General features: G+C 53.8%; 45 protein-coding genes, 2 tRNA genes, 3 rRNA genes and 1 pseudogene (2 of these 51 cut by a window edge). 8 read left to right on the top strand and 43 right to left on the bottom strand.

Annotation, left to right across the window (positions count from 1 at the left end; genetic code table 11):
* From JNK54_06785 to JNK54_06845, 13 genes and pseudogenes are all read right to left on the bottom strand, one after another.
* A pseudogene (locus tag JNK54_06785) lies at nucleotides 1-253 on the bottom strand (elongation factor Tu) (it extends 293 nt beyond the left edge of the window).
* Nucleotides 254-296: 43 nt separating this feature from the next.
* Nucleotides 297-2,393: an elongation factor G gene (fusA, locus tag JNK54_06790; GenBank protein MBL8023972.1), complete on the bottom strand. Its 2,097-nt coding sequence runs from the start codon at nucleotides 2,391-2,393 to the stop codon at nucleotides 297-299.
* 20 nt (nucleotides 2,394-2,413) lie between these two features.
* Complete coding sequence (gene rpsG, locus JNK54_06795) at nucleotides 2,414-2,893, bottom strand: 30S ribosomal protein S7 (GenBank protein MBL8023973.1); 480 nt, start codon at nucleotides 2,891-2,893, stop codon at nucleotides 2,414-2,416.
* Between the two features lie 15 nt (nucleotides 2,894-2,908).
* Nucleotides 2,909-3,295 carry a 30S ribosomal protein S12 gene (locus JNK54_06800; GenBank protein MBL8023974.1) on the bottom strand — a complete coding sequence of 129 codons (387 nt, stop codon included), beginning with the start codon at nucleotides 3,293-3,295 and terminating at the stop codon, nucleotides 2,909-2,911.
* A 10-nt stretch (nucleotides 3,296-3,305) separates the two neighbouring features.
* A complete protein-coding gene (rpoC, locus tag JNK54_06805) occupies nucleotides 3,306-7,457 on the bottom strand; it encodes a DNA-directed RNA polymerase subunit beta' (protein ID MBL8023975.1) in 4,152 nt (1,383 codons plus the stop codon).
* Nucleotides 7,458-7,469: 12 nt separating this feature from the next.
* Entirely contained in the window at nucleotides 7,470-11,276 is a 3,807-nt protein-coding gene (rpoB, locus tag JNK54_06810; protein ID MBL8023976.1) for a DNA-directed RNA polymerase subunit beta, read from the bottom strand.
* 112 nt (nucleotides 11,277-11,388) lie between these two features.
* Nucleotides 11,389-11,772: a 50S ribosomal protein L7/L12 gene (gene rplL, locus JNK54_06815; GenBank protein ID MBL8023977.1), complete on the bottom strand. Its 384-nt coding sequence runs from the start codon at nucleotides 11,770-11,772 to the stop codon at nucleotides 11,389-11,391.
* 49 nt (nucleotides 11,773-11,821) lie between these two features.
* A complete protein-coding gene (locus JNK54_06820) occupies nucleotides 11,822-12,361 on the bottom strand; it encodes a 50S ribosomal protein L10 (protein ID MBL8023978.1) in 540 nt (179 codons plus the stop codon).
* Between the two features lie 232 nt (nucleotides 12,362-12,593).
* A 5S ribosomal RNA gene (gene rrf / locus JNK54_06825) occupies nucleotides 12,594-12,710 on the bottom strand.
* Between the two features lie 68 nt (nucleotides 12,711-12,778).
* Nucleotides 12,779-16,147, bottom strand: a 23S ribosomal RNA gene (locus tag JNK54_06830).
* Nucleotides 16,148-16,346: 199 nt separating this feature from the next.
* Nucleotides 16,347-16,419 (bottom strand) — tRNA-Ala (locus JNK54_06835).
* A gap of 106 nt (nucleotides 16,420-16,525) precedes the next feature.
* Nucleotides 16,526-16,599: transfer RNA gene (locus tag JNK54_06840), tRNA-Ile, on the bottom strand.
* 173 nt (nucleotides 16,600-16,772) lie between these two features.
* A 16S ribosomal RNA gene (locus tag JNK54_06845) occupies nucleotides 16,773-18,308 on the bottom strand.
* Together the 16S, 23S and 5S rRNA genes with 2 tRNA genes alongside form the textbook arrangement of a ribosomal RNA operon.
* A 494-nt stretch (nucleotides 18,309-18,802) precedes the next feature.
* Here JNK54_06845 and rfbC point away from each other — a divergent pair.
* Complete coding sequence (gene rfbC, locus JNK54_06850) at nucleotides 18,803-19,372, top strand: dTDP-4-dehydrorhamnose 3,5-epimerase (GenBank protein MBL8023979.1); 570 nt, start codon at nucleotides 18,803-18,805, stop codon at nucleotides 19,370-19,372.
* On the opposite strand, the gene JNK54_06855 is transcribed toward rfbC, so the two are convergent.
* The 16 genes from JNK54_06855 to JNK54_06930 all read right to left on the bottom strand — a co-directional run bounded on the left by JNK54_06855 (nucleotide 19,365) and on the right by JNK54_06930 (nucleotide 37,474).
* Nucleotides 19,365-20,276 carry a sugar kinase gene (locus tag JNK54_06855; GenBank protein ID MBL8023980.1) on the bottom strand — a complete coding sequence of 304 codons (912 nt, stop codon included), beginning with the start codon at nucleotides 20,274-20,276 and terminating at the stop codon, nucleotides 19,365-19,367. The two genes, rfbC and JNK54_06855, sit on opposite strands and share 8 nt — an antisense overlap.
* 127 nt (nucleotides 20,277-20,403) lie before the next feature.
* Nucleotides 20,404-21,444: an endolytic transglycosylase MltG gene (gene mltG / locus JNK54_06860; GenBank protein ID MBL8023981.1), complete on the bottom strand. Its 1,041-nt coding sequence runs from the start codon at nucleotides 21,442-21,444 to the stop codon at nucleotides 20,404-20,406.
* Nucleotides 21,441-21,863 (bottom strand): Holliday junction resolvase RuvX, encoded by a 423-nt coding sequence (gene ruvX, locus JNK54_06865; GenBank protein ID MBL8023982.1) that lies wholly within the window; start codon nucleotides 21,861-21,863, stop codon nucleotides 21,441-21,443. The genes mltG and ruvX overlap by 4 nt, the downstream gene beginning before the upstream one ends.
* Nucleotides 21,864-22,164: 301 nt before the next feature.
* Complete coding sequence (locus JNK54_06870) at nucleotides 22,165-23,559, bottom strand: response regulator (GenBank protein ID MBL8023983.1); 1,395 nt, start codon at nucleotides 23,557-23,559, stop codon at nucleotides 22,165-22,167.
* The gene (locus JNK54_06875) at nucleotides 23,556-24,941 is read right to left on the bottom strand and encodes a HAMP domain-containing histidine kinase (protein ID MBL8023984.1); all 1,386 of its coding nucleotides are present in this window, start codon (nucleotides 24,939-24,941) and stop codon (nucleotides 23,556-23,558) included. The genes JNK54_06870 and JNK54_06875 overlap by 4 nt, the downstream gene beginning before the upstream one ends.
* Complete coding sequence (locus tag JNK54_06880) at nucleotides 24,938-26,152, bottom strand: hypothetical protein (protein ID MBL8023985.1); 1,215 nt, start codon at nucleotides 26,150-26,152, stop codon at nucleotides 24,938-24,940. The genes JNK54_06875 and JNK54_06880 overlap by 4 nt, the downstream gene beginning before the upstream one ends.
* Entirely contained in the window at nucleotides 26,131-27,189 is a 1,059-nt protein-coding gene (locus tag JNK54_06885) for a hypothetical protein (protein MBL8023986.1), read from the bottom strand. The genes JNK54_06880 and JNK54_06885 overlap by 22 nt, the downstream gene beginning before the upstream one ends.
* Nucleotides 27,186-28,574 (bottom strand): hypothetical protein, encoded by a 1,389-nt coding sequence (locus JNK54_06890; GenBank protein ID MBL8023987.1) that lies wholly within the window; start codon nucleotides 28,572-28,574, stop codon nucleotides 27,186-27,188. Before JNK54_06890 ends, JNK54_06885 begins: the two co-directional genes overlap by 4 nt.
* Nucleotides 28,575-28,664: 90 nt before the next feature.
* Nucleotides 28,665-30,092, bottom strand: a complete 1,428-nt coding sequence (locus JNK54_06895; GenBank protein MBL8023988.1) for a Ni/Fe hydrogenase subunit alpha — start codon at nucleotides 30,090-30,092, stop codon at nucleotides 28,665-28,667.
* On the bottom strand, nucleotides 30,085-30,621 hold the full coding sequence (locus tag JNK54_06900) for an NADP oxidoreductase (protein ID MBL8023989.1): 537 nt from the start codon (nucleotides 30,619-30,621) through the stop codon (nucleotides 30,085-30,087). The genes JNK54_06895 and JNK54_06900 overlap by 8 nt, the downstream gene beginning before the upstream one ends.
* Nucleotides 30,618-31,322, bottom strand: a complete 705-nt coding sequence (hoxU, locus tag JNK54_06905; GenBank protein ID MBL8023990.1) for a bidirectional hydrogenase complex protein HoxU — start codon at nucleotides 31,320-31,322, stop codon at nucleotides 30,618-30,620. The genes JNK54_06900 and hoxU overlap by 4 nt, the downstream gene beginning before the upstream one ends.
* A gap of 85 nt (nucleotides 31,323-31,407) precedes the next feature.
* Nucleotides 31,408-33,030 (bottom strand): SLBB domain-containing protein, encoded by a 1,623-nt coding sequence (locus JNK54_06910; GenBank protein ID MBL8023991.1) that lies wholly within the window; start codon nucleotides 33,028-33,030, stop codon nucleotides 31,408-31,410.
* Nucleotides 33,031-33,058: 28 nt separating this feature from the next.
* Nucleotides 33,059-33,547 (bottom strand): NAD(P)H-dependent oxidoreductase subunit E, encoded by a 489-nt coding sequence (locus JNK54_06915; protein ID MBL8023992.1) that lies wholly within the window; start codon nucleotides 33,545-33,547, stop codon nucleotides 33,059-33,061.
* A 59-nt stretch (nucleotides 33,548-33,606) separates the two neighbouring features.
* Complete coding sequence (locus JNK54_06920; GenBank protein MBL8023993.1) at nucleotides 33,607-34,200, bottom strand: hypothetical protein; 594 nt, start codon at nucleotides 34,198-34,200, stop codon at nucleotides 33,607-33,609.
* On the bottom strand, nucleotides 34,190-36,595 hold the full coding sequence (ppsA, locus tag JNK54_06925) for a phosphoenolpyruvate synthase (GenBank protein ID MBL8023994.1): 2,406 nt from the start codon (nucleotides 36,593-36,595) through the stop codon (nucleotides 34,190-34,192). The genes JNK54_06920 and ppsA overlap by 11 nt, the downstream gene beginning before the upstream one ends.
* An 87-nt stretch (nucleotides 36,596-36,682) precedes the next feature.
* The gene (locus JNK54_06930; GenBank protein MBL8023995.1) at nucleotides 36,683-37,474 is read right to left on the bottom strand and encodes a Crp/Fnr family transcriptional regulator; all 792 of its coding nucleotides are present in this window, start codon (nucleotides 37,472-37,474) and stop codon (nucleotides 36,683-36,685) included.
* On the opposite strand from JNK54_06930, the gene purE reads away from it, so the two are divergent.
* Both purE and JNK54_06940 read left to right on the top strand, forming a co-directional pair.
* Complete coding sequence (gene purE / locus JNK54_06935; protein ID MBL8023996.1) at nucleotides 37,473-37,964, top strand: 5-(carboxyamino)imidazole ribonucleotide mutase; 492 nt, start codon at nucleotides 37,473-37,475, stop codon at nucleotides 37,962-37,964. The two genes, JNK54_06930 and purE, sit on opposite strands and share 2 nt — an antisense overlap.
* Complete coding sequence (locus tag JNK54_06940; protein ID MBL8023997.1) at nucleotides 37,961-39,103, top strand: 5-(carboxyamino)imidazole ribonucleotide synthase; 1,143 nt, start codon at nucleotides 37,961-37,963, stop codon at nucleotides 39,101-39,103. Before purE ends, JNK54_06940 begins: the two co-directional genes overlap by 4 nt.
* On the opposite strand, the gene JNK54_06945 is transcribed toward JNK54_06940, so the two are convergent.
* The 13 genes from JNK54_06945 to JNK54_07005 are packed head-to-tail and all read right to left on the bottom strand — an operon-like array spanning nucleotide 39,100 to nucleotide 52,278.
* A complete protein-coding gene (locus JNK54_06945; GenBank protein MBL8023998.1) occupies nucleotides 39,100-40,332 on the bottom strand; it encodes a DUF1015 domain-containing protein in 1,233 nt (410 codons plus the stop codon). The two genes, JNK54_06940 and JNK54_06945, sit on opposite strands and share 4 nt — an antisense overlap.
* A 35-nt stretch (nucleotides 40,333-40,367) precedes the next feature.
* Nucleotides 40,368-41,360: an alanine dehydrogenase gene (ala, locus tag JNK54_06950; GenBank protein MBL8023999.1), complete on the bottom strand. Its 993-nt coding sequence runs from the start codon at nucleotides 41,358-41,360 to the stop codon at nucleotides 40,368-40,370.
* A complete protein-coding gene (gene hemL / locus JNK54_06955) occupies nucleotides 41,360-42,637 on the bottom strand; it encodes a glutamate-1-semialdehyde 2,1-aminomutase (protein MBL8024000.1) in 1,278 nt (425 codons plus the stop codon). Before hemL ends, ala begins: the two co-directional genes overlap by 1 nt.
* Nucleotides 42,634-43,485, bottom strand: a complete 852-nt coding sequence (locus JNK54_06960) for an MBL fold metallo-hydrolase (GenBank protein MBL8024001.1) — start codon at nucleotides 43,483-43,485, stop codon at nucleotides 42,634-42,636. Before JNK54_06960 ends, hemL begins: the two co-directional genes overlap by 4 nt.
* A complete protein-coding gene (gene hemB, locus JNK54_06965) occupies nucleotides 43,482-44,459 on the bottom strand; it encodes a porphobilinogen synthase (GenBank protein ID MBL8024002.1) in 978 nt (325 codons plus the stop codon). The genes JNK54_06960 and hemB overlap by 4 nt, the downstream gene beginning before the upstream one ends.
* 4 nt (nucleotides 44,460-44,463) lie before the next feature.
* Entirely contained in the window at nucleotides 44,464-45,276 is an 813-nt protein-coding gene (locus tag JNK54_06970; protein MBL8024003.1) for an inositol monophosphatase, read from the bottom strand.
* Between the two features lie 52 nt (nucleotides 45,277-45,328).
* The gene (locus JNK54_06975) at nucleotides 45,329-46,630 is read right to left on the bottom strand and encodes an ATP-binding protein (protein MBL8024004.1); all 1,302 of its coding nucleotides are present in this window, start codon (nucleotides 46,628-46,630) and stop codon (nucleotides 45,329-45,331) included.
* A gap of 47 nt (nucleotides 46,631-46,677) precedes the next feature.
* Nucleotides 46,678-48,210, bottom strand: a complete 1,533-nt coding sequence (gene cobA / locus JNK54_06980; protein ID MBL8024005.1) for a uroporphyrinogen-III C-methyltransferase — start codon at nucleotides 48,208-48,210, stop codon at nucleotides 46,678-46,680.
* A complete protein-coding gene (locus JNK54_06985; protein ID MBL8024006.1) occupies nucleotides 48,207-48,731 on the bottom strand; it encodes an ORF6N domain-containing protein in 525 nt (174 codons plus the stop codon). The genes cobA and JNK54_06985 overlap by 4 nt, the downstream gene beginning before the upstream one ends.
* Entirely contained in the window at nucleotides 48,728-49,648 is a 921-nt protein-coding gene (hemC, locus tag JNK54_06990; protein MBL8024007.1) for a hydroxymethylbilane synthase, read from the bottom strand. The genes JNK54_06985 and hemC overlap by 4 nt, the downstream gene beginning before the upstream one ends.
* Nucleotides 49,645-50,730, bottom strand: a complete 1,086-nt coding sequence (locus JNK54_06995) for a glutamyl-tRNA reductase (GenBank protein MBL8024008.1) — start codon at nucleotides 50,728-50,730, stop codon at nucleotides 49,645-49,647. Before JNK54_06995 ends, hemC begins: the two co-directional genes overlap by 4 nt.
* The gene (ccsA, locus tag JNK54_07000) at nucleotides 50,727-51,641 is read right to left on the bottom strand and encodes a cytochrome c biogenesis protein CcsA (GenBank protein ID MBL8024009.1); all 915 of its coding nucleotides are present in this window, start codon (nucleotides 51,639-51,641) and stop codon (nucleotides 50,727-50,729) included. Before ccsA ends, JNK54_06995 begins: the two co-directional genes overlap by 4 nt.
* Entirely contained in the window at nucleotides 51,628-52,278 is a 651-nt protein-coding gene (locus JNK54_07005; protein MBL8024010.1) for a bifunctional precorrin-2 dehydrogenase/sirohydrochlorin ferrochelatase, read from the bottom strand. The genes ccsA and JNK54_07005 overlap by 14 nt, the downstream gene beginning before the upstream one ends.
* A gap of 141 nt (nucleotides 52,279-52,419) precedes the next feature.
* Between JNK54_07005 and JNK54_07010 the strand changes: the two genes are divergently transcribed.
* Genes JNK54_07010 through JNK54_07020 form a run of 3 tightly spaced genes read left to right on the top strand, consistent with a single transcriptional unit; the run spans nucleotide 52,420 to nucleotide 54,767 of the window.
* Nucleotides 52,420-53,589 (top strand): Fic family protein, encoded by a 1,170-nt coding sequence (locus JNK54_07010; protein MBL8024011.1) that lies wholly within the window; start codon nucleotides 52,420-52,422, stop codon nucleotides 53,587-53,589.
* A gap of 18 nt (nucleotides 53,590-53,607) precedes the next feature.
* On the top strand, nucleotides 53,608-54,018 hold the full coding sequence (locus JNK54_07015) for a MazG family protein (protein MBL8024012.1): 411 nt from the start codon (nucleotides 53,608-53,610) through the stop codon (nucleotides 54,016-54,018).
* Nucleotides 54,015-54,767 (top strand): HAD-IA family hydrolase, encoded by a 753-nt coding sequence (locus JNK54_07020; protein MBL8024013.1) that lies wholly within the window; start codon nucleotides 54,015-54,017, stop codon nucleotides 54,765-54,767. The genes JNK54_07015 and JNK54_07020 overlap by 4 nt, the downstream gene beginning before the upstream one ends.
* On the opposite strand, the gene JNK54_07025 is transcribed toward JNK54_07020, so the two are convergent.
* On the bottom strand, nucleotides 54,721-55,395 hold the full coding sequence (locus JNK54_07025; protein ID MBL8024014.1) for a hypothetical protein: 675 nt from the start codon (nucleotides 55,393-55,395) through the stop codon (nucleotides 54,721-54,723). The genes JNK54_07020 and JNK54_07025 overlap by 47 nt on opposite strands.
* 199 nt (nucleotides 55,396-55,594) lie before the next feature.
* On the opposite strand from JNK54_07025, the gene JNK54_07030 reads away from it, so the two are divergent.
* Nucleotides 55,595-57,307, top strand: a complete 1,713-nt coding sequence (locus JNK54_07030; GenBank protein ID MBL8024015.1) for a hypothetical protein — start codon at nucleotides 55,595-55,597, stop codon at nucleotides 57,305-57,307.
* A 9-nt stretch (nucleotides 57,308-57,316) separates the two neighbouring features.
* Nucleotides 57,317-57,671: the 5' portion of a sulfite exporter TauE/SafE family protein gene (locus JNK54_07035; GenBank protein MBL8024016.1), read on the top strand. The gene runs 29 nt beyond the window's last position; 355 of the gene's 384 nt are visible here — the first part of the coding sequence; the start codon lies at nucleotides 57,317-57,319; the stop codon falls past the right edge of the window.

The raw sequence follows: 57,671 nt of genomic DNA on the forward strand, positions 1-57,671 counted from the left end.
GGCAGTCGATATGGGCGTAGTGACGCTTTTCCGACTCATACTCCACGTGCGACACCGCGATCGTCACGATCTTCGAATCGTCTCGCACCGTCCCGCCTTTCGCGATATCCTGATAAGACTTCACCTGCGCCTTCCCCTGCTTCGCCAAAACTTGCAGGATCGACGCCGTCAAGGTCGTCTTCCCGTGGTCCACGTGTCCGATCGTCCCCACGTTCACGTGGGGTTTTGTGCGCTCAAACTTGGGTTTTGCCATTTTTATTCTCCTTCGTTATCGGTTCGAACCGGTTTTTGACTCGTCAGCGTCCAGCAGCGACAGCGCCCTGGTATTTCTGTACGATCTCTTCTTGAATATTGCGCGGGGCCTCTTCGTAATGACTTGGCTCCATGCTGTAGCTCGCCCGACCTTGAGAAAGAGATCTCAAGGTCGTCGCGTAGCCGAACATTTCTTTCAAAGGCACATTTCCATGAATAATGGTCACGTTTCCTTTGTTGTCTTGACTTTCAATTTTTCCACGCCGCCGCATCAAATCACCCATAACATCTCCCAAATAATCTTTGGGCGTTGTCACATCGATTCGCATGATGGGCTCCATCAAAACCGCTCCAGCCCGACGAACACCGTCTTTCAACGCCAGTGACGCCGCAATTTTGAATGCCATTTCGTTGGAATCCACTTCATGAAAGCTTCCATCCGTCAAAGTGGCCCGGAAATCCACCATGGGATACCCTGCCAAAGGCCCTGACTCCATGGACTCCCTTAACCCCTTCTCCACAGCAGGAATGTATTCTCGGGGAACTCGCCCCCCCTTAATTTTATCAACAAATTCAAATCCAGAAGCGGGAGGCAACGGCTCAAGCTCCAACCAGACGTGGCCGTATTGACCGCGTCCACCTGTTTGTTTAATGTATTTACCCTCCGACTCCACTTTTTTCCGGAAGGTTTCGCGATAAGCGACCTGGGGTTGTCCCACATTCGCCTGAACACCGAACTCGCGCTTCATCCGGTCCACCAGTATATCCAGATGAAGTTCTCCCATCCCTGCAATAATTGTTTGGTTTGTTTCAATATCCGTTCGTACACGGAACGTGGGATCTTCTTCCGCTAACCGATTGAGAGCAATACCCATCTTTTCTTCGTCCGCTTTGGATTTTGGCTCAATCGCCACGGAAATAACCGGTTCGGGGAATTTCATCGATTCGAGAATGATCGGAGCCTCTTCATCGCAAAGAGTTTGGCCTGTAATAACAGATTTCAACCCCACTCCCGCCGCGATTTCTCCCGCATAGACTTCAGCAACTTCTTCCCGTTTGTTGGCGTGCATCCGAAGAATTCGACCCAACCGCTCTCGGTTGCCTGTGTTCGAATTAAACACATAAGACCCAGAGGCTATTTTCCCTGAATATACCCTGAAATAGGTAACTTTTCCAACATGAGGATCACTCTGGATCTTAAAAGCTAATGCGGAAAAGGGCGCGTCATCCTTTGTTTCGCGAATCAATTCCCCTTCCCCACCCACCTCGAGTCCTTTCGTTGGGGGAACGTCCAAGGGAGACGGAAGATAATCGCACACCGCATCCAACATAGGCTGAACGCCTTTGTTTTTAAAGGAAGACCCGCACATCATCGGAAAAAATTTTCCTGAAATGGTGGCTTTCCGCAAAACACGCTTTATTTCTTCTTTGGACACCGCTTTCCCTTCCAAAAATTGCGCGGCCAGCGTATCGTCATGATCGGCCAAAGCTTCAACCATTCCTTCTCTGAATTTGGCCGCTTTTTCTTTTAAATCGGCAGGGATGTCGACCACTGAAAAAGTCGCTCCCAATTCTTCCCCATCCCAAACAAGGGCGTTCATCTCAACCAAATCAACGATCCCTTTAAAAGACGATTCCGCTCCAATCGGCAGTTGAATGGGGACACCCTGGACGCCAAGCTTTTCGGTTACGGATTTAACGCAATCGTAAAAATCCGCACCGACCTTATCCATTTTATTGGCAAAAATCATTCGGGGAACATGATACTGGTCCGCCAAGCGCCAATTGGTCTCCGATTGGGGTTCCACCCCTTGCGACCCATCCAGCAAAACCACGGCGCCATCCAACACGCGGAGGGATCGGTTCACTTCAGCGGTAAAATCGATGTGACCTGGCGTGTCAATGATGTTGATCTGACAGTCACGCCAGCGGCAATACGTGGCCGCTGAAGTAATGGTAATACCACGCTCCCGCTCTTGTGCCATCCAGTCCATGGTTGTATTCCCATCATGGACTTCGCCTATTTTATGGATTCGACCAGCGTAATACAGTACTCGTTCTGTCGTTGTTGTCTTCCCCGCATCAATGTGCGCGGTGATCCCAATATTTCGAACTTTGTTTAAATTAAATTCTCGTGGCATAATATGTCTTAAATCCTTTTCTACCAGCGGTAGTGAGCAAAGGCCTGATTGGCCTCAGCCATCTTGTGGGAATCTTCGCGTTTTTTCATGACAGGCCCCTCTTTCTTAGCACAGAGAAGAATTTCTTCCGCTAAGCGGTTCGCCATGGGCTTCCCCGACTTCCCACGAGCGACCTGAAGAATCCACTTAAACGCAATCGTCTGCCCACGCTCAGGTCGAACTTCGTTTGGAACCTGATACGTGGCCCCGCCTACCCGACGGGGTCGGACTTCCAAGAGGGGCCGAGCGTTTTCGATCGCCCGATTGAAAACGGTCATAGCGTCCTCTCCCGTTTTCTCTTTAACTTGATCCATGGCACCGTAAAATATTTTTTCCGCGGTGACTTTTTTTCCCATAAAATTGACACGTCCAATAAATCGAGCGGCCAGAACCGAACTGAACTTGAAATCCGGATCGGGAATTCCACGTTTTTCCCTTGGTTTTAGAGCTTTACGAGGCATTGCGTTACCTTCTCTTTATTTTTTATCAGCGGATTTTGGCCGCTTGGCGCCATACTTGGAGCGCCCTTGCTTTCGATCCGTAACTCCCGTGGCATCCAGGGGGCCTCTGACGATGTGATATCGAACCCCAGGCAAATCTTTCACTTTCCCACCACGGACCAGGACAATGGAATGTTCTTGAAGATTGTGCCCGACCCCAGGGATATACGCCGAGACTTCCATTCCTGTTGAGAGCTTGACCCGTGCGACTTTCCGCAAAGCCGAGTTGGGTTTTTTGGGTGTCGTCGTGTAAACACGCGTGCATACACCTCGACGTTGAGGAGAAGAGCGGAGCGCCGGTGCCTTTGTTTTGAAAATCATCGGTTCTCGGCCCATTCTTACCAATTGACTTGTTGTTGGCATTCTAAATCTCCTAGCCAGCCTTCTCGGCGAACAGTTTGGATTTTTTGAGGCGCTCACGGTCATAGAGACCGGACCCTGTCGGGATCAGATGCCCAATAATGACATTTTCTTTTAACCCGCGCAGAGGATCGGATTGCCCCGTAGAAGCGGCGTCCGTGAGAACCCGTGTTGTTTCTTGGAAAGACGCCGCCGAGATAAAGGAATCCGATGACAATGACGCCTTTGTGATTCCAAGAAGAACAGGCTGCGCTTCCGCGGACTCTCCCCCGGACTCTTGCACACGCTTGTTTTCTTTATTGAATCTGATTTTCGAAATGACTTCTCCCATCAAGAAATCCGTCCCACCCGACTTGGTGATCTGCACGTTGGACAACATCTGCCGCACAATAACCTCAATGTGCTTGTCGTTCATGCCGACCCCTTGAAGGCGGTATACTTCCTGAATCTCGTTCACCAAAAATTCTTGAACTTCCTTAGCCCCGCGCACTCGAAGAATATCATGGGGGTTTACCGCTCCATCCGTTAAGGGTTCTCCCACCCCCACGCGATCGCCTTCGTAAACGACCAAATGTTTTCCCTGGGGGATATTGTAATCTCGCGCCAACCCGGTATCTTCGTTGGTCACTGTCACTTTCATGGTGCCTCGGGCTGTTTGGCCTAATTTCACCATTCCATCGATTTCCGACGTGACCGCTGAGTTTCGGGGTTTTCTCGCCTCAAAAAGTTCAGCAACGCGAGGCAATCCTCCCGTAATATCTTTGCTTTTTGAAACTTCTTGAGGAATCTTGGCCAAAACATCGCCGGGTTCCACCTTGTCCCCGTTATGGACAACCATATTCGTGTCCACCGGGAGAGGATAACCCGCCTTACGTTTTCCACCCTCATTGACGATGACTTGGGGCTGAAGTTGCTCCGCCCGATGTTCGATAATCACCCGCTCGATAAGACCTGTAATCCGGTTTTTTTCTTCATGCATGGTGATCCCGTCAACAACATCCTGAAGTTTCACCACACCTTCATATTCGGAAATAATGGGTAGAGAATAAGGATCCCATTGAGCAAGAATTTCTCCCGCTTCGGCTTTGTAGTTTTCGGGCACACGGATCCGAGCGCCATAAGGGATATCGTAATGTTCTTTTTCCTGTCCGCCCGCTTCACGCAAAGCCAACACCCCGTTGCGCGAGACGGAAACAAGAACACCGTCTCGGTTCTTGATTGTCCGCAAATTCATAAACTTAACCGTCCCGCCTTTTTCGGCAGAAATTTGCGACTTTTGAATGACGCGGCTCGCCGTACCGCCGATGTGGAAGGTTCGAAGGGTTAACTGAGTTCCCGGCTCTCCGATGGACTGGGCCGCGATCACACCCACAGCTTCCCCGACTTCCACTCGGCGTCCGTTGGCCAAATTGAGTCCGTAACACTTCGCGCACACTCCATACACGGCTTCGCAGGTCAAAACAGAACGAATTCGAATGCGATCGATTCCCGCTGCAGCTACTTTTTTGGCCTGAGGAACTGTAATCATTTCTCCTGATTTCACAAGCAAATCATCGGTGGTAGGATCCACCACATTGTCCAAAGTGAATCGCCCCACCAACCGCTCTTCCAACGGCTCGATAATGTCGTCACCCGATCGAATCGTCCCAATCCGAATGCCGTTAATCGTGCCACAGTCTTCCGAATAAACCACGATATCATGAGCCACGTCTACCAATCGACGCGTCAAGTACCCCGCGTCCGCCGTTTTCAGCGCGGTGTCCGCCAACCCCTTACGACCTCCGTGGGTCGAGATAAAGTATTCCAAAACGGTCAGCCCCTCGCGGAAATTTGAAATGATCGGAGATTCGATAATTTCCCCAACGGCACCCGTAATTTTTTTCTGCGGTTTTTGCATCAATCCACGCATACCCGCCAACTGGCGAATTTGCTGGCGGCTGCCTCGTGCGCCAGAATCCGCCATCATATAAACAGAATTGAATTTGGCTTCTTTAGGGTTGTACACCGCTTGTTCAGTTTTTTTCATTTCATCAAACATGACATCGGCGATCTGATCCGTCACATGAGTCCAAAGATCAATGATCTTGTTGTAACGCTCCGAGTCGGTGATCACACCCGCTTTCGATTGTTTTTCAATTTCCTTAATTTCGTGTTTGGCTTTTTTAACCAACTCGTCTTTGAGTTTCGGGATGTGCATTTCCGATAGTGAAATAGACAGTCCCGCCACAGTGGCGAAACGAAATCCAAGACGTTTAATCTCATCAAGGAACGTCACGGTTCGGTTCACACCCAGCTCTCGGTAACACCGGTCCACCAAAGAAACCAATTCTTTTTTGGTCACTGACGTATTGACAAATCCCAATTCTTGCGGGACAACACTGTTAAAGATCACCCGACCAACCGTCGTATAGCTTTTCCACTTAACCGCGCTGTGAATCTCCTTATCGGAAAGCCCTTCTTCCATGAGGGACGTCACACCCAACACCTTAATTCGAGCGTGAAGATCAATCTGCCCTTGGCCGACTTGATGGACCGAAACGACTTCATCGCAACTTCCAAAGATCCTTCCTTCCCCGGGCACGCCTAATTTTTCTTTTGTTAAGTAGGCGCACCCCAATACCATATCCTGCGCAGGAACGGCGATAGGACGACCGGAGGCCGGAGACAAAATATTATTGGTCGCCATCATCAACAACCGTGCTTCCAATTGCGCTTCCAACGACAAGGGCACGTGAACAGCCATCTGGTCACCGTCAAAATCAGCGTTAAAGGCCGCGCACGTTAAAGGATGAAGCTGGATCGCCTTCCCTTCAATAAGGACAGGCTCAAAAGCTTGAATACCCAAACGGTGCAGGGTCGGAGCTCGGTTCAAAAGAATAGGATGGTTCCGCGTGACCTGCTCGAGGATATCCCACACTTCTGGTTTTACTCGCTCCAACATTCGTTTTGCCGCCCGGAGCGTGCAACTTTCACGTTTCATGAGTTCATGAATAATAAAGGGTTTAAAAAGCTCTAAGGCCATTTCCTTCGGTAATCCGCACTGGTGTAATTTTAAGTTTGGACCTACCACAATAACCGACCGTCCGGAATAGTCCACGCGCTTTCCAAGAAGATTTTGACGGAACCGCCCCTGTTTTCCCTTTAAGATATCCGACAGGGACTTCAGCGGCCTATTTCCAGCCCCAACGACGACTTTCCCATGTACCCCATTCTCCAGCAAGGCATCCACCGCTTCCTGAAGAAGACGCTTCTCATTGTGGACCATCACCTCCGGAGCCCGGAGGCCTTCGATGTGCTTCAGCCGATTGTTCCGGTTAATAATCCGGCGGTAAAGATCGTTCAAATCCGAGGTCGCAAATCGACCCCCTTCCAAAGGCACTAAAGGACGGAGGTCCGGTGGAATAACCGGAAGAACCGTCATCACCATATTTTCGGGCCGAGTACCGGAACGAACAAACCCTTCAAGGACACGCAAGCGTTTAATCAACCGAGTTTTTTCTGCTTCGGAATTTGCCACCTTCAGTTGAGTCCGAACTTCGATAGACTCTGCCTTAGGATCGATTTGTTCAAGCAACTGGCGGATCGCCCCTGCTCCAATGCCAACGGACACTTTGCCTTTTGTTTCTTCCTTCGCCTTATGAAGTTCTTCAATGGAAAGGAGTTGACGTGCCTTATATTTTACCTTTCCGTCAGCGTCTTTCCATTCGCCAAGCACAATATGACGCGCGTAGTAAACGACTTTTTCAATATCAGAAAGCTTCAGGTTAAGGAGTGTCCCCATCCGGGATGGGGATTTTCTTAAAAACCAGATGTGCGCAACAGGAACAGCAAGTTCAATGTGACCCATGCGCTCACGGCGTACTTTCGATTCGGTGACTTCCACTCCACAGCGGTCACAAACAACGCCCTTGTACTTGATGAACTTATACTTTCCGCAATTGCATTCCCAATCGCGAACGGGTCCGAAGATTCGCTCACAAAACAAACCGTCTCTCTCCGGCTTAAACGTGCGGTAGTTAATGGTCTCAGGCTTACGCACTTCCCCAAACGTCCAGGACAGCACTTGTTCCGCCGAAGCGATGGTCACACGGATAGAGTCAAACCCGGTAAAACTTATCCCTCCCGGGATTTTCTTTTTGACTTCTTTTTTTCGTTCCGCAAAAATAGTTGACACCGGCTACTCCTTCGCCACGGCGGCTTCTTCATTTACGGGACTCTTCGCATCACCCAAAGGCTCCGCGACTTCCCCCGCCTTTAATAAATCCACACTCAATCCCAACGACTGAAGCTCTCGAACCAAAACGCGGAAACTTTCAGGAACGCCCGGTTCCGTCACAACATCACCGCGGATAATCGCTTCGTACATTTTTGTTCGGCCTTGCACATCGTCCGACTTAACGGTTAAAAATTCTTGTAACGTGTGGCTTGCCCCATACCCTTCGACAGCCCACACTTCCATTTCCCCAAAGCGTTGTCCACCAAATTGAGCCTTACCCCCCAAAGGTTGACGAGTGATGAGAGAGTAAGGGCCAGTGGAACGGGCGTGAATTTTGTCTTCCACCAAATGGGCGAGCTTGAGGATATACATGTAGCCCACAGTCACCTTGTTGGCAAAAAGTTCTCCCGTCCGACCATCCCTTAATGAAATTCGTCCGTCGTCGCTTGGGAGCCATTCCTCTTTCCATCCATTTTCAAGTAATTTTTTCTTTGCTTCTCGCATTAATTCGTAAACTTGTTCTTCTTTCGCCCCATCAAACACAGGCGTCGCGGATTCCACACCTAAGATATGGGAAGCCCACCCCAATGTTGTTTCGAGAAGTTGGCCCACGTTCATTCGGGATGGCACCCCAAGAGGAGAGAGAACCACGTCAATCGGTGTTCCGTCTGGCATATAGGGCATGTCTTCCGGGGGAACTATCTTTGCCACCACACCCTTGTTCCCGTGCCGACCCGCCAATTTATCTCCCACTTGGGTTTTTCGTTTTGACGCTATGTAGACCTTGACCACACGGTTAACGGTCACGGGCATTTCGTCGCCCATTTTGAAATTTTCTTTTTCCCGGGCGGCACGGCTCTTCGCTTCATCGATCAATCGATCGGCAAGCCCCTCAAACATTTTCTTTTCTTCCACCGCTTCGCTTTTCGATAACGCACCCGCCTCCTGGCGTTCCTGCACATCCAGAAGTTGTGCTTTGCGGTCCGCGCGAAGGGATTCAATTTTAGATTCAAGCTCGCTGTCGATTTCTTTTATTTTTTTATTTTCATCTTTTTTAGCCATTTTTTCTTTGCGAATAAATATTTTTGTGGCCAAAATCTTTCCCGTGACGCCCGGCGGAACGCGCAAAGAAGAATCCATCACATCTTCCGCTTTTTTCCCGAAAATAACTTTAAGCAATCGCTCCTCAGGAGTGGTTTGCTGGTCACCCTTCGGGGCAACTTTTCCAACCAAAATATCTCCAGGAGCCACTTCGGCACCCACACGAATGATCCCCGTTTCATCTAAGTTGGCCAAGGACTCCGCTCCAACGTTCGGGATATCTCGGGTAATTTCTTCTGCCCCCATTTTTGTATCGCGAGCTTCCACTTGAAACTCCGACACGTGAATAGAAGTAAAAACATCATCTCGCACCAATCTTTCAGAAAGGAGAATTGCGTCTTCGAAGTTATACCCTTCCCAAGGCATAAAGGCCACAAGGAGATTTCGGCCGAGGGCCAACTCTCCACCTTGTGTTCCCGGCCCATCCGCTAAAACTTGGCCTTTTTTTACCCGATCAAATTGTTTCACACAAGGGACTTGATTCAAGCATGTGTCCTGGTTCGACCGGACATACTTACGGAGGGGATACAAATCCACCCCGCCTTTTCCTTCTTCCACATAAACAGCCACCTGATCGCTCGAGGCCGAGAGCACAACTCCCCCCCGCTTGCAAATCTCAACAGCACCAGAATCGCGAGCGACACGCTCCTCAATCCCTGTCCCCACCAAGGGACGAACAGGGAATAATAAGGGAACCGCTTGGCGCTGCATGTTAGACCCCATCAAAGCGCGGTTCGCATCGTCATGTTCAAGAAACGGGATCAGTGCCGCTGAGGTGGATACCACTTGAACAGGAGAAATATCCATGTAGTCGATTTCGTCAGCCGTTTTTTGTGGAAAATCTCCTTTATGGCGACACGCGACCACTTCATTTAAAAATCGATTGTTCTTGTCCACTGGAGCGTTCGCCTGGGCAATGACATAACTGTCTTCTTTATCGGCCGTTAAATACTCAATTTCATCGGTAACACGTCCCTTTTCAACTTTCTTATAAGGGGTCTCAATAAGACCATATTGGTTGATACGCGCGTAACACGCCAAGGAAGTGATTAATCCGATGTTTGGACCTTCCGGCGTTTCGATCGGACACAGTCGCCCGTAATGGGTGTGATGAACGTCTCGAACCTCAAAACCCGCACGCTTACGGTTCAACCCTCCAGGCCCAAGAGCCGACAATCGCCGCTTGTGGGTCATTTCTGCCAATGGATTTGTTTGATCCATGAATTGGGACAATTGAGAAGAACCAAAGAAACGACGAACCGACGCCACAACCGCCGATGCGTTAACGAGCGTCCGCGGCGTAAGCTGATTGTTTTCCTGGACGTTCATCCGTTCACGGACCAACCGTGCCATTTGGGCAAGGGCCGCACGCACCTGATTCTCCAGGAGTTCACCCACGGACCGAATTCGGCGATTTCCTAAATGGTCGATATCATCAATCTCTACTTTCACCGATACCTTGCCAAATTCTTGATGAGCCGCCTCATTGTTAAGAAGAATAAGGTATTGGAGAGTTGCAATGATGTCTTCACGCGCAAGCGTCCGTCGGCGATCATTCGGAGCTTCAAATTTAATGTCTTTCCGTTCCGCCAACGCTTCGAAGAAGGGCATTAATTTCCGATTGATTTTAAATCGACCTACTTTTGTCAGGTCATACTTCCGGATGGATTTAAACAACATATTGTCCAAATAGCTTTCAGCCTGCTCCGGAACAATAAATTCCTGAGCACGCACCACCCTATAGATGGCTTGAATGGCCTCTTTTCTTGTCTTGATGTTGTCTTTTAAAAGGGTGTTTCGAATGGCAACGTCGTTCACCTGAGGATCCGACTGCAATACGTCAATCGAGCGCACTTTCCTGTCCTGAAGGCGAATAAAAGCTTCCCGAGTGATTTCTTTGTTCGCTTCCATAACCACTTCGCCCGTCGTTGTGTCAACACAATCTCGTGCCACAATTTTTCCCACAACATCTTCGGGCTGACGATCGGCCAAAGAAAGCGTTTCCGTTTCATAAAAGAGAGAAAGGATTTCCGCATCCGATTCAATTCCCATGGCCCGGAGAATAGTGGTCGCTGGAAGTTTCCTTTTTTTGTCAATCCGAACAAATATCGCGTTGTTTAAATCAAATTCAAATTCAACCCATGCACCGCGGTAAGGGATCAGGCGTGCGAAGAAAAGTCGCTTGCCGTATGAAGAGATCTTTTTTTCTTCATCTTCTTCAAATATAACCCCGGGCGAGCGGTGCAGCTGACTGACAACCACCCGCTCAACTCCGTTGATCACGAACGTGGCCGGGCCTGTCATGAGAGGGAGGTCACAGAAATAGACTTCCTGTTCGGTCAGAACTTTAGGTTTCCCCCCCGGTTGCTTTTGAACCAACCGCAACCACGCGCGCAATTGCACGGAGTGGTTTGCATCTTTTGAAAGGGCTTCATTCACAGAATACCGCGGTTGTCCTAAAGTATAATGCATGAACTCGAGAGACAACACCTCATCGGTGCTCGTAATAGGAAATACGTCCATAAAGGCAGCCTGCAAGCCTTGGATCTTCCGCTCAGAGGGCGGCACATCCGATTGAAGAAATTCTTCATAGGAACGTGTCTGCATTTCCAGCAGCGGTGGCAATTCGATGGACGGATGAATACGAGCAAAAGACAGCTTTTTCATATGAGGATTACCCGGTTCTCCTTACAGCGCGAATAAATTAGGAACGGTTTATGGTCACCCAGATATTTTCTCTGGCCCCTGGACGCAAAGGAGCAAGTGGTGCCTCGGTAATTTATTTAACTTCGACAGTGGCCCCAACGTCCGCTAATTTTTTCTTCATTTCTTCAGCGGCATCTTTTGAAAGACCGTCTTTGACGTTCTTGGGAGCGGCTTCCACTAAATCCTTTGCTTCTTTGAGGCCCAATCCCGTCAACTCACGAACGACCTTGATGACGTTGATTTTTTGTTGACCTGCGCCTTGAAGAACGACAGCAAAACTTGTCTTCTCTTCTGCCGCGGGAGCCGCAGCACCTGCGGACACGGCGCCACCAACAACGACAGCGGGAGCAGCCGAAATTCCATATTTTTCTTCCAAGCCCTTGACGAGCTTATGTACGTCCAGAATTGTCCATGAATCAATCGATTCCATCACATCTTCTGCTGTGCACTTCGACATATTTCCTCCGAGAGGGCAGTCGCCCCAAGGGACAAAATGTCCCTAAATATTAAACAGATCCGGCTTTTTCTATCTTTTTAGCCACCTGTTCCAACACGCTGGCCAGATTTCGAAGATCGGCAGTCAACACGCCAGCCAATTGTGTAACAGGTCCTTGAAGACGGGCTAAAAGTTGTGAAAGCAGAATAGACCGAGGTGGGAGAGAAGCAACCACTTTCAGATCAGCCGATTTTATAATTTTGCCATCTATGTATCCCGCCCGAACTTTCATGTTCGCGTGGCTTTTTTCAAAGTCCACAATTACCTTCAAACCGGCAAAGGCATCGCCTTTATGAATAATGAGCGCCGATTGCCCTTTAAAAAAATCGCCAAATTCCCCATCGATGCCTTTGTTTTTAAGCGCAATCTTCGCTAACCTATTCTTAACAATTTGGCATCGAGCGTTTAATGGTTTTAGCTTCCCACGAAGTTCGTTAAGTTCTTGCGTCTTTACACCTACGTAATCCGCAACAACGAGCCCTTGAAGGCCCTCAAACTCTTTCGTAAGAGTGTCTACTGCTGCTTCTCTGTCTTTTCTCAAACTAGGCATTTTGACCTCTGAAATTAAAAAAACACCCCCCGGACGGTGAAGAGTGTTTTCTCCATCGCGCCTCGGTAGGGAGACCCGTTGGTCGAGTCAATTGAGCCGGTCATCCTCTTCGAAAACCATCGGATTTGAGGCCCCTACGGTCTTTGCCGCTATTATCGTAACGAGATTTTATTCTCGCATGGGATAAATTGTATTAAATTTCAATTATTTTTGCAATGTTTAGGAGCACAGTTCCCGGCACCGACCTACTCTCCCAGGACCTTGCGGTCCAAGTACCATCGGCGTGAATGGGCTTAACGGCCGTGTTCGGAATGGGAACGGGTGTGGCCCCACTACGAGAAGCACCGGGAATTCTGCTCCCAAACTTCTTCAACTCACCAATAGGAAAGTCAAGCGGTTATTGCTAGATATAAAGATGCGACTAAGTCTCACGGCCGATTCGTATGGGTTAGCTCCACGGGTTACCCCGCTTCCACACCCCACCGATCAATCCAATAGTCTATTGGAGGCCTTTAGGTTCCACAAGGGAACAGGGACTTCTCATCTTGAGGTGGGCTTCACGCTTAGATGCTTTCAGCGTTTATCCCGTCCGCGCAGTAGTTATCCGGCCGTGGCCCGGGTGGGCCAACCGGTACGCCAGAGGCGCGTTCATCTCGGTCCTCTCGTACTAGAGACAACTCACTCTCAAAAGTCCTGCGCCTACGGTAGATAGAGACCGTACTGTCTCACGACGTACTGAACCCAGCTCACGTACCGCTTTAATTGGCGAACAGCCAAACCCTTCCCACCTACTCCAGCGGGAGGATGCGATGAGCCGACATCGAGGTGCCAAACCGGATCGTCGATATGGGCTCTTGGATCCGATACACATATTTCCCAATTTACATTGGGTGCAGACTATATCATCACCTCACCAAAGGTGAGGGCTAGGCGTCTTACCTTAGCTCTGAATTTAGCTTGATTATTTTAAGCCAGTTGCCAAAGTCGTGCCGAACGAAGCCCTCGTACGAAGGAAATCGTTGCGACGCTATTGCTAGCGCGGCACAGTCGTTACAGGACCTATAAAACTTCTATAGTTCCCACGGTATTGCCCTTTTCTGTCGAGGACATAGTCCTCGGGCGCCATATCCGCCTGTCTCTTAAACTTCAGAAAGTAGGGTTTCACCGTTATAAGCCTAGTTTTTTATCCTGCGCAATCACTCGCACAGGGGCCTATTGTTGGTTAAGCCTGTTATCCCCGGGGTAGCTTTTATCCGTTGAGCGATGGCAATCCCACAATCAACCACCGGATCACTAGATCCTCGTTTCCGATCTGCTTGGCTTGTAGGCCTCGCAGTTAAGCTCTCTTCTGCTCTTGCACTCGACAGGCGATTTCTATACGCCTTGAGAGAACCTTGGAACGCCTCCGTTACTCTTTAGGAGGCAACCGCCCCAGTTAAACTGCCCGCCTGCTACTGTTCCCCGGCCGGATAGACGGCACGGGGTTAGCGTCTCAGAATCGAAAAGGTGGTATTTCAAGGACGCCTCCCTCTTGCCCAAAAGCAAGAGATCAAAGGCTCCCACCTATCCTACGTATCCAATCCCAAAACGCAATAACAAGTTACAGTAAAGCTCCACGGGGTCTTTTCGTCTAACCGCAGGTAATCCGCGTCTTCACGGATACCACAATTTCGCCGAGCCTCTCGCCAAGACAGCGGAGCCTTCGTTAAGCCATTCGTGCAGGTCGGAACTTACCCGACAAGGAATTTCGCTACCTTAGGACCGTTATAGTTACGGCCGCCGTTTACCGGGGCTTAAGTTCAAAGCTTCGGAGCCTTGCGGCTCCTAACCTCTCCCCATGACCTTCCGGTACCGGGCAGGCTTCACACCCTATACGTCATCTTGAGATTTCAGCAGAGTGCTGTGTTTTTGTTAAACAGTCGCGGCTCCCCATTCACTGAGACCCAACACCCCTTCCCCTGTACGGAGTTAAGGCATCGGGCACCCCTTCTTCCGAAGTTACGGGGCCAGTTTGCCGAGTTCCTAAGCGAGAGTTCGCTCGCGCGCCTGAGGATATTCTCCTCGCCTACCTGTGTCGGTTTGCGGTACGGACACACTATGCAGTAACCGCGGGGCTTTTCTTGGCAGCGTAGTTGGGCCGCTTCACATGTCTTGCGACACGCTCGCACTCAGTTCTCGGGATGAACGGCTCCCCGGATTTACCTGGAGAACCTCCCTACCACCTTGGACCGGTGACCTTCTACCGGCCGGCTTACCTTTCTGCGTCCCCCCTCGGTGTGACCCACATAATGTGGTTCAGGAATATTAACCTGATGCCCATCATCTACGCCTTTCGGCCTCGACTTAGGATCGACTAACCCTGTTCAGACGAACTTTAAACAAGGAAACCTTAGGCTTGCGGCGGGTCTGATTCTCACAGACCTTATCGCTACTTATTCCGACATCCTCACTTCCGTTTCGTCCAGCACTCCTATCGGTGTGCCTTCATCCTACAACGGAACGCTCCCCTACCCCGTACAATGGACGAATCCATCGTACAGCCGTGACTGCGGTATCAGGTTTGAGCCCCGGACTTTTTCGGCGCGACTTAACTTGACGAGTGAGCTGTTACGCACTCTTTAAAGGATGGCTGCTTCTAAGCCAACCTCCTCGCTGTCTGAGTCAAATCACATCCTTTACCACTTAACCTGAATTTTGGGACCTAGGTCGACGGTCTGGGTTGTTCCCCTCTTGCGCACGAAGCTTAGCCCTCGTGAACTGACTGCAGAGTTTTCCCGTATGTATTCGGAGTTTGGTTAGATTCGGAACCGAGGTATTCGGCCCTACACTATCCAGTGCTCTACCTCACACGGTCATCACTCCACGCTAGCCCTAAAGCTATTTCGGGGAGAACCAGCTATCACCAGCCTCGATTGGCCTTTCACCCCTAACCCAAGCTCATGCAGGACATTTTCAACTGTCAACGCTTCGGGCCTCCATCACCGTTTAAGGTGACTTCACCCTGTCCTGGGTTAGATCGACTGGCTTCGGGTCTACTATTGCATACTTGTCGCCCGTTAAGACTCGCTTTCGCTACGGCTCCACACCTTCAAGGTGCTTAACCTTGCATGCAACAGTAACTCGCCGGATCATTCTTCAACAGGCACGACGTCGAGCATTCCCCTTGCGGGGCATAGCTCTTCGTCTGCTTGTAAACGCACGGTTTCAGGTTCTTTTCACTCCCCGTCAGGGGTCCTTTTCACCTTTCCCTCGCGGTACTTGTGCACTATCGGTCGCCAGAGAGTATTTAGCCTTGGAGAGTGGTCTCCCCGGATTCACGCCGAATTTCACGTGCTCGGCGTTACTTAGGTACTTGTCGTGAGCCGCTTCGTTTTCGTTTACGGGACTCTCACCCTCTTTGGTCGGCCTTTCCAGGCACGTTCGACTAACGAAGCGATTTTTTACTCACCGGCTCTAAACCGGACAAGCCCTGCAACACCCACCATAGGATGGGTTTAGGCTGTTCCCCGTTCGCTCGCCACTACTGAGGGAATCTCGTTTGATTTATTTTCCTCCAGGTACTGAGATGTTTCACTTCCCTGGGTTGTCTCGACAACGGTACCTCTTCCAGTTTCCCGAAAGCATTTCCATTGCCGTTCCGTGATTTGTCACCACGGAGGGTTTCCCCATTCAGAGATCTCCGGATCAAAGGTTGCTTGCACCTCCCCGGAGCGTTTCGTCGCTGGCCACGTCTTTCATCGACTTCTGGCGCCAAGGCATCCACCATGCGCTCTTAGTAACTTAGCCGCATCTTTATATCCTCAGTCGCATCGCGCTACTCAAGGCGTTTGGACATAAAACGTCCTAACGTCTTTTTGAAGCTCGATACAACATACAATTAGACGCTTGACTTTCCTATTCGTGTGTCAAAGAACCGCCTGCGATTGTGGCTTTTCATGCTGCCAGAACCCGGCGAACTGCAAAATTTGATTTTACAGGATCAAAGTGGAGCTGATCGGGATTGAACCGACGGCCTCCTGCTTGCAAAGCAGGCGCTCTCCCAGCTGAGCTACAGCCCCATCCTACAAAGAGTTTCACCCTAAATAGTTGGGGCATTCCTCGTATCCTTACGAGGGCAGCCCTCTTGAATAAGGCCCCGGCATCATCCTTACCCCGCCTTAAACTTGGGCGGAAGTGGACTCGAACCACCGGCCTCACCCTTATCAGGGGTGTGCTCTAACCAGCTGAGCTATCCGCCCTGCGGAATTTCCGCGCCTCTCGCGCGCCGCAGACACCCATAGCTCCGCAAGGGTGCCCGTGATTCCAAAATTTCATTTCCAAATGCCACTTCGCAAGCTGGTGAGCGCCCCAAAGGCGCTACTGACGATCGACCTCTTTCAGCGACGCCGAAGCGTCCTGAAATACTCCTTAGAAAGGAGGTGATCCAGCCGCACGTTCCCGTACGGCTACCTTGTTACGACTTCACCCCAATCACCAATCACAACTTGGGCCTGGCAGAGCCAAGACTTCTGTTGCAACGGACTTTCGTGGTGTGACGGGCGGTGTGTACAAGGCCCGGGAACGTATTCACCGCAGCCTGCTGATCTGCGATTACTAGCGATTCCGCCTTCATGTGGGCGAGTTTCAGCCCACAATCTGAACTGGGGCGACTTTTGTGGGGTTGGCTCCATCTTGCGATTTCGCATCCCTCTGTAGTCGCCATTGTATCACGTGTGTCGCCCTGGACATAAGGGCCATGAGGACTTGACGTCGTCCCCACCTTCCTCCCCGTTATCCGAGGCAGTCTCCTAAGAGTGCGCCGCTTGCGCGGGTGGCAACATAGGATAGGGGTTGCGCTCGTTGCGGGACTTAACCCAACATCTCACGACACGAGCTGACGACAGCCATGCAGCACCTCGACCGACAACCGGCTTTACGGTTCGTTCCCCTTTTCAAGGGACCTACTATCGGCCGTTCGAGCCCAGGTAAGGTTCTTCGCGTTGCGTCGAATTAAACCACATGATCCACCGCTTGTGCGGGCCCCCGTCAATTCCTTTGAGTTTCAACCTTGCGGCCGTACTCCCCAGGCGGCTCATTTAATGCGTTAGCGTCGGCACGGGAGGGGTCGATACCCCCCATACCTAATGAGCATCGTTTACGGCTGGGACTACCAGGGTATCTAATCCTGTTTGATCCCCCAGCTTTCGTGGATGAGCGTCGATGGTGGTCCAGAGACTTGCTTTCGCCATTGGTGTTCCTCCCGATATCAACGCATTTCACCGCTACACCGGGAATTCCAGTCTCCTCTCCCACATCCAAGCCTGACAGTATCCCTTGGCCTCCCTGGGTTAAGCCCAGGGCTTTCACAAGAGACTTATCAAGCCGCCTGCCCACGCTTTACGCCTAGTAATTCCGAGTAACGCTCGCCACCTTCGTCTTACCGCGGCTGCTGGCACGAAGTTAGCCGTGGCTTATTCGCCGGCTACAATCAAACCCTGTTCTTCACAGGGCTATTTTTCACCGACAAAAGGAGTTTACAATCCGAAGACCTTCGTCCTCCACGCGGCATTGCTGCGTCAGGGTTTCCCCCATTGCGCAAAATTCCCCACTGCTGCCTCCCGTAGGAGTATGGCCCGTGTCTCAGTGCCATTGTGACCGGCCGTCCTTTCAGACCGGTTACCCGTCGTAGCCTTGGTGGGCTTTAACCCCGCCAACTAGCTGATAGGCCGTGAACCCCTCCTCAAGCGCCCCTTGCGGAGCTTTAACCTCATCTCGATGCCGAGACGTGGTCTCACGCGGTATTAGCTCCGGTTTCCCGGAGTTATTCCCCGCTCGAGGGAAGATTGTCCACGTATTACTCACCCGTTTGCCACTAACTCTGACGATAAACTGTCAAAATTCGTTCGACTTGCATGTGTTAGGCATGCCGCCAGCGTTCACTCTGAGCCAGGATCAAACTCTCCGTAAGATCTGCGTCCAATCCTTGCGGACGGGAACAAACTTTAGAGGTTTGGTTTAGGGCTCTTGTGGAATTGCTTGAACTATAATGCACAAGCTTTATTCACACCTGAACGTCGTATACCAATCGGCATCGAGAAGCACCCACGTCGGACCCTCTTGGTTAGAGTGTCTTTCGCTTGGAGCGCTCACCCGCCTGCGCGAATGGCTATTTGGAAATGTCAAAGAACAAAACTACGAAATCGACCCGATTATACAAAAAAAATCCCAAGGGACGCAAGCGCCCCCTTCAAAGGATCCAGACTCCATCCTCTGGGTTCGATCCTCGGGTGGGACCGAAAATTAGAATTTCAAATTTTGCACAGCGGTTTCATTTCACCGCCAACAGGGAGGAATATAACACAAGCCCTAATTTGTGTCAAGAACTATTTCTCAAAAAAAGTTAATGTTTTTTTTGTCGGGCACCTTTTTGCGGCCGCCGCAAATCCTAGACGGAGGAATCCCATGCACATCACGCCACTCCCCCTGAACGGCCTCTTTCTCGTTGAGGCCCGCGTGTTTCGCGACTCACGAGGTTCCTTTTTCGAGAGCTTTAACGAAACGGATTTCGACACCGCGCTCTTGCCCACGCGGTTTGCCCAAGACAACGTCAGCTCTTCCGGCCGAGGGACCGTGCGTGGACTCCACTTTCAAAAACCGCCCCACGCCCAGGGGAAACTGGTCCGTGTTTTCCACGGCACGGTGCTCGACGTTGCCATTGATCTTCGAAAGGGGTCGCCGACTTACGGAAAATGGCACGCGGAAGAACTTTCTTCCGAAAATGCCCGGTCCCTCTATATTCCACCCGGTTTTGCTCACGGGTTTTGTGTGACGAGCGAAAGCGCTGTGTTCTTTTACAAATGCACGACCGCCTACAGCCCGGCGGCCGAAAGCGGAATCCTTTGGAACGACCCCACTTTAAACATCGATTGGCCCGTGAAGCCCGGTCAAGCGCTTGTTTCCGACAAGGATAGCCGATGGCCACCGTTCGGGGACAACGACAGCCCGTTCGTTTTTGAAGTTCCCGCTAAATAACGGAAGGGCGAGACATCCGCCTCAACAAGGCAAGGCGGCGAGAGATATCGACGGGACGGACCGTTTGGAGTCGATCAAGCGAAAACTTTTCTACCGTAAAACTGGCCATCACGGTTCCATAGAAAAGGGCTTGGTGGAGCGTGGCTTCGTCCAATCGGTTCTTTTTTTTGTTGAGGAACCCTATAAACCCACCCGCGAACGTGTCCCCCGCCCCCGTGGGATCAAACACCTCTTCTAGAGGAAACGCGGGCGCGCTGAAAATATTTTTTTTTGAAAACAGCAACACGCCGTGTTCCCCTTTTTTGACGACCACATATTTCGGACCCCAGGACTGGATAAGCCGACCCGCTTGAATGAGGCTAGCACGCCCCGAAAACTGCCTGGCTTCCCCATCATTCAATATAAGGATATCGATCTCTTTGCACAACATTTTGAGTTTTTCTTTCTTTGTGGAAATCCACAAATTCATGGTGTCCGCTGCCACCAACTTGGGACGTCGAACCTGCCGCAAGACCCGCAATTGAAGATCAGGGTCAATATTGGCCAAGAAAACGCAATCTGCCGATCGATAGCTTTCGGGAAGATTTGGGACAAACTTTTCAAAAACGTTTAAACGCGTGTCCAGCGTTTTGGCCTCCGCCAAATCATATTCGTAAAAACCCGACCAACGAAACGTGTCCCCGTCGACGACCTGAAGCCCCTCCAAATTTATTTTCCGGCGGCGGAGCAGATCGAGATGCTGGGAAGGGAAATCACGTCCCACCACACCCACCAGCTTTATATCCGAATGGAAACTGGCCGAATAAGAAAAATAGACCGCCGAGCCCCCCAGAGCTTCCGTCCTTTCTCCAAAAGGTGTTTTGACCGAATCCAACGCCACTGAACCGACGACGACAACGCTCACAAGGATCTCCCTTTCTCAAAGTTAGCGACCGAGGAATTCGCTGTGTTCATTATGACAAGCAAAACCCCCTCCAGGCAACAGACGAATTATCCCCATTGGCATACGATTCATCTGTGAACCCAGGGTTTTATTCCTTTTTGAATCGTCGAAACGCGCGGACCGCGCGACGATGGTCGCCATAGGATGTGGAGAATCGATGCCCACCCTCCCCGTCCGAGACAAAGAAGAGGAAGTCCACAGGGGCAGGGGCCATGGCCGCCGTCAAGGAATCCCGACCTGGACTAGCGATGGGCCCTGGAGGAAGGCCGTAACGGCGATACGTGTTGTAGGGGGAATCCACTTCAATATCTTTTTTATAGAGAGGATTTTTCCATCCCCCTAAAGCGTATTGGACAGTGGGATCACATTCCAAGCGCATGCGGATTTTTAAACGGTTATGATAAACAGCGGAGACCCGTGTGCGTTCGTCCGCCCGGCGCGTTTCCCGTTCGATGAGGGAAGCGAGGGTCACGATCTGACGTACCGTCCACCGCCGCCCATCCGCGGACAGCATCACCCCGTCGGGCCCTTCGGGAACAACAGCTTCTTGCCCATCCGGAAACCGGACCCCACCGGCCTGGACCGCGGAGAGAAACACCTCCTGCCAAACAACGTTAAATCGATTTTGCATCACACGCAGGGGTTCTGAAACGGGCGAACCCGGATCAAAAAAGTAGGTGTCCGGGAAAAGAAAGCCTTCCCAGGGAGTGGCCACCGCTCGAAATTCTTCGGCCCGACAAACGCCCTTGGATTCCAACCTCTCGGCGATTTGCCAAACAGCAAAGCCTTCAGGAACCGTCACCCGGACCGTGGCCCCACGCCCCTGAACAAGAAACCGCAAAATTCGATCCGCTCGCTCCTGAGCGGGAATACGATAGAGGCCCGCTTTCAGTTTTTGATCTGCCCGCGTCACCCGCGCCAGCATCTCGATCCACCGAGAAGATCGAACGTGACCGTCCTCCTTCAACCGTCGCGAGATCACCCGCGCGCTGGCACCGGGCAGAATTTCAATCAATCCTCCCATCGCCTCAGGAGGTGGTGTATTCACCCAAAGAAGTATTCCCAAGAGCGGCCCCCCGCCCCCAAAAATTCCGAGCAACACTCCCAAAAGGACAATCCGTTTTTTCATAGGGTCTCCCCCCGCTTTTTGTCCAGGAAAGCTTGGAGGAGCAAGGTGGCCGCCGCGCGATCCACCCGCCCTTTCGAGCGTCCCATTCCAGGCCCATCCCTCAAACGAGATTCGGCTTCCCAACTGCTCAGCCGCTCATCCCAAAAAATGACCGGCAAACCCACACGTTCCAGCCGCTCCGCCAACCGTCGAACAGCGGAGGCACTTTCCCCTTCTGTCCCGCTCATGTTTTTGGGCAACCCCAAAACTATCCCAGACGCTCCTCTGTCACGGGCCAAATCACTCAAAGCCTGAATGAGCCCCGCAAGTGATTTGGGCTCCAATGTCTGAAGAGGATGTGCCATCCGACCCAACTCATCAGAAACGGCAACCCCAACCCGTCGACGCCCCCAGTCCACACCCAGATAAACACTCTCCACAGGTCCCTCCCAAATGGCGTTTCGCCTCTTTCCCCATCAACCTATAAGAAATTGGCCACAATGAGCTTCAAGTTTACTCCCCATCCCGTCTGATCATACGGGCGAAGAAGAACCCCCACAAAGAGTCTCACGAGGCCAAAATATCAAAGCGATTTCTCTGACGCAATCAGGGAGATCCAAGAGAATGATGCAAGAGATCGAAAGTCCCCAATTTTACCCATAAACGGTGCTCTGGGTTGATACATGAGGAGTCAAAAGGGCGATCGCCTTGACCCACCGGTCGCCAAGGAGAGTCTTTTAATTAGTTAAAGGGATTATTTTTTAGACCACCCATTCGAAAGAAAAAAACCATGTCATCCAAATCCCGACGAAACTTACGGGGGAGAGCGGCTCTTTGAAGGCGGAGATTTGTTGAAAGGACAGGTGGCAATGGACGATCCGGCGTTTTAACAAAAATAAACAATGGAACCCCATGGGTGCTGTACACCTGGGCCGAAGCTGGGAGGCATTCGCGCGTAAGAACTTGAAAATCTTTCAGACTAAAAGACGCCCGCAAAGACCGTTCAAAATCGAGGTTGAACAAATACGGCTGGGTTTTTTCTTCTTTATAGGCAAAATAGAGGACAGACTTGAGAGATTTCAGTCGGCCTAAATCGGCGAGAAAAATGGCCCCACCCGGTTTCAGTATGCGGCGAATCTCACGAAAACAGTCTTTTAAGTGTTCTCGCGTGGGCAAATGATGTAACGCAACCGTACTGATAACCCCATCCACACTGCCCTCTTCGAAAATACCGAGTTGCGTGACATCGGATTTTTGAAAAGTGACATTGGTCAGCCCCCGACCTTGAATGTACGCACGCGCCTGGTCCAACATAGAATCCGACATATCCACCCCCACAAAGGAAATGTCCGGGTTCAGCTGAGCCACTTCGGCCAGTTGGGTGGCCGGCCCACACGCAAGGTCCACCACCCGTGAGCATCCTTGAATCGCAAGACTGATTCGAGCCGCGTGGTGGAGATAAACGGCACGAAAGCCTCCCTCCCGTCGTCCCGCGGTGGCATAGGCCACCACTTCCGTTGAATCTTCCATGACGAGGTCCGGTTCAGGTTCTCTGCGCAAGCGGCGTTGCCCCATCGTTTCCCGAAGCAAAACCCAGAGCATCGGCAAATTCAAAAACCGTCGAAACGTAGAAAACAAATCAGATAGGACCACACGGAAGCAACGACGATCGGACGATTTAAAATAATCCGCTTCTTCCTGTTGTGATTTTTGATCCACGGAAGGCCTCGTCGCAGGAGGGGCCTCGGAAAGAACGAATGAGCGGCCTGTTCGGCGAAGAAGGCTCGCCACCCGGGCCAAAAATTCGGAAGCCTCATAGGGTTTTGTCATGTAATCATCTGCCCCGGTTTGCAAACCTTCGACTTTGTCTTCTGTTTTTAATAGCGACGTGAGGAGAAGCACCGGGACCGTTCGCGTGCGCTGGTCATTGCGAAGGATTTCGCATAACTTTACCCCTGAAATCCCGGGCAATCGAATGTCCGCCACCAGGAGGTTCGGAGACTCTTGAAAAACAATTTTTAAGGCTTCTTCGGCGGATCCCACATCAATCACCTGGTATCCCGCCCGATTTAAAATAATCCGTGTCACATTTCGCATTTCCGAATCGTCTTCAACGAGAAGAATGAGTGGTTTCATAAAATCCCCTTATGAATCGGTAACGTAAAAAACAAAGCGGTCCCCTGCCCAACTACGGATTCCACACGCAGGCGTCCTCCGTGCCCCTCCACCAAGCTTTTCACAATAGAAAGTCCCAGCCCTGAACCCTCTTGAGGTCCCGTGTTCAGAACGCGGACGGGCTGAAAGAGACGCGACAACCGTTCCGGGGTAATTCCGGGCCCCGTGTCTTTGACACCAAACTCAACGAACCCGTTGGTTTGCGCGGCGCTGAAAATGACGATAGAATCACCCCCTTGAGTGAATTTAAACGCGTTGGCCACCAGGTTCAAGAAAATGCGCAAGGTTTTTTCTTCATCCGCTTCCAGAAGAGGAAGCGTTTCGGGAAACTGAACCATGAACATCTTGTTGGATTCTTTCGCGAACGGACCGTACAGTCGAACCAGTTCTTCCACAAGGGGGGCCACCTGAAAAACAGTCTTCCGAAAGGGAATTTCCCCTTCTCTTAACCGGGCCGCGTCCAAGATATTATTGACCATGACCCTCAAGCGGAGAGCTCCCCTCTCAATAGATTCGATGAGAGTCCGATCTTCACCCGAAAAAGCTCCTGACCGCAACACCTGAGCCGCGGTACTGATGGCACTGAGCGGATTACGTAAATCGTGAGATATGGCGTAAAGAATTCGTTCCTTCATTTCATCCAGTTCCCGCAGCCGAACCGCCATACCGTTAAATTCCCGTGCCAGACCACCCAATTCGCCCGGCGCTTTTTCGGATACCCGAGTGTCCAACGCGCCCGATCCGATTTTTCGCGCGCCCGCGGCAAGCGCGTGAATGGGTCGTGTCAAGGTTCGCGCGGCCAAGAAGGACAGGCCTGTTCCCATGAGCAACACACCGACACCCAACCACAAAAAACGCCCCACCGTAGAGATCAGGGCCAGACGAAGTCGAGTAAGGACCCTCTCCCCATCATAAACCACCCGCGCGGTCGCGACCCAGTCTCCCCCCTGGAAAATGGGAGATCGATAGTCCCAGCGGGATCCGACGCCTGATTCTGTCAACATGATTTTTTGCGGTTCAGCCGGAGCCCAATCCGCCTTCTTCCCTTTTTTAGTCAAGTCCGTATGCATGAGTAATTTCCCCTGAGGATTCACGCAGGCCGCTTCCACTAGGGCACCTTCCGTTTTCAGCTGATTCATAAAATCGATGAGGCCTAACTCATTCCGGGACAGGAGTGCGTCCCCACAAGCCAATCCGAGGTGGTCCACTGTAATCCAATGGGTTTTTTCTGCCTCGCGAACAAGGTGTTGACGCTCGGCCCAAAGAAGAACACCGGAATAGACCAGGAGGACAAAAAACGTGAGGGCGGCAATCGCAACGGCGAATCGGGTCCCGATGCTCATGGGTGATTCTTTAATTGCCGGACAACCCGATCCAAAGCCCGCGCCGCCATTTCATCATCCGGCGCCAACCCAACACATTGCTCAAAAGCCTTCCGCGCGGCCGAAAGGTCCCCTCGGGAATATTCCATCAACCCCTTGGAATAATATTCTGCGGCTCTTTCGTGGTCTGGAGCGGTTGGGCGAGCCAGGGGTTTTTCACTTTTATGGGGGTAGGACTTTCCCCAATCCTCCCAGAGGCGCCCGAGATTTTCCCGAGCCGCTGTGTTCAAAGGATCTTCTTTCAAAACAGCCAACCATTCGCGCACGGCTTCTTGACGACGCCCCTGAAACTCGGCTTCCCGGGCACGGCCAATGCGACGGCCTAAATCGGCCCTCTGGGATTCGCGTCGAACGATTTCCTCTAAACGTTGAACTTCTTCCTTTGCAAAACGGTTTGTCGAATCCAACACCAACCCTTCCCGATAATACCCCAAGGCCGCCCGATAATTTCCTTCTGAATATTGGGTTTCGCCCAATCCAAATTTCTTTCTTGCGAGAGCACGCCGTTCATCTATTTTCAGGCTGTTTTCAATTTCCTGAACATAACGTGCTAACTCCTGATCGGAGGGATCCAAACTTAACGCCTTTTTCCATTCCGTCAAAGCGGGAACAATATCCATTCGTTGGTAAGCCATAAAACCAGAAACACGATGAATATCCACTTCGGCGGGAAGCACGCCCGCCGCAACACCTGAAGAGAGGGAGAGACAAAGATCTCTAAGATACTCATTGCGGCGGGGGTCGGGGTCATCGTTCGCCAGGGAGATTTGCATTTGAAGTTCGACACCCCGACAGGTGTGAAGGAGAGATTCCGGCGTGGTCCGCCATTTGTGTTCATAGGACGCTCGAAGGTTGTTGAGCGCTTTCCGCGTTTCATGTTCCTGCTGATTTAAGGTGTGAAGGGCGCGAACGAGAGCGGGCCCGCGATCCTCTCGGGCAAGGACATCCAGTTCATTGGCCTTTTTTTCAATGGCCGCGGCGGTCACCTTCAGGCGTTTCAGGGCACCGACATGGCCTGGATCTTCCGAGAGGATGTCCAGGAGCTTATCCATGGCCCCGGTCAGATCTCCCTGAGCCTGGAGTTCTTTCCAATCCTGAAATGGGGGTTTTCCCCCCGCCCAAAGGCCAACGGTCCCGAGAAAGAGAAAAACTAACGCCCCGAATCGTCCCATTCTTTTTTGAGCCGTTGGTTGGCCTCCCGCAACTTCAGGAGGGCTTTTGAGTGATGGGGGTCCGCCGCCAAGGCACGGTTGAAATTCACTACGGCTCGGGCAAAATCTTCTTGCCGCAAATAACCCAATCCCTTTTCATAAAACGCTTCCGCGGGTTTCCCAAAGTGCCAAACCAGTCCCACATGGTGCGTGTTCCCCAGATCCCCCAGAGGGGCAAACGCGTAATCCAAACGGAGATCTCCCACACGAAACCCCAACCCGTAAGTAAACGAATCTTCTGTACTCCCATCATACCCCAAACGAAAAAAGGACGAACCGCCGGAGGCGTATTCGATCCCCACCATCGGGCGGAGGTCTTCTCCGTTGGATTGGACCAGGTCCGCCGCTAGAGTAATTTTTTCATCCCAAACCCCTGTGGCAATCCCAAACCGTAATTCACGCGGCGGGCCTTGCCCGGGGGACCAACCCACCCCCAGTCTTCGAACGGAAACTCCCGCGCGGAACCCCTGGAAAAACGTGGGCGCGGGGAGACGAGCCAATAATCCCCCATCAAAAAATGCCCCTTGAATGGATTGATCGTGAAATTTACGTTCGGTTTGATTCAACGCGATACCCGCCCACACTCGATTTCGAAATCCTCCCGCGCCGGAAATCTGGAACCAATCTTCGCGTGCGCCAATGTTGCCCAGCGCGTTTCCTGACGAATCCAGCCCCGAGATGGTTCCGTAATCGACACCTGACCACCGGGCGGCCAAGGTTCCTTTTTCCATGGGAAAGGCAACACCCAAGGAGTCTCTTATTATGGATTCGACCCCCTCGTGGTGGGAAAGGGACACTTCCCCCCGGGCCAACCGCCCCAGACCGGCAGGATTCAAAACCCCGGACGCGTGGTCATCCCCCAACGCCGTCCCGGCCCCACCCAGGCCCATGGAACGAACTCCAGGAGAAGCGGAAAGGAATTCCCATTCTTCTCCCTCTCCTGCCAAAAGGGATAAGGAGAAGAGCACCCCTCCGACAGCGATAACTATTTTTTTCATCGGATGACCATCAGTTTTCCTTTTTTAGCCACACCGGGGCTTTGAACATGATAGAGATAGACTCCCGGGACGACGGGTCTTCCCGATGTGTTTTTACCATCCCAGCAGAGAATGCCGTCTCCTCCCGTTTCTTCCAGCTGTCTCACTTCCCGCCCCGATGCCGTAAAAATTCGAAGCGTGGCCCGCTCGGCTAAGTTTGCGAAAGTGACCTGGGCGTCCGTCCCCTGGCGAAATGGGTTTGGCGATACACGAAGATCTTGGAGAGAAACGTCTTCCTGGCCCATCACCGACAGCGTCCCGAGTGATTGAACAATCGCCACGACCTTCCCGTCTTCCACACGAGAAGGGATCTTGTTCCAAAGCCCCGCGTGAAAATCAAGCCGGTAGAAACTGAGCGTGGTTTCCCGAACAAGGCCTGCCCCCGTTTCGACCCAACCGTCATTCGATGCGAAGTCGTAGCTCAGGGTCGCGGGGGCATGAAGATTTTCGTCCAAATGGGCGGGGCAGGCGCGGCTGGATTGGATTTCCGCTAACCCATTCGGAAGGGGGCGACGTCGGACATCCCCGGTTCCCAGTATTTTATGATTGGCATCTAATATTTTTTCTGGAAGTGTCGGCGATTGAAGTGGATTCTCCAGGGGGGCGGCGTTGAAGGTCATGGTGTCTTCCGATGAAATATCCAATGGGGAGAGAGAGAGCTCCCAACGATTGTTTCCCCACAAATAATTCGTTTGAGGAGGGCTGTCCGAAAGGGTGCGGGTTGATCCGAGAACGTGGAACGGGGTGGGAATCCCCTCCCGATTGAGGGCTCGAACACGTGCGTAGTATAATGTTCCCGGTGAAAGACACCCAATTTTTTTCGCTATTAAATTTCCGTATTCGGACGAAATAGATTCAACGAGGGGCTCATCAAAACCAGCCTTTTCCGAAAATTGGATTTGATAGTTTGTTCCAATGGGATTAATTTGCCCACTAACCCCGGTGGACCACCAAGCCACAGTAATGCTTCGACTCTGAACATTTTGAAATGGGATCGACCACGAATCGGAGGGAGGCGCCGCCAAAGAAGCAAAACTCCACCGTTGAAGCAATTCACTCGCGTTTTCAATCCAAAAAACATCCACGCGATTTTCGGCGTTTAAAAAGAAATTTCCTATTTCCAATTGACCCTCTGTCCCGAGTGGGGCAAAAGTATAAACGCCCTGTACATTTTGTTCTGCATCGATAATGCTAAAACGCAAATGATCACCAACGCCACAACTGTTATTCGTCCAATGGAGGGTCACTTTGGTGTAATCGTTTTGCGTCGCATAAAAATCTGACGCGCAGGGGAAAATGTCAATCGCTCCCAACATCAAACAAGAATAAAGGACAATAGATTTCACAATTTGAATTCTATCCCCAAAAATCTCTTTTAACAACCCTTTTTGCTTTCGTTTAGGGAAGGGAGTAAAACCAGGACGAATGGATTGGATTTACCGCTTGATTTGTTTAAGGACGTTGCCTTTGGGGTCCGTGATTTCGAGGAGGAGAGGCATGGAGCCTACGGCGTGGGTGGAACAGGAGAGACAGGGGTCGTAACAACGGATGGCACCTTCCACACGGTTCAGGGCGCCCTCCTTCACATCGGCGCCGTTCACGTAGGTTTTGGCCACTTCCAAAACAGCTTGGTTCATGGACGGGTTATTTTGTCCCGTGGCGATCAGCAAATTGACGCTGGTGAGGATCCCGTTGGGGTCCACCTTGTAGTGGTGGAAGAGGGTTCCCCGGGGAGCTTCTGAACACCCCACCCCTTCGGACCGGTTTCGGCCCGCTTCGGAGCGGATCTCTGTGGACATCACCCGGGGATCATTCAAAATCATCTCGACCAGTTCAACGGAACTCATCATTTCGATGATCCGCGCGTGATGGAAAGCGAAAGACCCAGAGACCGGCCGACCACCCGCAATGGAACGGAAATCTAAAAATTCTTTTTGCGCGTGCGGGGTCGGCATGCGGGTCGCCGCGTTCAACCGGGCCAGGGGCCCCACGCGATAGATCCCGCCGGGGTATCCCAAGGGTTTAAAGTAGGGCGCTTTTAAATAGGAATATTCCAACGGCCGTTCCGCAATAAATTCCGCGAAACGGGCCGGATCCACCTGATCCGCCACGATGTTGCCCACAGCGTCCACCCACCGAAGTTTTCCATCATAAAGTTCGTGGGTCCCGTCCGGAAGAACCGTGCCTAAGTAAAGAGTGTCGAACCGGGCGAAGGCCTCCATTTCTTTCCGGTTGGCCTCCCAATATTTTTTGTAGAGCGCCAAAGCCACTCGAACGCTTTCCATGGCTTCCGGAATCCAGGCCAAAAGCGCCAGTCGGTTTTCTTCGGTCAGGGCCTGGGTCACGCCCCCAGGAACAATGGCTCCGTTGTGGATCTTTTTCCCCGACAACCGGGAGGAGAGTTCCTGCCCGAATTTACGAAGCCGGATCCCCCGGCGTGCCACGTCCGGAAATTTTTCGGCGATATGCATGATATTGCGCGTCGTGGGGTCCGCGTCCCAACCCAAAAGGAAATCCGGCGACGACAAATGGAAAAAGCTGAGCGCGTGAGAACTGAACATCTGGCCCAAGTGCATGAGTCGGCGCAGAAGTGTCGCCGTGGGAGGGACCTCCACCGCCATAATATCTTCGCAGGCCTTGGCGCTGGCCACCGCGTGGCTCACGGGACAAATTCCACAAATCCGTGGTGTGATGATGGGCATTTCCGTGAAGTGCCTTCCTTCACAAAACTTTTCAAACCCGCGGAACTCTTCCACATGAAACCGAGCGTCCGCCACTTTCCCGTCATTTCCTAACATCAACGTGATTTTGGCGTGGCCTTCCACGCGGGTCACGGGATGAATCACAATTGTCTTGTCAGCCATTTTTTAAAGCCCCCGGGGGAATGACCAACGGCTGGCCCTCCAGTAACGCCTTCAGTGCGGCAAAGATCAACTCAGGAGCGGGCGGGCACCCCGGCACATGTACATCCACCTTCACGTAACTGGCCAAGGGACAGGCGCGCGGAAGAAGGGTCGGAATGTCCACCGTCGGCATCGCCCCCTGTCCATCGTTCGTCACGATTTTATTGTAGGCGTGATCCAACATGGCCGCGGGGCCCAAAAGGTTCCGAAGGGCCGTCACGTTTCCTGTGACAGCACAATCTCCCAGCGCCACCACAACCTTAGAACGTTCCCTGATTTTCAGGATTTGCGCCCTGTCTTGATCTGTCGACACACATCCTTCCACCACCGCCACGTCGACGCCTTCCGGAAACTCTTTCGTGTCCACAAGGGGGCTTTTCACCAGCGCCATGAGGGGCGCTAATTCTAAAAGTCCTTCGTCAATATCCAAAAGAGACATATGACAACCGGAACACCCACCCAGCCAAACGGTAGCGACGCGTTTTTTCATGGGCGTTTTTCTCGTCGCGCGGCTAACGTTCCAGCCACGCTAGGATCTTTTTTTAATTCTCCCGGAACAGCCCCTTTTTTCCAGAGAGCGCCTGTAGGGCACAACTGAACACATTTTCCACAACTCGTGCAATCAGTGGATTCGGCCCAGGGACGATTAAAGTCCGCAAACAACCGACTTTGAACCCCTCGCCCCATGATGTCCCACACATGAGCCGTTTCAATTTCGTCGCACACGCGCACACAGCGCGTGCACAGGATGCACCGGTTCTGATCTAAAATAAAATCTTTGTGGGACGCGTCCACCCCCACCGCCGGTTGCAAGAACGGATAGCGAAAATGGTCGATCCCTGTTTTTACCGCCAGCGTCTGAAGTTCGCAGTGGTTATTGGCCACACACACACCGCACATGTGGTTCCGTTCGGAAAAAAAGAGTTCCAAAATCATTCGGCGGTAGGTGCTCAATTGATCTGAACTGGTACGAACTTTTTGATAGGGCATCGCGGGTGTCGTACAGGCGGGGAGCAATTTCGTTGTTCCTTCAATCTCCAACAGGCACAACCGGCAGGCTCCCACTTCCGTCAAACCGTCCACAGCGCAAAGGGTAGGGAGAAATACTTTTTCGCGGCGGCAAACATCCAACAAGGTCTCTTTGGGTTCGGCCGAAACTTCACGACCGTCAATTGTAATAGTAAAACTCATGGGTTCAGACCTCGTGTCCGAAGGCCAAAAGATTCGATCCCTCTCCCACCCCTCTCCCAAGAGGAGAGGGAAATCACGTTAAGGTTCATCGGACCGCTCCCACACTGTCCATGTGACAGACACCCGCGGGACATTGATGGTCTCGGATGTGGGCCGTGTATTCATCTCGGAAATACCGCAACGTTGAAAGGAGAGGATTGGGGGCGGTCATTCCGAGCCCACAAAGACTTGTGGCTTTCACCATGGGGGCCAACTCTTCCAACAGATCGAGATCCCCGGGAACCGCGCGTCCCGCGCAAATTTTATCCAGCAGGTCGTGCATATGTTTGGTCCCCACGCGACACGGGACACATTTGCCACAACTTTCGTCCATGCAAAATTCCATAAAGAACCGGGCCACGTCCACCATGCAGGACGTATCGTCCATAACGATGAACCCACCCGATCCCATAATGGAGCCCAAAACCTGGAGAGATTCGTAGTCCACCCGGGTGTCCAAGTGCGCTTCGGGGATGCACCCACCGGAAGGACCACCGGTCTGGACAGCCTTGAAACGCCTTCCTGCGGGAATACCGCCCCCAATATCAAAAATGATTTCCCGGAGCGTGATCCCCATGGGGACTTCGATCAACCCGGTGTTTCGGATTTTCCCCGCCAACGCAAAAACTTTCGTTCCGGAATTTTTTTGGGTCCCTATCTTCGAAAACCATTCGCCGCCTTTGGCGAGGATCGGAGCGATGTTGGCAAAGGTTTCCACGTTATTGATGAGAGTGGGTTTTTCCCAGAGGCCCGATTCCGCGGGATAGGGGGGCCGAGGCCGCGGTTGCCCGCGCCGCCCTTCGATGGAAGCGATCAGGGCCGTTTCCTCCCCACAAACGAACGCCCCCGCTCCGATCCGAATTTCCACGTCAAACGAAAAACTGGTTCGAAATATTTCACGGCCCAACAGTCCTTCCCGCCGTGCCGTTTTGATCGCCTGTTCCAAGCGTTTGATGGCCAACGGGTATTCAGCGCGCACGTAGAGAAAGCCCTTGTTGGCCCCTACCGCGTAGCCCGCGATCGCCATCCCCTCCAAAACCCGATGGGGGTCCCCTTCTAAAACACTCCGGTCCATAAACGCACCGGGATCGCCTTCATCGGCATTACAAATCACGTATTTTTGGTTGTTGACCATCTTGGCCACAGTCTCCCACTTGAGACCGGTGGGATAACCTGCTCCGCCACGTCCGCGAAGACCGGACTTCTTCATTTCCGCCACCACGGCTTCCGGCGTCATTTCACTCAACAGGGTGTGAAGCGCCCGATACCCGCCGACGGCAATATATTCCTCTATGCTCTCCGGATTGATGCGACCACAATTCTCCAAGACGATCTTCTGTTGTTTTTGGAAAAAGTGAGCGTCGGGGGCGTCAGGTTCCCGGGGGGAATAGAGTTTATGCTTGGGTGAAACGGCCTTCCCACCCGTGATTTGTTCGAGTACAGCCCCCGCCTCCGCGGCGGAAATCCCCTGCAACAAAATATCGTCGTTGGCGAGCTGGACCAAAGGCCCTTTCTGACAGGCCCCCATACAACCGGAGGGGACCACCTCCACTTGGGTTTCCAAACCGCGCTCTTTTACCAGCTTTTGCAACGTGGAAAGGGTTTCCCCGCTTCCGCAGGAAAAACACCCGGCCCCAGCGCACACCAGGAGACGGCGCCTCTGCCCCATCTGGGCTTTAGCGTGGGCCGCTGTTTTCTCAAGATCCACGGAGTTTCTCCTGAACCGCTCCAGAAATGGTCGAGGGGTCCACCCGCGCTAAAATTTCCTCATCATAGACGACCGCTGGCGCGAGGCCGCACGCTCCCAAACATCGGGCTTGGGCCAACCCCAATTTTCCGTCGGGAGTGACGTCCCCAGGTTTTAAACCAAACGTTTTTTGCAACTGATCCAAAATTTTTCCGGCACCCTTCACGTAACACGCCGTCCCCATACAGACCAGACACTGGTGATCCCCACGAGCTTTCAGGGAGAAGTAATGGTAGAAGGTTGACACCCCATACACACGGCTGGCGGGCACGCGCAACTCTTTGGCCACCATCCGCAACACGGGCTCGGGCAAATACCCAAATATTTCTTGAACAATATGAAGGATTTGGATCAGCGCGTCGGGGCGCCGATCGTAAAGTTTCATCTCCCGTGCCACACGTTTGACCCGGGGATCGTCAGGCGTAACTGGACCGCTCATGGGTTGTTATTCTACGTTCAAAACAAGTCAGAAACCATGATGAGCGTCATGTTTTTATTTTATGGGATTCGATTCAGAAAACCTTCATCTTTAAGGTGACGCACCACCGCCTGGGCGGCCACGCGGGCGGGACGGGTGGTCCATTCATCTTTGTCCGTTCGCAGTGTCCCGTGAGCGGTCCACACCAGCCGGGTCGTCACGGCGTCATAGAGCCGAGCGCACCCGTTCGCATACCGTTGACCCCCAGGCCCTTGGGATTGAACAGTGGTCTGGGCCAAGGGGTTCTCTTTGGGGAGAGGCGCGAACGCTTCGGCCAATGTTCCCGGATGGGATTCCCCCCAGTGAACCATCGAGTGATGGTCCACCACCAACACAGAATCGTACCCCAATTGGGCCGCCCGCGTTGGATTTCCCATGGCAAATTCCGTCACGTCCAGGCCCCGTCCGGGGTCCGACTGGGTTTCCCGAAACGCTTCCCGAAACGCCGTTTCGACACGTGATTTTGTGTCTCGGTCACCACGGAGATACACCACTAAGGTTCGATGATAAGGCCCCGAGGGGACAACTCCTTCTTTTTTCGTTTCCAACCGCAACCCCACACAGCCGGTCAAAAGGATCGCCAACGTTAAACTTCTTAGGATTTTAGAGTCCATCAGGGGGCCTCCCCGGCGCGGTTTCCGCGCCCGTGGACACTGATCCGGCGAGACTTTTGATGACACCGATGACGCTGTCGGGGTTGAGCGAAATCGTATCGATCCCGGACCGAACGAGGAACGCGGCAAATTCCGGATGGTCCGAGGGGGCCTGCCCACAAATGCCCACCTTTCTTCCCTTGGCGTGGGCCCGCCGGATGATGTCCTCGATCAAACGCGTGACGGCAGGATTTCGTTCGTTAAACAGGGGGGCCAACGTTCCGGAATCCCGATCCACCCCTAAAGTCAATTGGGTGAGGTCGTTAGACCCGATGGAAAACCCGTCGAATCGGTCAGCGAACGCCTCCGCAAGGATCACGTTAGACGGTATTTCACACATCACGTAAACTTCCAGCCCGTGCGCCCCGCGCGTCAAGCCGTTGGACGCCAGTTGGGCCAACACCTGGTCCGCCTCCTCAACGGTCCGACAAAAAGGGACCATGACCACCACGTTGGTGAACCCCTTCTTTTCTCGCACTTCCTTAATCGCGCGGCATTCCAGGGCAAAACCTTCCCGATAGTCCGGATGGTAGTAACGCGAGGCGCCACGCCAACCGATCATCGGGTTCTCCTCTTGGGGTTCGAATTCTTTCCCCCCCAAGAGGTTGGCATACTCGTTCGTTTTAAAATCGGAGAATCGCACAATCACAGGATGGGGATGCTGGGACGCGGCGATTTGGGCCACACCCGAAGCCAACCGCTCCACGAAATAATCCGTGGGATGTTTATACCCCCGGGTCAGCCGAGCGATCTCCCGACGAACAGCGGGATTTTTAACCCGCTGGGGATGAACGAGAGCCATGGGGTGCACGCGAATGACATCATTGATGATAAATTCCAGCCGCGCGAGTCCAATCCCTTGGACCGGGAGACGCCACCATTGGAACGCCGCCGCTGGGCTGGCGATGTTGAGCATCAGAGGAACAGGAGGGGTGGGCAACTTTTCCAGGGGGATATCCACTTCTTCAAAGTCCAGGCGGCCGGGATACACCCGCCCGCGATCGCCCTCGGCACAGGACAGCGTCACGACTTGACCATTGAGAATGGCTTTCGTCGCTCGTCCGGTTCCCACAATGGCGGGGATCCCCATCTCCCGACTCACGATGGCCGCGTGGGACGTGCGGCCACCGCGGTCGGTAATGATGCCAACCGCTTTTTTCATGACCGGCACCCAGTCCGGGTCCGTGTTGCCTGTCACCAATAGGTGACCTGGTTTGAATTTTTTAATATCCGCTGTTCGCTTGATGATTTGGGCGGGCCCGACAGCAATGGCGTCCCCCACCGCTAAGCCTTCCACCAACGGTGGCACGCGCTTTTTCAGGCGGTAGGCCCGTAAGGTCCCCTCTTTTTTCCGGCTCTGGAACGTTTCAGGCCGGGCCTGGACAAGATACAACGCCCCCCGTGCGCCGTCCTTTGCCCACTCCATATCCATGGGTTTTCCGTAATGTTTTTCGACCGTGACCGCCCATTGGGCCAAGGTCAGGAGCTCTTTTTCCGATAGGACAAACCGGAGACGTTCGCTTCGAGAGGTCGGCACGTTTTTTGTGGCGCCGCCGGCCACGTAAACCATTTTGATGTCCTTCACCCCCAGGCGCGAGGTGAGGATCGGGCAAACGTCGGGCGTGCCAAGAAACGGTTTAAAAACCACATGCTCGTCCGGCGTGACCCGCCCCTGGACCACATTTTCCCCCAGCCCCCAGGCGGCGGTGATCACCACCACACGTGGAAACCCCGTGTCCGTGTGAAGGGAAAAAAGAACACCAGCCCCCGCTTTATCGGCCCGCACCATTTGCTGAACGCCCACCGAGAGCGCAACCCGCTGATGGTCATACCCATTCTCTTCCCGATAGCGGATGGCCCGATCGGTAAAAAGGCTGGCGTAGCAACGGCGCACCGCGTCCACGAGAGCGGCTTCGCCTTTCACGTTCAGGTAACTTTCGTGTTGCCCCGCAAAACTGGCGTTGGGCAAATCTTCCGCCGTCGCGCTGGACCGCACGGCGACCCCCAGGCGAGGCTGACCCGCGTCACGGCAGAGGCGTTGGTAGGCGGAACGGATTTCGAATTCTACGTCAGAAGGGAGAACCCCTTGGAGGATCAATTTCCGAAGAGAAGCCCCTGTGGTGGCCAGGCTTTTGTTTTTGGTTTTGTGGGCCAGGAGAATACGGCGGATCGGGTCCCGCAATCGGTTCTGATCCAAAAACTTACCGTAGGCTTCAGCGGTGGTGGCGAAGCCGGGCGGGACACGAATCCCCTCCCGGGACAATTCCCGAATCATCTCGCCCAAAGACGCGTTCTTCCCGCCCACGCGGGGAATATCGTTGAGGCTCACATCGCGGAAATCCACTACCCAGGACATAGACACCCCCCCTTGGGTCGCCCCTCCATTCTAACCGTTGGGGAGGAAATTGGGGATGATCCCGGTCATCCTGGGGGATGACGGGGATCAGGGGCGTTGAAACGACGTTTCAGCCTGACGCATCAGCTTGGTGGGATCCAGAAGAGTGATCGACTTTGGGTCGAGACGAACCAAACCCCATTGACGTAATTGACTGAGCAGACGGATGGTGGTTTCTTGGGTGGTCCCGATCATTTCGGCCATTTCTTCCCGGGTAAGCGACAGGGCGATTTTTGTTCCTTTGGGAGCGGGCCGTCCGTACGTGTTTCCTAACGTGAGGAGAAGCCGAGCCAACCGTACGAGAACCGGTTTTTCCACCATGTCCATCAGGCGGTCTTCCACTTCGTCCAGTTCCAGCGCCATCCGTTTGAGGAGAGCTTCCGCCACCAGAGGGTTTTCAACCATCATGGAAAGAAACGTTTTCCGATCCACAAAACAAATTCGGGTGTCCCCTAAAACTTCAGCCGAAAAACTGTGGGGTTTCTCCGTCAAGACCGCCCGATGGCCCACCAACGACCCTTCTTTCGCAATGCCAATAATTTGGGGACGCCCTTGGCTTCCCGATTTCGACAATTTGAGTTGTCCTTCATACACGCAATAGACCCCTAGGGCCGGGTGTCCTTCGTAGAAGATCACTTGGCCTTTTCGGTAACAATTGTCGGTTTTGCATCGGTCCAATACCCGAAGACGATCCCGGGTCAGACGGGAAAACACCCCCTCCAACCGGGTCGGACAGGCCTCACAATGAACGGGATTTTCCGCGCAGGTGGACATGCCTCTATTATACATATTGGAGTTCCCCACTCGCGTGGCTTCACGATTTTCTACAATAGCGTCCATGAAAAATCCCCTCGTGGCTGTCATCATGGGTTCGAAGAGTGATTGGGAAACAATGCAACACGCCGCGGCGGTGCTTAAGGACTTTGGCGTGTCGCACGAATGCCGAGTGGTTTCGGCCCACCGAACCCCCGCCTGGATGGCCACGTTCGCTGCCCAAGCGGAGTCCCAAGGATTGGAAGTCATTATTGCCGGAGCGGGAGGGGCGGCTCATCTTCCGGGAATGGTCGCGGCCCAAACCACCTTGCCTGTTTTGGGTGTCCCGGTGGAAAGCCGCGCCTTGAAAGGTCTCGATTCCTTGCTTTCCATCGCCCAGATGCCCGCGGGAATCCCTGTGGGGACCTTGGCCATCGGGAAAGCAGGGGCCACGAACGCCGGTCTTCTGGCCGTGGCAATATTGGCCAACAAACGGGCGGACCTTCGTAAAAAACTTACCGCGTTTCGATCTCGACAAACCAAACGGGTGTTAAAAGACACCTTACCGAAAACGTGACGACATTGATCCCACCCGGGTCAGCGGTCGGTGTTCTCGGATCGGGCCAGTTGGGTCGGATGTTTGCGATCGCGGCCCGACGCATGGGATACCGCGTTCACACGTATTCGGAAGAATCCGACACCCCCACCGGCCAAGTGTCTGACGTTGAAATCGCCGCTCCTTACGAGGATTTGGACGCCGTCCGGGCCTTCGCTAAGAACGTTTCGGTGGTGACTTTTGAATTCGAGAATGTCCCCGCGGCCTGCGTGCAAGCGGCGGAAGAATTTGTCCCCGTGCGCCCGAACGGGAATGCCCTTTTTATCTCACAACATCGCCTTCGTGAGAAAACATTTCTTTCTAAAAATGGTTTCCCCGTGACCGCCTTCCGTGAGATCAAATCTCTTGAGGAATTGACCGCGGGTCTTCAGGCCTTTGGTGTGCCCGCCATTTTAAAAACCGCGGGGTTTGGCTACGACGGGAAGGGGCAACGAATGATCCGAAAAATGGAAGAGGCCGCAGAAGCCTTCGCCAGTTTTCAAGGGGTTCCCACTGTCTTGGAAGCTTTTGTGGATTTCAGCTGTGAGCTGTCCGTGGTGGCCGCCCGGGCCTTGAATGGAGCCACTGCCGATTGGGGCGCTGTCGAAAACACCCACGTCAACCACATTTTAGACGTCTCTGTTTCCCCCCCCCTTTCCGTTCCCCCGAAACTGGCGAACGAAGCCGCCGCCATGGCCCATGACGTTTTGAAGGCGTTGGACGTGGTGGGGGTGATGTGTGTGGAGTTTTTTTTAACGAATTCCGGGCGGCTGATCATTAACGAGCTGGCCCCGCGACCGCACAATTCGGGCCATCTCACCTTTGACGCCACGGTCACCAGCCAGTTCGAACAGCAATTGCGAGCCATCTGTGGCCTGCCCTTGGGCGCCACCGATCGGTTCGCCCCCGCGGCCATGGCAAACCTTCTGGGCGACCTCTGGGCCGCCGGAACCCCCGTTTGGGAACGGGCCCTGGTGTTTCCGGATGTCAAACTTCATCTGTATGGAAAAACCGAACCCCGCCCGGGCCGAAAGATGGGCCACCTCACAGCTCTCGCCCGAACGTCCGAAGAAGCCGCGCAATTGGTACGCCAAGCGCGACGGGCCCTTTCTCCAGCCTAAAGCTTTCCCTGCAAGGCGTGGCTCACCATCCCGGAAGGAATTTTGGGGTAAAAGTAGGTGCTTTTGGGAGGCATCACGGACCCTAGAGTGGAAACATCCAGAACTTCCTTCACGGTGTTGGGGGCCAAGAAAAACGCCCAGCCTTTGGAGTGTTGAGCACTTTTCACCGCTTCGGTGGGGTTCCGCGTAAAGAAAAAATCTTCCTTTCCCAACCCCTTCAGCGGCCCCCCGTGCAGACAAGCCACCGCTAGATTTTCGTGGGGCGTATTTTTTAGTTCCCCTGGGATTTGGGAAAACGTGTAGAGAAAATATTTTCCATCCCGATATACGCCCACCTCGAGGACTCCAGGTCCTTTTTTTCCATCGATAAGTTTCTTGAGAGCGTTCAGTCCTCGAACGGGTTTTAAGTTTCCCCATTTTTCTAAATTCACGAATTTCCGTTTTTCCCAGGGCACCGCGCGGTGCGTGGGAAGAACTTCCAGCCCCTTGTCGTCCGATGAGGAAAAGTAGGCCAGCACATGATCGGCCGCTGGGGCCCCGTTCTTTAAGGACCGGCGCGCCCATTGACTGTAGGCGAGAGACGTTTCGTAACGGTGGTGTCCATCCGCGATGGCGCACGGGGATTTTTTGAAAACCCGTTGAAGTTCTCGAGCCGCAGCGTCGTTTTTCCAAATCCAAAGTCGATGGGTCACGCCGGATTCATCCTTAAACTGCATCCAGGGGTGGCCTTTGGTCTGAAGACGCGTTAAGGCTTCCACACGACCCGAAGCGTCCCGAACCAAAAGTTGGATAGGGCTGGTTTGGGCACGGAGAGCCTTAAAAAGCAGAAGTCGATCCACCTTGGCGGTGGGTAATGTTTTTTCATGGGGATAAACACCTTGGCCCCAGGGAACCACCTTGAGCGCGGCAAAGAACCCACGCCGGACCAGGGGACGACCGTCCACCGGGGACCGAAACCGGGCTTCATACACATAGAATACCGGTGTTTTTTCACGGGTGAGAACCCCTTCCGCGTTCCACTTTTTCCATTGTTTCGCCGCCTCATCGTAGCGTGCCGAGGGATCCCCCATAGGCAGCTCAACCCGCACAAAATTTTGCGGGTCCTTTTTCACCAAAGATTCTCGACCTGGAGGAGAAATAACATCATAAGGGGGGCAAACCAAGCGTCCGATTTTCTTTTGATATTTGGCGCCGTAAACAAAGGCTCGAAACGGTTTAATGTCAGGCATGATTTTTCCTTGTGTTGGGTTAGAATAAATCGAAACTACAATTCCAGCGTGATCCCCCGCTTTAATTGGAGAGCTCTCTGGTAAACACAACCGGCCACCGCCACATCCTGAATGGCGAGGCCCGTGGAATCGAAAACCGTGATGTCCCGGTCCGATTGGCGCCCGGGTTTCTTCCCCGTCACAATTTCACCCAGACTGGCCGCAATGTTTCGAACGGTGATGGTCCCCGCCTCAATACCCATATTGATTTCACCGGAATGAAGGGCTTGTTCGGGACTGTCCACAATGACCCGCGCCCGCTTCAATATCTCCACATCCAATTCCTGTTTACCCGGGGCATCGGCCCCGATAGCGTTGATATGGGTCCCTTCACGAATCCAATCGGATTTCACCACCACGTCCCGGCCCGGCGTGGTGGTCACCACAATGTCCGCCCCACAGGCCTCTTGAACCGTTACCGGACGAAGAACTGGACCGCCCGAACGGGCGTGGCGCGTGCAGAAAGATTGAGCTTCTTCCAGCGATTGCGCCGCCACGAGAACTTCCCGCAAAGGGAAGAGAGTCGCCAGGGCCGTGAACTGGGTTGCCGCTTGCCGCCCGGCGCCCACCAAACCCAAAATACTCGATTCTTTCCGGGCCAAATATTTTGCGGCCACACCGCCTCCCGCTCCGGTCCGAACATCGGTCAGCCGACCCGCGGCCATGACCGCGAGGGGCATCCCGGTCTCCGGGTCGTTCAGAATATAGATGGCGCTCACCGTGGGCAGTCCCCGTTTGGGGTTTCCCGGATGGGAATTGACCACTTTGACCCCCGCAAAAGGCCGATTCCCCGCACAGGAAATTTTAGGGATGTAGGCCGGCATGGCCCGCAGGTCGCCCCCATATTCCGTAAATTCCAAATAGAGTTTCGGCGGCATTTGGGCATCGCCCCGGGCCAAATGGCCAAAGGCTTCTTCCACCAACGGCATGGCCGCCTCCACCGTAAGTAAACGATCCACCTCTTTTTCGGAGAGCCAGAGAATGTCCATTAGACCTCCCGGAAGGCAGCTTGCGCCGCGGATAGCGTTTTTTCGATATCGTGAATCGAATGGGCGGCCGAAACGAAACTCGCCTCAAATTGAGATGGGGGGAAATACACTCCCCGCTTCAACAGACCGTGAAAAAATCTTCCGTAAGCGGCGGTGTTCGATTTCTCTGCGGAAACCAAATCCGTTACGGGATGAGGAGTGAAGAACACGGTAAACATGGACCCCACATTATTGACCGTGACCTCCACCCCCTGCCGACGGGCCAGATCCCGTAAGCCCTCTGTCAATAGCTTGGTTTTTTTTCGAAGGGCCCCATAGGGGGGGGATTTTTTTAACAGGGCCAACGTCGCCGCCCCTGCCGCCATGGCCACCGGATTTCCCGATAGAGTGCCCGCCTGATACACCGGGCCCAAGGGCGCGACCTTTTCCATCAAACGCTTGGGTCCTCCGAAAGCTCCCACGGGGAATCCGCCCCCAAGAATCTTGCCGAAACAGGTGATGTCCGCCTGAAGCCCCAACCATTCTTGCGCCCCGCCCCACGCCAACCGAAAACCTGTCATCACCTCGTCCACGATAAGGAGAGCGCCGTGACGGCGGGGAATATTTTGGAGCGCCCCTTGAAATTCAGGCGAGGGGGAGACCACCCCCATGTTCCCCACCACCGGTTCAACGATGACGGCCGCAATCTTTTTTCCCCATTTTGAAAACACCTTGGCGAGCGCCACGGGATCGTTGTAGGGAAGGACCAAGGTTAACCGGGCCAGTTCCTTGGGGACTCCCGCCGATGTGGGGTGGCCCAGTGTGAGAGCCCCACTCCCCGCGGAAACCAAGAGGCTGTCCCCATGGCCATGATAACAACCCGCAAATTTCACAATCAACGATCGCCCCGTGGTGCCCCGAGCCAATCGAAGCGCCGAAAGACAGGCCTCCGTTCCCGAACTCGTGAACCGGAGAAGATCAACGGTGGGATAGGCCTGGCGCACCAAATGGGCCAGGGCGAGTTCCCGGGGGGAGGGTGCTCCAAAGGAACTGCCCTCTTCCAAGGCCCGGCGGGCCTCCTGAACAACGACCGGATGGGCGTGGCCCAAAATCAGAGGGCCCCAGGATCCCACGTAATCCACATATTTTTTGTTGTCCACATCCGTGAGGGTAGAGCCCCGGGCCCGGGCCATAAAGACGGGGGTTCCCCCCACCGCGCGAAAGGCACGCACGGGGGAATTAACTCCTCCCACAAATATTTTTTGGGCTTGCTTAAAAAGAGTTTGGGAACGGGTCATGGGGTCTCCGTATCGTTGGGAGGTGCAGGGACATAGACCGTGGTGTTCTCCGGAAGCCCATCTCGACGAATTTGAAATCCACCGGGTGGTAAAAATTTTACACGTTCAAATCTTTCGATAAAAGGCGCCAGAGGATTGAACTCAAAGAAGCGCGTGCGTGGGGTACCGTAATGCATGGGGATCACAACACGGGGGCGAATTTCCTGGACCAACCCCGCCGCCGTTTCTGCGTCAACGGTGGTTCGGCCCCCCACAGGAATAAAAAGGACATCCACCCCCGTTAAGGCTTCTTTTTGTTCCGGTCGAAGGGAGCGCTGGCCCATATCCCCTAAATGGGCCCACCGAAGCCCTCCCATCTCCCACACATACATTCGGGTGGTTCCGTTCCTTCGCCCTTCCTGATCATCATGGTCCGCCAATGTCCCGACCACCTCGATTCCCGCGACCATTTGGGTTCCCGTACTGCGCACCACAGGAAAAGCCGCGGACGCCGATGGGGCCGCGCGGGATTCGGACCTTCGAGACAGACTCACTTCCTTCCCGGCGACCACATTATTTTCTTGGGCTGGCAAAAGAGCAGGAGGCTTAGGAACCGCGTCGTGGTCAAAGTGTTCGTGGGACACCAGGGCCGCGTCCGGCTTGATCTTCACCGCCGGATACCCGACCGTATCGTCAAAGGGGTCCAGAAGAAAAACCCGCCCCGCGCTGTCCTGAAGCGTGAAACAGGAATGCCCTTTCCAAACCACGAATACCCCGAGATTCGGATCGCCAGGCGGTCGGACCAGGGGACGCGAGAAACATCCACTTCCCCCCAGAACGATAAGACAAACGAACCAAAATGGCTTCATTGATCCGCGAGCCGTTGAGCCATCTCCTGGGCGTGGTAGGTCAAAATCACGTCGGCGCCCGCACGCTTAATGGAAAGGAGGATTTCTTCCATGACCCTTGGCCCGTCCACCCATCCTTTCGCCGCGGCGGCCTTCACCAGGGCGTATTCGCCCGAAACGTTGTAAGCGGCCACCGGTACATCAAACCGATCTCTGACCCGTTGGATCACGTCCAAATAGGCTAACGCGGGTTTCACCATGACCATGTCGGCCCCTTCTTCTAGATCCAACGCTACTTCCTTGAGGGCTTCACGACCGTTGGCGGGGTCCATCTGATGGGTTCGTCGATCCCCAAAGGCCGGAACCGACTGGGCCGCGTCTCGGAACGGGCCGTAGAAAGACGAAGCGTATTTAGCGGCGTAGGCCAAAATGGCCGTGTTCTTTCGACCGTCCGCGTCCAAGGAACGTCGGATGGCGGCCACCGCGCCGTCCATCATTCCGGAGGGAGCCACCCAATCGGCGCCCGCGGCCGCTTGCACGAGGGCTGTTCGGCTCAAGAGTTCAAGCGTGGCGTCGTTATCAATTTCAGCACCACGAACAACCCCACAATGGCCGTGATCCGTGTATTCACAAAGACACAAATCCGTTATTACAAGCAGGTCAGGCAAGGCGTCTTTCACCGCCCGAACAGCCCGCTGGACAATTCCATCGGGAGAATAAGCGTCTCGTCCAAGGGGATCCTTCTTGGCTGGAACACCAAAAAGGATGATCGCGGGAACCCCCAGCTTCGCGCAGGCGCGGGCGTCTTTGACCATCTGATCGACGGAAAGCTGGCTGACGCCCGGCATGCTTCGCACAGAGCGGCGTTCGTTTTTTCCGGGTCGAACAAAAAACGGTTGAATCAAATCGGCGGGAGTCAGTTCTGTTTCACGGAGCATACGCCGGGAAGAAAGGGACGATCGGAGCCGACGGGGACGAATTTTAGGGAGGGGCATGGAACTATTTTACTTTTTCCCTGAAACCCTGGGCCAGAATCCGAAGCATCGCCGGATGGATGGGTCCGTTCGAAGCCAGCGTCTGGGACGTGTCGGTTAACGCGTAGGGCCGACCCCTGAAATTCGTCACCCGTCCACCGGCCTCCTCCACCAACAATTTCCCAGCGGCCGCGTCCCAAGGTTTAAGATTAAATTCCCAATACCCGTCAAATCGCCCCGCCGCCACATAGGCCAAATCCAAGGCCGCCGCTCCCAGCCGCCGCAGCCCCTGAACCCGTTGCATGAATTGTTCCACGAAGGAGAGATAGAAGCGGGCTTTTTTATGCCTGTCGTAAGGGAAACCCGTCACGAGCAAACTGTCGATCAAACGTTGGGTTTTGGAAACATGAATCGGGCGCCCATTCAATGTGGCTCCTTTTCCTTTCACCGCAATAAATAGTTCTTCCCGAAAAGGATCATAGACACCCCCCATCAAAACCTGTCCGTTTTTTTCCAATCCGATGGACACACAACTGATGGGAACCCTGTGGGCAAAGTTCACCGTCCCGTCCAAAGGATCCACCACCCAGCGGTATTCCGAGGAAGAGGCGTGGAGGCCTGACTCTTCCATGAGAAACCCATGGTCCGGGAACGCGCCGCGAAGAACGTTAAGAATCTTTTTTTCTGCCGCGTGGTCCACCGTTGTCACGATGTCGACCACTCCCTTGTGCGAAATAGAAATAGACCGGCGAGCCCCCCGCCGGTGAATGGCCCCCGCCTCGGTTAAGGCGCGACGAAGCGCGCGCAACAAAGAAGTGGGTGTGGGCGTTGCGTTCATGCTTGAACCGCACCGATCAGGAAATTATGATGCTTACAAAACATAATGTTTATTAAACATTATGTTGTTGGAGAAGGGAACCGATATCGGACATCCCCAAAATTCGATATTCGACAGGCGACAACGTTGAACTTAAGCGTGTTGAGATAAACCGACGCTCCAAATCCCGCGTCAGGCCAGCTCGTTCATCTGAAGAAAGTGCCCGCCATTTGCATTCCCCCACCAGGTGCGCACGTTGAGAAGGGATCCGCGCCACCACATCGATTTCGACCAAACTTTCCCAGTATCTCCCACCACCCGGAAAACGGGACCGACAAAAAATCTCCCATTGACGGGCCACATGCTGATGAATTCTCTCCAGTTTTTCCTTGGAATCCATCGCCCCCCATCGGTGTCGCGTGGGCAAATAGACGCTGTAGTAAAAGCGCAAGGCAGGGTCCTGAATGGTGTAAAGAACCTTTTTCGTGGAGCGTGGAGTTTGTCCAAAGGGGGATTCCCGGTTCACAAAGCCCAGATCCAAGAGGAGAGCCAGCGGTCGGGACAGGTTCCCTTGGGGAAGTCCCAACCGAGACGCGAGCTCTCCTGGTTTTGACACCCCACGCCCAATCAGGTCCACCAGCGCTTTCGCGACCGTGCCCGACACCCCTTCTTCCGTCAACCAGGCGGACGGCTCTGCCGCCAAGGGCGCGGACGGACGGTAATACAATTCCTCCACCTGTTCTAAAAGCGACCCACGCGGCATCATCCGCCAATAGTGAGGAACGCCTCCCACTATAGAGTATCGACTAAACGTGAGGGGATCCAAGGGATTATAGTGGAGTGCCCGACAGAACCATTCGTAAGGAAGGGGATCCAAGTTTAAATGGAAATCGGCGCGCCCAAAGAGAGGAGACTCTTGACGCAGGAAATGAGAATGCAGCATGGATTGGGAAGACCCAGAGACCAAAAGGAGGGTTTTGTGTTTCGGGAGTTCGTGGTCCACCCATTCCTGGAGAACGCTGGGAAGCGTGGGATCCCCCTGGACCCAGTAAGGAAATTCGTCGAAGACGACCAAGCTCGGCCATTTTTCTCGGGAAAGGAGCGAAAGGAATTCCACCCAGCTTTTGGGAACCACACTTTTGAGGATCGGGAAATGGGATTGAAACTCCTCGGCCAAGTGGAGAATTTGTTGTTGGGGTGTTCCCTCAACGGCTTGATGATACAGCCCCCCCCCCTCCTGACAGATTTCCCCCAGAAGAGCCGTTTTTCCCACACGACGGCGTCCCGTGACTAAACCGAACCCTCCGTGACGGAGAGCGCGGCGTAATTGCTTTAGTTCATCGGTCCGGTTCCAAAACACGCGCAGAGGGGCCATGGCCAATAATAATGCTAGTTAAACATTATGTTTGTCAAGCATTATGTTTAAGACAACGTTTTGACGACCGCGCGGGCGAGATCTTCAACGGTGGCGGAACCGGTGGCCTGAAGGGGGCGGATGCCCCCGGCGCGAAGCGCTTGGCTTGTGATCGGGCCGATGGAGACGGCGCGGGTCCGGGAAAAAATTCGTTGACGCTCCCGGGGGGTGAAATTCCTCATGAAGGAGGTGGCCGTTGACGAGGATGTAAACGTGACGGCGTCCATCTCACCGGCTCGAAGCGTGGCCTGGGCCTCCGGGGTGAGGGCCACCGGCTTTGTTTCGTAAAGGGGCCACAGGTCCACGGAGGCCCCGCGACGGGCCAAGACCGTTTGGATCACATCCCGGCCTTCTCGGGCCCGAACCAAAAGATACTTTTTCCCTCTCAGGGTTCGCCCGAACAAGGAGACCACTCCTTCCGATTGAAAGGTGTCAGCGGTTCGATAAACACGAAGATCCTCAGACCGAAGGGCGTCCGCCGTTTTAGCCCCAATCGCGTAGAGAGGAAGGCAGGCCCGCCCCTTAAGATGTCTGGACAAAATTTTAGCTCCGTTCGCGCTGGTGACGATGAGACCATCATACTCCGAGAGTTTTTTTAAGAATTGCCGCCCGGTGGTATTGAGGGGCAACGGGGTGATGGCGATGAGCGGGCTTTCGATGACACGGGCTCCCGATTCTTCTAAAAGCCCGGTGAGACCGGAGGCTTGATCCCGAGCGCGCGTCACAAGAACCGTTTTCCCAAAGAGGGGCCGTTTTTCAAACCAGTTCAGTTTAGTCCGAAACCCGGCAACATCACCCACCACAATGATCGCGGGCGCCCCAAGACGTTCCGCTTTCACTCTCTGGGAAATATTCTCCAACGTGCCGCGAACGGTCTTCTGTTGAGGCCAACTCCCCCATTGAACGACGGCCGCCGGGAGTGAAGACGGCCATCCGAGATCCAAAAGTCTCCGGGCGATCACGGGCAACTGGTTGAGACCCATCAAAACCACCAAGGTCCCCGTGGGTGAAATTTTAGCCCAATCCACCCCCGGCCCCCGCCGGCGGGCCGACTGCCCGGCGCTCTCTCCCAAATAGGGGTTTTCTCGGCCTTCATGCCCCGTCACCACTGTGAGTGCAGACGCGTGACCCCGGTGAGTTAATGGAATGCCCGCCAATCCGGGGACCGAGGTGACCGAACTCACACCGGGGACCACCTCAAAGGGAATCCCCTGATCAGCCAAGGCTTCCGCCTCTTCCGCTCCCCGACCAAAGAAGTAAGGATCTCCGCCTTTTAACCGCACGACAGTTTTCCCCTGTTTCGCTAACCGAACAATCAGCCGGTTAATGTCGGGTTGCCGTAGAAACACCCGCCCTCCGCCCCGCTTCCCCGCTTCGATAATTTTCACTTTGGGGGAACAGTGGGATAAAATTCGCCGGTCCACCAGGGCATCCAACACCACCACATCGGCCCGGCGGAGACACTCCACCCCGCGCAAGGTCATTAAATCCGGACGACCGGGACCGGCACCAACCAGGTAAACTGTTTTTGATGGGATCACGATCGTTTTTCAAAACCAATTTTGCGGATCGGGTGAGTCGGTCCATCCAGAAGGGGATGAATCAGGTCGAACATTTTTTGGACGTAGTCGGTGAGCCCCTCGGTTCTTTTCTCTTGCGCCGCGATGCGTCGAGCAAGATCTCGATGCAGGGAGATCCCCTGGCGAAGCCGAACGAAAGCACGCATAATGGCAATGTTGACATCAATAGCGCGTGGGCTACGAAGCACACCCGACAACATGGCGACGCCCTGCTCGGTAAAAACGTAGGGGCGCGCCTTAGGATCGCGGTGCTTTTGCGAACCGGTCACAATCTGTGACCGGTTCAGCTGTCGTAATTCACCCAAGGATAATTGGAACATAAAATCATCTGGAAACCGTTTGAGGTTACGTCGAACCGCTTGGTTTAATACTTTTGTGGGGACCCCATAGAGGGTGGCCAGATCTTTGTCCATCATGACCTTGTGCCCACGAATCAAATAGATTTGTTCATGGATGCGCTGTTCAGGAATGAGGAAACTCATGGGAGAAGAGTTTCTAGAATTTCCAGGGCCCCTTGATTAAGCAGACGTTGGGCAAGAGTTTGTCCTATTTTGGGGGCGTCAGTGAGGAGACCAGTTTCTGTGCCTTTCACATCATTTTTACCATCGACGGACGTGACCCGTCCATCCAAAACAAGTTGGCCCGCCTCTTCCCGGGCGTACGCCGCGATGGGAACGCGACATCCGCCTCCCAGAGCCGCCAGGAAGCCGCGCTCCGCGATGGCGGCGTGTTGGCCAGGCAGATGATTGAGCTGGGACACCCATTTCATCGTCTCAGGATCTTCTCCGCGAATTTCGATGGCCACAAACCCTTGGCCGGGCGCGGGGAGAACAAGATCGAATGGCAAAACTTCCGTCACCTCTTCGGCCCGGCCCAAGCGACGCACCCCGGCGTAAGCCACCACCACGGCCGAAAAATCTCCCGCCGCCACCCGACCCAAACGGGTGTCCAAATTCCCCCGCAGATCTTCAATCCGGATGCCTTTTTTGACCGCACGGATTTGGGCCTGTCGGCGGAGCGAACTGGTTCCGATGACCGATCCCCGGGGGAGTTCCATCAACTGTTCCCCGAACCGCGACACCACACAATCCCGGGGATCTTCCCTCTCCAAGATGGCGCCGACCATTAATCCCGAAGGGAGTTCCGTAGGAAGATCTTTCAGCGAATGGACCGCCAGGTCCACGGTCTTGGAGAGAAGGGCTTCTTCCAACTCTTTGGTGAACACCCCTTTCCCGCCAATCGACGCGAGGGAAGCGTCCGCCAAACGATCCCCCGTGGTTTTAATGATTTGGAGATCGACTTGAAGACCCGGGGAAAGAGATTCCAATCGACTTTTGACAAAGCGGGATTGGGCCAGAGCTAAGGCGCTTCCGCGTGTGCCGATCGTTAAACGGGTCATCCGGGCTCCGCCTCAACGCTTAAGGATTCGCGGGAGTTGTGGCGGAGCGCCGCGGTGGTTCCCTGCCGCCAGGAATCATACCAGGGCGAAAACTCCTTGGCTTTTTCATCCACCAGCCGCCCGGCCTTGTCGATCTCCGACTCGCGTTGGACCAGACTTTCGGAGACGATCCCTTCCAAGTCGTCGATGTTGTAGAGATAAACGCTGTCCAATTCATCCACAGCGGGATCCACATCCCGGGGAACCGCAATGTCAATAAAAAAGAGGGGTCGCCCATGGCGCTCATCGATAACGCGCGCGATGTCTTCTTTCTTAAAAATAGTTCCGGCCGCACCTGTGGAACATATGACGATGTCCGCTTGAACCAGTTCTTGGGGAAGGGCTTCGAAGGGGGTGGGATGGGCCCCGAACTGTTCCGCCATGGCGACCGCTTTTTCAAGCGTGCGGTTGGCGATCGTGAGTCGCCCCACCTTTTGGCTTTTGAGCGCCCGAGCCGCCAGTTCCGCCATGGCCCCGGCGCCGACGACCAGAGCACGGCTCTCGGATAGTTCCCCGAAAATGCGGCGGGCCAGGGAAACGGCCAGACTGGGAACTGAGGTGGGCCCCTCGGCAATTTTGGTTTCCGTGCGGACGGTTTTTCCCACAAACATGGCCCGCTGAAAAAGAACGTTGGTGAGTTTGCCCGTGGACTGGGATTGGCGGGCCAGATCGTAGGAGCGTTTCACTTGACCCAATATTTCGGCCTCTCCCACCACCAGGGAATCGAGCCCCGCCACCACGCGAAACAGGTGCCGGATCGCTGCATCGTCCTCCAAGGCGTACAAGCTTCCGTCCAACGAGACATCCCCGTGTAAATCCAACAGACCTTTCCGCAAGAGACATTCGGCATCACCTTCCGGCGGGGTGGCGGCGTACACTTCCACGCGGTTGCAGGTGGAGAGGACCACCGCTTCCACGACACCCACCGACTGGCGAAGGGAAAACAGGAAGGCCGGCAACCGATTGTCCGACACCGCCAACCGCTCCCGCCATTCCACGGGGGCGGTCCGGTGAGACACACCCACCATGCGGAGCCGTTTCATTGTTTTTCTATGGCCACGTAGCCGTGGGTCTTTGAAACATAGTTGATTCCCATGTAACTCACGAGAACAAGCCCAAATCCGGCGAGCGATAGGTAAGCCGCCCGCCGCCCCCGCCAATTAAACCCGTAACGGAGAACCAGATAGGCCAGGTAGACCGCCCAAACCACAACGGACCAAATGATTTTGGGATCCGATACCCAGCCGCCCCCCCATGACGAATGGGCCCAGACAATGCCCAACCCGAGCCCCAGGGTGAGCGCTGGGAATGCAACCGCGATGAGCCGCGCGATCAAACGATCCATTTCTTCTAAGGAAGGCAATCGATACCCCAACTCCGTGGGGCGCCGGGTTTTAATCTGGCGTTCTTGGATGAGAAAAGCCAACCCAATTCCGAAGGCATTCGCGAACGCCGCGTAGGCCAAGAAAAGGAGAGGCACATGGATGGCGGCCCAAACGGAAACCGGCATGACCGACAGATGGCGCGTGGCGTCCGCGGCTTTAAGAAAGTCTTCAACCGAAGCAAACGGACACCGAGGACTTGCGAGGAACGCTTTGGTCAACGCCAATCCCATCAAGAGAAGAGCCCAGGGCAAAACGAAGGCCCCCAAGATGGCAAGCCGCGCCCGCGTTTGAACCCCCAGAAAAACAACAACGATCAAGAGAGAAAAGAGCGAGAGGCTCGTAAACCAATTGCTCCAAAACCCGTAGGCCACGTGGCCGGGCCGATGGCTTTCCGCCCAGAGGCCGAGCGCGAGGCTTGCGGCGTGGAGGACCACGGATCCCCAAAGAATCCGATGCCCCAGGGAACCGTGCCGGTCCCGACGGGAGAACACGTAGGTCAAATACAGGATCACCGCGGTCAGGTAACCAATAAACCCAAAATCAAAAAGAAGCGCTTCAATTTTTTGCACGGTTTCTCCTGACTCTCCGCATTTCCCGCTGGGCCACACGGCGGAACGAGGCCGTGGCCTGGCGGCCATCCGTTTTGAACCGATCCATCCATTCCCGCGTCACAAGCTCGGTGAGAAGGGTGCGCCGCGCGCGAATGGGAACCCGCAAAAGCTCCGAACGAAGACCCTTTAATACCGCCGCCACCCGCCCCACTTCGGGGCCAAAACGGGCGCGCAGTTCCGCTCCAAGAAATTTTGCCACCGCCGGGCTCAGCCCACCCGTCGAGACCGCAAAGGTCACTGGCCCCCGCCGAACCACCGCCGGAACAATAAAATCGCAGAGGGGCGGGCGGTCCACCACGTTCACCCAAACCCGCCTGGAACGACAAAGCGCGGCGATCCGTGCGTGAAGCGCTTCATCATCCGTGGCGGCCACCACCAGCCAGGGCGCGGGAGATAAATCCCCCGGCCGAAAAGAACGTCGAATAACGCGAATCTCATTTAATCCACTGAACCCCGGCAAAACACGCGGGGCCACCACGGTCACTCGAGCCCCCGCGGACCGGAGATCTTGGGTTTTGTGCAGAGCCAGCCTCCCCCCCCCAACCACCAGGCATTCTTTTCCAGTCAGGTTCAAAAACGCGGGGTAAAATCCCATGGGAGGCAGGTCCTCCCGTCAATCATAGTCAAAAGGAGACCGGTCCGGCAACCCAGGCCCGTGATTAATCCCTATTATCGTTTTATTGATAAATCGAAAATAAACTGATACGCTGTTTTCGGCCTCGACAGAAGCCTTTCTATGACGAACCTTACAAAATCCCCTGGACGCTGGATCCATCGACCGGAAGGTTATCGCGCCTTTCTCCCAAACCCCTTACCCCCTGGGCTTTCTTTTTCCCCTCGAGTGAGCCGCGCCTTGTCCGATGCGGACCTTCTCTTGGGACGGTTGGCCGGGGAGGGGAAACAGCTTCCCAATCCCCACCTGCTCATTCGCCCCTTTATCCGAAGAGAGGCCGTCCTTTCCAGCCGGATAGAGGGGACCCAAGCAACGCTCGGGGAACTTTTGGCCGTGGAAGCGGGGGCCGCGGTGGAGCGAAGCCCCTTAGATCTTCGGGAGGTCGGCAACTACGTCGTGGCCTTGGAACACGGCAGGGCTCGGCTTAAAAAGATCCCCCTTTCTCTTCGACTTATCCGTGAACTTCATGCGAAACTCATGAAGGGGATGGCCCCCCCCCATTGGACCCCGGGAGAATTTAGACGATCCCAGAACTGGATCGGCCCCTCAGGATGCACGCTCATGAACGCCAGCTATGTCCCTCCACCACCGGAGGAATTGATGAATTGCCTGGGGTCCTGGGAAAAATTTCTCCATGATCAAACGTTCCCCCCCCTTATTCAAATAGCCTTGGCTCACTACCAGTTTGAAGCCATCCATCCTTTCCTGGATGGGAACGGGCGCGTGGGACGCCTGCTTATTTCTCTTTTCTTAACGGAAAGGGGAATCCTTCCCACTCCGCTACTTTATCTCAGCGCTTTTTTTGAGGCCACGCGTCCGGAATATTACGAGCGGCTGAGCGGGGTGAGCGCCCGAGGGGAATGGGATCTCTGGCTCCTCTATTTCCTCAGCGGCGTTGCACGACAATCGGAAGATGCTTTGAGCCGAGCCGAACGAATCAATCGGATTTTGGCGGATTGGAGAATCCTGACCGCCAAATCTCCATCAAAATTACCCCCACAGATCATTGACAGCCTGGCCGCAAATCCTTTTCTCACAACAAAATCGGCTATGCAAACGTACGGAGTCGCCTTTTCAACCATCCAACGGGCCATCGAATTTCTCGTCCGACGGTCCGTTCTCAAAGAAGTCAGTGGAGGAAAGCGGGACCGGGTCTATTGCGCTCAGAAAATTCTTAGAATTTTGGAAGAACCCGCCCAACTCCTTCCTTCTCCCCGGAGTAAAAGAATTTGACCTTCCCCATTCTTCCCCATGGCTAAAAAAACTCTCGCCGATCTTCTCCGCGTCCAAGCCCAACTGCGCGCACCGGGAGGATGCCCCTGGGACCGGAAACAAACCCACAAGACTCTGTTGAAACATTTGCGGGAAGAGTCGGACGAAGTGGCCCAGGCCATTCGCAAGGGAGACATGGAAAACCTGCAAGAAGAATTGGGCGATCTTCTCCACCAGATTATTTTCCACGCACAAATCGCCCGGGAAAAGAAACTCTTCACCATGGCCGACGTAGTTGATGGCCTCTGCCGAAAAATCGTGCGTCGACACCCCCATGTCTTTGGTCGCTCGAAAGCGAAAAGCGTCAAAGATGTCCTTATTCAGTGGGATGAGATCAAACGCCGGGAAAAATTAGCCAAAGCCAAGAAAGCCGCGCGGATGAAGAGATGAAGAAAAAGAAGTCCGTGAAAGCCGTGTTCTTTGATGCAGGGAACACACTTCTTCGCCCCTTCCCTTCCGTGGGACACATCTACGCGAAAACGGCAGGACGGCATGGGGTTCGAATCACTGTAGCGGGAGTGGAAGAACGATTTCAGGCCGCCTGGCGAGACCGTCACAGCCCGCACCATTTAAAAAGCGACCAGGCGGACAAATCCTGGTGGCGTGTGTTGGTCCACCGAGTGATGGGGTCTCACTTCAGTGAAAACAAGTTCCACCGCTATTTTGAAGACTTGTATCATCGTTTTGCCCATCCTCAAAACTGGCGGTTATTCCCCGATGCGCTCCCCACACTCCGAGCCCTTCGCCAAAAGAATTTTTCCTTGGGGATCGTTTCCAATTGGGATTCCCGGTTGCTGGTGTTAAGTGAACGCATCGGATTAACAAATGAAGTGGCTTTCGTTCTCGCCTCCGCTGTCGAAGGCGTTGCCAAACCCGATAAGAAACTCTTCCAAAAAGCGTTAAAACAGGCGCGAGTTTCCGCGCCTGAGGCCCTTCATGTGGGAGACAGCTTCAAGGAAGATTATGAGGGAGCCACAAAGGCTGGCCTTCGCGCCCTCCTTTTAGACCGCCAGGGCGTTCCCCTGAAAGGGGTCACCACCATCCGATCGCTCAAAGAAGTCCTTTCCCATGCCACAGAAAGGATCACTCCCTCTAAAAAAAGGCCGGTTGAAGGAAAACCCCAGTCGACAAGGAATTGATTAACGTTTCCACCCCATTATTTGCGGCGAGGTGAGGGAGAACTTTTAAGTTCCCCTGATAAAGGCGGCCCCAGGACGTTACCCGCAAAGCCCCCCCCACGAGTTTTTGGCCCTTCCACAGAATGTCATCCTGAGAAAATTCTTGATAACAGGCGCCTGGAAGGCTCTTTCTTTGTTTCTCGACATGGTGGAGGGAGACCTCCACTCCCACAGAGCGTAACTCATTCGCAATCGCTTCATGGAACAAGCGGTAAACGTTCTTGATGCAAGGCGGAAGGGTGGAATGGTCCCGCCGCCACGCAATGGAAAAACTGAGATCCGTATCATGGAATACCATCCCTCCACCCGTGGGCCGTTGAACCACCGCCTTAGCCCCCGAAATAGCCGCGAAAGCCTCCGCCCCCGCCCGCGATTGAAGGCGTCCGTAGGTTACGGTGGGTTCCCGCCATTTGTAGAAACGGACGGCTGGGAATGATTGCGTATTACGTTGTGATTCAAATGTTTCCATGTCACGCCGCATATTTTCTTCCCCACCCAATGGCCCATCCAAAGTCAAACCCCATGGACTGGGCTGAATTATAAATTGGGAGCAAGGAGAAACCGGGTCCGCAGGAGTGAAACTGTTCATGGAACCATTCTCGCTTTTCCTGAAAACTTCGTCCAATGACTCATTTTTTTAATGTTAATTTGACGAAAATGGAACTATATATTATAATTATCGACGGTGAATCGAACATCTATCCCTTGTTGGTTGGCTTTGTTGTGCATCGGCATGTCCACCCCCCCTGCGGAAAATCTACCTATCTTTGCCGTTCGAGGAGATCCTCTTGAATTCTAGAAAAGTTTTGTTGACCAGCGTCTGTCGTCCCTTTGGAACGGAATACGGGGACGCCGATTCCGTTGGGTATGAGCTTCTTCACAAACAGATCACACGAGCCCAGGGACTCTTCAGCCCCCGCGCGGTCCAGGTCCAGTATGGACTGGAATATATTGCGGCGAACCTGGAAACCCCCACTGTCGTTCTCCAATATCCTTCTCGTCGCGAACTCATTCGCGAATTGAAGAAGGGTTACGATTACGTGGGCGTTTCGTTCATCATGGCACTCTTTCATAAAATGAAAGACGCCGTGGCCCTGATTCGCCGATATTCACCCCACAGCAAAATTATTCTGGGAGGATACGGCACGGTTCTTTCCGATGACGTATTGGCCCCCTTTGGGGACTATTTCTGTCGGGAAGAAGGGGTCACATTCTTCCGGCGTTTGTTGGGCGAAACACCGATCCCCAAACCCTATAAGCACCCCATGATTCACAGCGATCTCAAAATATTTTCCACACAAGCGTCTCGCACAGGGAAAATTTTTGCGGGGTTGGGTTGCCCGAACGGATGCGATTTTTGTTGCACCTCCCATTTCTTTAAGCGACGCCATGTGAAGTTGTTGCCCACGGGGAAAGACATTTTTTCCGTGGCGGAGAAATTTCTCGACATGGATCCTTCAACCGTTTTCATTATTTTCGATGAAGACTTTCTTTTGAACAAAACCCGGGCCTTGGAATTCCGCGACTGCGTGAAACGAAGCGGGCGACTGCCCTCCCTGTTCGTTTTTTCCAGCATCAAGGCCATCAGCCAATACACGGTGGAAGAAATCTTGGAAATGGGCATTGATGGCTTCTGGGTCGGTTACGAAGGGACGAAATCCGGCTACAATAAACAACAGGGACGACCTGTGGAAGACATCTTCACTGAATTCCGCGAACACGGCATCACGATCCTCGCTTCTATGATCGTTGGGTTTGATTACCAAAACCATGAGGTGGTGGCCAAGGAACTGGATGGTCTGATGAATTTAAAACCGTCCTTGACACAGATTCTCATTTACGGGCCCGTGCCCAGCACGCCTTTCTACGATCGCATTATGGAACAGAACCTGCTTCGCGACGATTACCGAGGCGAACCGGAGAAGTTCTATAAACGAGCCGACGGGTTTACCACCATGATCAAACACCCCACTCTTTCCCCCGCTCAGATCGAAGGGATTCAACGGTGGTGTTACGACGAGGACTTTCGTCGATTGGGGCCCAGCATTTTCCGTGTGATTGAATCGTGGGTTTTGGGGTACCACAAACTCAAGGATTCAACCAACCCACTCCTGCGGGCCAAGGCGCGTTTTTACGCCAAGGAGATTCGTAAATCTTACCCGATCTTCTTGGCTGGACGGCTGTTGGGGCCAAACCCAGCGATTCGGCAATGGATCAAGGAATTGGAAACCCAATCCCATCACGCCGCCGGCCGTCCTTCCCTGAAGGAACGGGTCTTGTCTCTTTTTGCTTTGGGCATGGCCCTGTGGACTGGCTTTACTTTAAAATTCAATCTCTTCCAACACCCCTCCCTGCACCGAACAGCCTACCGTATGCCTGGGGAAAAGCAATCCATTCCGCTTTGGGAAAAACCTCTTGTGGAGGACTCTCTACACACAACAGACGTCTGCACCAACGAACCGGCGGAACCCGTGGAAGTCGGCTCTGGTCTGGAGAAATAGCGGCTCATGATGGAAACGTCTCCACTCCTTTTTATTCTGGTGGGAGGGTTGGCGGGAGTGGTTTCAGGTTTTTTGGGTGTGGGAGGCGGAATTGTTATTGTTCCCGCGCTCGTGTATTTCGCCGGGTTTGGTCAACTGAGAGCCACGGGGACCAGCCTGGCCATTCTGCTCCTTCCCGTGGGGTTCGGCGCGGTGATGGAATACTATCGACACGGCAACGTGGACGTCCGCGGCGCGGCCTTTGGTGCCGTGGCCCTTTTTTTCGGCGCCTGGCTCAGCAGCCGTTTGGCCCAACGCATGAACCCCGCCTATCTCAAAATCGCTTTCGGCGTTGTCGTCATGGTCCTGGGCGCCTACATGATCC

Source organism: Elusimicrobiota bacterium, from assembly GCA_016788905.1.
Lineage (GTDB): Bacteria > Elusimicrobiota > Elusimicrobia > FEN-1173 > FEN-1173 > JADKHR01.

Coding starts and splice junctions, on each gene's coding strand:
- fusA (MBL8023972.1), bottom strand. CDS start 2,393: ATGCCACGAGAATTTAATTTAAACAAAGTTCGAAATATTGGGATCACC.
- rpsG (MBL8023973.1), bottom strand. CDS start 2,893: ATGCCTCGTAAAGCTCTAAAACCAAGGGAAAAACGTGGAATTCCCGAT.
- JNK54_06800 (MBL8023974.1), bottom strand. CDS start 3,295: ATGCCAACAACAAGTCAATTGGTAAGAATGGGCCGAGAACCGATGATT.
- rpoB (MBL8023976.1), bottom strand. CDS start 11,276: ATGAAAAAGCTGTCTTTTGCTCGTATTCATCCGTCCATCGAATTGCCA.
- rplL (MBL8023977.1), bottom strand. CDS start 11,772: ATGTCGAAGTGCACAGCAGAAGATGTGATGGAATCGATTGATTCATGG.
- JNK54_06820 (MBL8023978.1), bottom strand. CDS start 12,361: ATGCCTAGTTTGAGAAAAGACAGAGAAGCAGCAGTAGACACTCTTACG.
- rfbC (MBL8023979.1), top strand. CDS start 18,803: ATGCACATCACGCCACTCCCCCTGAACGGCCTCTTTCTCGTTGAGGCC.
- mltG (MBL8023981.1), bottom strand. CDS start 21,444: ATGAAAAAACGGATTGTCCTTTTGGGAGTGTTGCTCGGAATTTTTGGG.
- JNK54_06870 (MBL8023983.1), bottom strand. CDS start 23,559: ATGAAACCACTCATTCTTCTCGTTGAAGACGATTCGGAAATGCGAAAT.
- JNK54_06875 (MBL8023984.1), bottom strand. CDS start 24,941: ATGAGCATCGGGACCCGATTCGCCGTTGCGATTGCCGCCCTCACGTTT.
- JNK54_06880 (MBL8023985.1), bottom strand. CDS start 26,152: ATGGGACGATTCGGGGCGTTAGTTTTTCTCTTTCTCGGGACCGTTGGC.
- JNK54_06885 (MBL8023986.1), bottom strand. CDS start 27,189: ATGAAAAAAATAGTTATCGCTGTCGGAGGGGTGCTCTTCTCCTTATCC.
- JNK54_06895 (MBL8023988.1), bottom strand. CDS start 30,092: ATGGCTGACAAGACAATTGTGATTCATCCCGTGACCCGCGTGGAAGGC.
- JNK54_06900 (MBL8023989.1), bottom strand. CDS start 30,621: ATGAAAAAACGCGTCGCTACCGTTTGGCTGGGTGGGTGTTCCGGTTGT.
- hoxU (MBL8023990.1), bottom strand. CDS start 31,322: ATGAGTTTTACTATTACAATTGACGGTCGTGAAGTTTCGGCCGAACCC.
- JNK54_06910 (MBL8023991.1), bottom strand. CDS start 33,030: ATGGGGCAGAGGCGCCGTCTCCTGGTGTGCGCTGGGGCCGGGTGTTTT.
- JNK54_06915 (MBL8023992.1), bottom strand. CDS start 33,547: ATGAGCGGTCCAGTTACGCCTGACGATCCCCGGGTCAAACGTGTGGCA.
- JNK54_06920 (MBL8023993.1), bottom strand. CDS start 34,200: ATGGACTCTAAAATCCTAAGAAGTTTAACGTTGGCGATCCTTTTGACC.
- ppsA (MBL8023994.1), bottom strand. CDS start 36,595: ATGTCCTGGGTAGTGGATTTCCGCGATGTGAGCCTCAACGATATTCCC.
- purE (MBL8023996.1), top strand. CDS start 37,473: ATGAAAAATCCCCTCGTGGCTGTCATCATGGGTTCGAAGAGTGATTGG.
- JNK54_06930 (MBL8023995.1), bottom strand. CDS start 37,474: ATGGACGCTATTGTAGAAAATCGTGAAGCCACGCGAGTGGGGAACTCC.
- JNK54_06945 (MBL8023998.1), bottom strand. CDS start 40,332: ATGCCTGACATTAAACCGTTTCGAGCCTTTGTTTACGGCGCCAAATAT.
- ala (MBL8023999.1), bottom strand. CDS start 41,360: ATGGACATTCTCTGGCTCTCCGAAAAAGAGGTGGATCGTTTACTTACG.
- hemL (MBL8024000.1), bottom strand. CDS start 42,637: ATGACCCGTTCCCAAACTCTTTTTAAGCAAGCCCAAAAAATATTTGTG.
- JNK54_06960 (MBL8024001.1), bottom strand. CDS start 43,485: ATGAAGCCATTTTGGTTCGTTTGTCTTATCGTTCTGGGGGGAAGTGGA.
- hemB (MBL8024002.1), bottom strand. CDS start 44,459: ATGCCCCTCCCTAAAATTCGTCCCCGTCGGCTCCGATCGTCCCTTTCT.
- JNK54_06970 (MBL8024003.1), bottom strand. CDS start 45,276: ATGAACGCAACGCCCACACCCACTTCTTTGTTGCGCGCGCTTCGTCGC.
- JNK54_06975 (MBL8024004.1), bottom strand. CDS start 46,630: ATGGCCCCTCTGCGCGTGTTTTGGAACCGGACCGATGAACTAAAGCAA.
- JNK54_06985 (MBL8024006.1), bottom strand. CDS start 48,731: ATGAGTTTCCTCATTCCTGAACAGCGCATCCATGAACAAATCTATTTG.
- hemC (MBL8024007.1), bottom strand. CDS start 49,648: ATGACCCGTTTAACGATCGGCACACGCGGAAGCGCCTTAGCTCTGGCC.
- JNK54_06995 (MBL8024008.1), bottom strand. CDS start 50,730: ATGAAACGGCTCCGCATGGTGGGTGTGTCTCACCGGACCGCCCCCGTG.
- JNK54_07005 (MBL8024010.1), bottom strand. CDS start 52,278: ATGGGATTTTACCCCGCGTTTTTGAACCTGACTGGAAAAGAATGCCTG.
- JNK54_07010 (MBL8024011.1), top strand. CDS start 52,420: ATGACGAACCTTACAAAATCCCCTGGACGCTGGATCCATCGACCGGAA.
- JNK54_07015 (MBL8024012.1), top strand. CDS start 53,608: ATGGCTAAAAAAACTCTCGCCGATCTTCTCCGCGTCCAAGCCCAACTG.
- JNK54_07020 (MBL8024013.1), top strand. CDS start 54,015: ATGAAGAAAAAGAAGTCCGTGAAAGCCGTGTTCTTTGATGCAGGGAAC.
- JNK54_07025 (MBL8024014.1), bottom strand. CDS start 55,395: ATGAACAGTTTCACTCCTGCGGACCCGGTTTCTCCTTGCTCCCAATTT.